Genomic DNA, 57,671 nt, shown 5'->3' with positions numbered 1-57,671 from the left:
TTGAGCACCTCGGGTTCGGTCGTGTGAACCCGGCCAAGCGCATTGGAGAGTCGATGGAGCGGCCGGGCGATACGTGCGCCCCAAAGCCAACTCAACGGAATCAGTAGCAGAAATCCTGCTGCGTTAAGCACCGCAATTCGAATAAACAGTGTGCCGAGACTGCCTCGAAGCGTTCCCGTGTCGTAAGTGGCGACAACGAAGCCAAGCGGCGTGTTGTCTTCTGCCAGCACAGCTCGGGCGCCAACAATAGGGTCGTGACTGAAGATGCCTGGGTATTGGAAGTAGAAGTCGAGCGGACTGGCGCGTAGTGCGGCAATGGCCGACGAGATGGCGTGCCCCATGTCGTCGGACTTCGTTAGCGTCACATACTGTCGCGGCTCACTCGCGGCATAGACCTTACCGTTTGCATCGAAGACGACAACCGCCGTCAGTGGGTCGTCGGGTTGCTTCGCGGCGACCGGCGTGCGCACAAACTCATAGACGCGGAAAAGGTCGTCCCTGACCAGTGATTCACGAACTGCGATGGCAGTGGCATTGGTGAGACTTCTGGCGCCATCCACAACGTTGTGCCGAGCATCCGCAAGAGCCAACCCAAGGAGCACCGCCGTGACAGCACACTCGGTCAGGAAGATTGCCGCAGCGAGTGCGAGCGGAATCTTGTAGCGATAACTGACGTTCTCTAGCATCGCAGGCTCACGTCGGCATCGTGTCGGAAATCCGCACGAGGCTTCGAATGCCGTCAAACAACCGGTCGTCGCCAATGACGAAGCGGTCCAGGTTCAGGTGCTCAAGAAGCTCTCGCCCATCGGCGCTCTCCGGCATCGCGAGCAATGCCAACTGGATGCGAGCGAAGGTTTCCATCGACAGCCCCTTACGCGCCACCAGTGGAGGAAAGCCGTAGGCCGGCGATTTCCATGCGACGCGAACCCCCGACACCGAATCCGGCAACTGTTTGGCCATTGTGTCGAAGACGTACCCATCGATTTCGCCAGCTGATGCGAGTCCTGTTGATACGGCTTCAGCGACTTTCCGATGCGCGAACGTGAAGAACGTGCGACTAAAAAAGCTCCGTGGGTCGAGACTGTTTCGAATCAACTCGGTGCGCGGGACCAGATACCCCGAGTTCGATTGCGGGTCGCTGTAAGCAAACACCTTCCCTCGCAGCTCAGTGATGCTCGATATGTCTTGCTGGGATTTGGGAACGATGAGGTACGACTGGTAGAGCGGGCGCCCCTTGTACTGCGGTATTGCGAGCAGCTTCATGCGGTCAGTGTGAGTGACATATGGGTATCCACATACCCACGCCACATCGAGTTGGTCGGCCAGGAGCATTTCGGTGATTTCACCGTAACTGCCTCGTTGAACAAACTGGACCTCTTGCTCGAGATGAGACTCCAGATGCGCGCGCCACTTCGAGAGAAGCCGCACTTGATTGTCGAGGAAGACAGCTGTCGTTCCAAACAATACTTTTTGCTGCGGAGCAGCAAGCGCAGAGCGAACAGCTCCGCACGCGGCGAGGCCGACGCCAGCCCCAACAGCGTGAATCAACGTCCGTCGGGTGTTACTGAACGGTAACCCGGACATTGCTTTGTCCCCTCTTCCCGTTACCTCCTGGAAACATATAACGATGTTTCTGGGGGCATCGAATTATTGGACCCCATGCCGCATCGGCTTCGGTCTCGTGTGGCATGGAGTTTGCCTTTCTCCTCTCGATAGTACTGGTTGCCCGAAGGGGTATCAAGGAGGAGGCATGTCCGATAAGAACTTAACGCGCCGCACATTTCTCAAGCTCAGCGGTGGGAGTGTCGCAGTAACCGCTGTAGGCATTGCACAGCCAGCATCAGCCGCCCCGGCCGCAGCGCCGGATACCAGTCATACGGTTCTTCCCTATCCGCGAAAACCCTTGGGCACTGCGGGGCAGATTGTTCAGGGCACACCGCTCCAATTCAGTTATCCCGACGCATCTTCGCCGTGTCTTGCTATCAAGCTCGGCGTGCCCGCGCCCGGAGGCGTCGGGCCGAATCAGGACATCGTCGCGTACAGCATGATGTGCACGCACATGGGCTGCCCGGTCGCTTACGACGCAGGGACAAACACCTTCAAGTGTGGGTGTCACTACAGCATGTTTGATGCGGAAAAAGGCGGACAAATGATTGCCGGTCAGGCGACGGAGAATCTGCCGCGAATTCATCTCACCTACGACGATAAGAGCGGCCGTATCACTGCCACGGGTGTTGAGGGCATGTTGTACGGTCGGCAGGCGAACGTCCTGTAACGGAGGAGTCATGAACAACAACGGTGACCGCATTACGCTGCCGCCCCCGAGCGCGCAACGTACCAACATGACTTGCCACTTCTGCATCGTGGGGTGTGGCTATCACGTCTACAAGTGGCCGGAAGGGACCGAGGGAGGCCGAGCGCCAGGAGAAAACGCGCTTGGCGTCGACTTCCGAAAACAGGTGCCACCACTATCGCTGACGCTTACGCCCGCGATGACCAACGTCGTGAGCGACGCAAACGGTGCTCGCTACAACGTCATGATTGTCCCGGACAAGGAGTGCGTGGTTAATAGCGGGCTCAGTTCTACGCGTGGCGGCAAGATGGCCATGTACATGTACAACCCATACGGCTCCACGCGTGACCGGCTTCTCAACCCGCGCCTCTATGTCGGTGACCAGTGGGTAGACACGAACTGGGACCGCGCGATGAAGATTTATGCCGGCCTGCTCAAGCGCACTCTGGATAAAGATGGCCCAAGCGGCGTGGTGTTCTCGGCATTCGACCACGGCGGTGCCGGCGGTGGCTTTGAGAACACCTGGGCGACGGGAAAGCTGATGTTCACGGCAATTCAGACGCCGATGGTGCGTATCCACAATCGGCCGGCCTACAACTCTGAGTGCCACGCCACCCGCGAAATGGGCATTGGTGAGCTGAACAATTCCTACGAGGATGCAGAGCTCGCGGACGTTCTGATGTCGATTGGCAATAACGCATACGAGACCCAGACGAACTACTTCCTCAATCATTGGGTACTCAATCTCCAAGGTGGAACGCTCGACAAGAAGAAGCAGCATTTCGCTGGCGAAGCTACACCGGCCACGAAGATTATTTTCGTCGACCCTCGTCGCTCGCCGACCATTGCTATCGCGGAGCAGGTCGCTGGCGCAGATAACGTGCTTCATCTGGACATCCAGCCGGGGACGGACGTTGCGCTCTTCAACGGGCTGTTCACTTACGTCGTTTCGCAGGGTTGGATTGACCGAGACTTCATCGCCCAGCACACGAACGGGTTCGATGACGCGGTGAAGACCAACCATATGTCGCTCGAGGAAGCCAGTAAGGTCACTGGCGTCTCCGTCGACAAACTGCGCAAGGCGGCCGAGTGGGCCTATAAGCCGAAGACGTCCGGTCAGCTGCCGCGCACGATGCACGCCTACGAAAAAGGAATCATCTGGGGCAACGACAACTACCTGATTCAGTCAGCGTTGGTCGACCTAGTGCTTGCGACACATAACGTCGGTCGCCGAGGCACAGGTGTGGTTCGCATGGGCGGCCACCAGGAGGGATACACGAGACCGCCTTACCCCGGAGACACGAAGATTTACATCGACCAGGAGCTCATTCACGGCAAGGGCCGCATGCTGACTTGGTGGGCCTGCAACAACTTCCAGACCAGCAACAACGCCGAGGCGCTGCGTGAAGCCGTACTCAGACGCTCGCAAATTGTGAAAGAGGCAATGCAGAAGGCTCGGGGCGCGACCGATGAGCAACTTGTCGATGCCATTTTCGATGCCACCGGAAAAGGCGGCCTGTTCGTGGCTTCCGTCAACCTCTATCCGACCAAGCTTGCCGAAGCGGCGCACATCATGCTGCCAGGCGCACACCCTGGTGAAACCAACCTCACGTCAATGAATGGCGAACGGCGCATGCGCTTGTCGCAGAAGTTCATGGACCCGCCGGGTAGCGCAATGCCCGACTCGCTTATCGCTGCTCGAATCGCCAATTCCCTGAAGAGCATGTACCAGGCCGACGGCAACTCGAAGATGGCCGCGCGCTTCGATGGCTTCGACTGGAAGACTGAAGAGGATGCCTTCAACGACGGGTTCCGGCAGGCCGGGCAGCCAGGGGCGCCGAAGATTGACAGCCAAGGTGGTGGGACAGGCAATCTCGTGACGTATGACCGTCTAAAGGCAGCGGGAAACAATGGCGTTCAGTTGCCCGTCAAGTCGTACACCGACGGGAAGCTGGTCGGCACCGAGATGCTCTACACGGACTCCAAGTTCGACACGGCCGACGGCAAGGCGCAGTTCAAGCCGGCTCCCTGGAACGGTTTGCCGAAAACGGTGGCCCAGCAGAAGGAGAAATATCGGTTCTGGATTAACAACGGACGGAACAACGAGGTCTGGCAAACCGCTTATCACGACCAGTACAACGAGTTTGTCCGGGGACGATACCCGATGGCTTACCTGGAGATGAACCCTGACGATGCCAAGGGGCTAGGTGTCTCGGCTGGCGACATTGTCGAGGTCTTCAACGATTTCGGTTCTACGTACGCGATGGCCTACCCGGCTAAGGAAATCAAGCAGGACCAGACGTTTATGCTCTTTGGGTATGTCAATGGCATCCAGGGCGATGTGACGACCGATTGGACCGACCGAAACATCATTCCCTATTACAAGGGCACCTGGGCCAACGTGCGCCGCGTCGGTGCCATGGAGGATTACCAGAAAACCGTGAGTTTCAAGAGCCGACGATACGCGTGATTGCAGTCATATGCCGCCCGCCACCCCGGGCGGCATTTTTCTTTCCAACGACTATGGAGAAATTGATGAAGCGATTTCTGGGGATTCTTCTGGGCTTAACTGTTGCAGTGCCAGCTTTTGCTCAGGTCGATGCCGCCAAGGCTACGTCCATCGCGAGTAAGAACATGTGCTTCTCGTGTCACGCCGCCGACCACAAGATTGTGGGGCCAGCGTATCGCGAGGTTGCCGAGAAATACAAAGGGGATTCTGGCGCGATGGCCAAGCTGATAAAGAAGGTCAAGCAAGGTGGTTCCGGCGTGTGGGGGCCCATGGCCATGCCGCCGAATCCCGGCATCAGTGATGCCGACCTGAAGATTGTTCTGACGTGGATTTTGGCGGGCGCGCCACAGCAGTAGCGCGCCCGGTATTTCTGATTATCCCTTGGTGACGCGGTTGCCTTCACTGTCGACGACGACTTCGCCGTCTTCCTTGGTGAAGGCGCCTTTTTGCGGCGTCGGCAGGATGTCCAGAACAACCTCTGACGGACGGCACAGTCGCACGCCGAGCTCCGTCACAACGATAGGCCGATTGATGAGGATGGGGTGCTCCATCATTGCATCCAACAGCTGGTCGTCCGTCACGCCGTGTTCACCGAGTCCCAGTTCTGCGAAGGGCGTGCCTTTCTCGCGGACCACCTCGCGCACGGAAAGACCCGACCGCTCGATAAGGTCGAAGAGCTGGTCGCGTGTCGGCGGATTCTTGAGGTATTCAATGACTTCCGGCTCGATGCCAGCGTTCTGAATCATGGCCAGCGTGTTGCGCGACGTCCCGCAATCCGGGTTGTGATAAATCGTGACCTTCATGAGCTACTCCGTTCTTGAATTGAAGCAAGGTATTCAGCAATCTGATTGGCCGTGTCCCGGGCACCACGCATCACGCCGATGAGCGTCGCTGAGGCGAAGCCTGTCCATTCGCCATAGCCAACGAGCCATAGCCTGGGTTCGCGAATAGCGTGAGTACCTTCAGTCGCTACACGTCCATCGCTTTCGAGCACGCCTAATTCGTCCAAATGGTCGAGCGCCGGTCGGAAGCCAGTGCACCAGATGACGGTATCCACAGGTGAGTGGGAGCCGTCCGCCCAGACCACGCCATCAAATACGAAGCGGGAGAACGGGCGAACCGAATGAAGGACGCCTCTGGACCTGGCCTCCTTCACGCTCTTCACCATCACTACGTCACCGAGGCCGCCCGTGAGTGCGGGCGCTGGCCTGCCTTCGCTTTGAGCCTTCCACTTTTCGGTGGCGCGCTCGAACAGCACTCGTCCGTCGACCTCGTCTGGCAGGAAGAGCGGCTCGTCCACCGTAACCCATGTCGCGTTACAAACTAGCGACACCTCGGCGAGTATTTGAGCCCCCGAATTGCCGCCACCGACGACAAGTACGTTCTTGCCATGTAGGTTGCCGGCATTACGGTAATTGGCGGAGTGAAGTTGTTCGCCTTCGAACAGCTCTTGCCCGGGATAGGTCGGGATGTAAGGCTTCTTCCATGTGCCGGTGGCGCTAATCACCGTTTGCGCCAACCAGTGACCGTCATTGGTCTCGACGAGCAAGCCCGTGTCGGCCTGCGTCACGGACGTGACGTGAACAGGACGTCGAATCGGAATCTGGTACCGGTGTTCGTAATCGGTCAGGTAGCGGATGACTTCGTCCCGCGACGGATATTCACTCTCGCTACGTGGCATCGGCCAGCCGGGGAGCGAGCTCCATTGCGCAGGCGAGAACAGTCGCAACGAATCCCACGCCTGCTGCCATGCGCCACCGGGAGACGGCTGCTCGTCCAACAGAACGAAGTTCAAGCCGGCCCGGCGCAGGAAGTAGGCTGTCGCTAGCGCTGACTGGCCGCCTCCAATTACGCAGACGTCGGTCGAAAGGGTTTGTTGCATCGTTAGCGTGGCAAAGCCCGAGGTTAACTCAACAATTCCATAATACCGGAAATATAGGTTCGTTGACTGAATGGCCTATTGCAACTGCTACGGATTGACGCCCCCGAACTGTTCTCGAGCCAGTGGTTTGGGCCTGAGACGACGGGCCAGTTATCGAGGAGCACGGTATCATCGACTTTGAAAAGTTTCAAAAGTGATGAAACTTCGTGATACCAGACCAAAGGTGTTGGTGGATGCTCCTAGGGTCAACTGCACGCTAGCGGCATACGGCCCCTCTACCCTCTGCACCGCCCCCAAACGGTTTGGTCGCGCCCTTCGATACCGTGCCCCCATCTCGACCACTTCTTCAATCGCGAATCACTTACCGGCGTTGCCGTGAGTGGAATTCGCAACGGCCAGCGCCTTGTTACGCTCGGCCCGGCACTCCTCGAGCGCCCTCGACAAAATTTCAATCTCCGACCGCATGCTGGCCGCATTCCGAAGCAACTGAGCAATACCATACCAATACTCGTAACCCAGGTCGCCATCCGCGAGCGCGAGCTCGTGCAACTTCCGCAGTGCTATGTCTAAGTCGATTTGGTTTTCTAGCGCTCTCATTGTGGTTCTCCTTTCGGATGTGGCCGGCATGCTCCCGGAAGTGACGACGAGTTGAGACTCTCCACAGACAATCTGACGCTCTTCCCGAAACCAGCCGGAACCGGCCCAGCTTGCCCCGCAGCGAATCCACACAGAACGAGGAAACTGTCCGGCACGCGTCACCGCTGAGCGGTCACTCACGCTTCCAAATTGCGGGAAGCACCTCACGCAACCAGTCCCTATCATGGTTGTAGAGCCACTGAAAGCCATTCCCGGGTAGCCTGCGAATCGCCTTTATGGGAAGGTCTGGGTGCGTGCGCAGAACTTCCGTTAGTCTCCGGCGATAGTGTTCTCGCTGTCGCCTCGCATACGCGTCCGCCCATTGACGCTTTAACGCTTGCCGGGTCGAAAGATAGTCTTTGATGAAGGCCGGACGAACGCACAGAGCACTGGAAATATGTGCACGACTCTGCCCATCAGATAACAGCTTACAAAGCTCGCGCTCCCGCTCAGTTCCAACAATTCTCGGCCGACGAAGACGCCCGTCCGCGCCAAGTTTGTCCAAGGTCCGCGTTGCCTGGGTCACAGGAATTCCCATGCTTTGAGCCACAACGCTCGCCGACTGCCCGTCGTCGACCATGCGACGAAGTACATCCTGCCCGTCACGGAGCTTAGCGAGTACGGCAGCCTCTCCCCCATCCGCCAGCAAGCTTGAGGCACTGGCATGCGCTTCGGCAAACTCATCAAAGCTATCGAACAGGCAGCTCATCAGCATGAGATGCTTTACCGGGTGCCGATGCCCTGCAAATCGTCGAACCAAGAGAGGAAGAAACCCTTCTGAAGTGCCAGAGATGTCACCAGTGAACTCGGTCCCGACCAGGCCGAGCGCCTCGCCAAAGTGGTTCACAAAAGTTTCGCGGAGCCGCCGCATGCGCAAGCTTCCATCGAGGGCAACCAAGCCGCGAGCCTTGGCCCCTAGGAGATAGACAACACGCAAATGGGCATCGGTATATCGGAACTCACGCTGAGCTCGAAAATGAAGCCCCCACACCCCAAGCTTCTCAAGAGCGCGAAACGCCGGTGAGTGCTGCGGTGCCAACATGTAGGGGCGGGCGAGATGCGGGTCAGGGAGGTAAAAATCGTCGGTAACGCCTCTCGACTGGATTGTGTCCTGCAACATCAACCAGACCCGATGGACGCTGCACACGAATGTCGATGGCAACTGCTGTGACGTCAACCAGCACGCCGTGCCCCTCCCTTCCCGCTGCGCTTCAGCACAGTAAGGACAGAACTTCAACGCGTTAAGGGCAAGGATGCCGGCACGCGGAATTCCCAACGTCCGCATTGCCCTCGAACCTTGGCTGCCAAGCAGGCGCTCACGAACTGCCAAGTCAGCGCGCTGAGACAGGAACGGCGCATGAATGCCGTAGATGGTTCGCTCAACAAGTAGCTCGCTTGCCGCCCTCCCATCCTGGATGTGCTGATAGAAGCGCCCTAATCGCGACGGGAAATCATGTCTGAGGCAAGCCGTTGGATGACCGCTCAGCAGACGACTGAAGCCTCGTGCGCTTAGCCCACCATGAAGTCGATATAACCGGGCACACCAGCTGTAAACCGTCTCATCGGCGTAAGCCGGCACACACGGACCGCACTGAAAAAGGGCTTCTTCCATACCGTTCTAGGCGGTCGGACGACAACCCAAGACTACGTCCAGCTCCATCTCGGCCCATTGGGCAACATTTTCCTTGCCATGTTTTGTGAGGAAGTCCGATTTCTCCATCGCGATTCGCGGGAGGATTAAGCTCTCCCACTCGTCTATATCAAACATCAATGCCAACGCCAATGGCTCAGCGACATAAGGCACCGCGTATGCGGCACAAACCACGTCATCAATAGGAAGAAATCGTTTCCCAAACTCTTTTCGCTTTTTGGCATCTGGGAAGATTTTCTCTAGCCAGTCATGCGGAAAGCGCTCAAACGCAACGTCACTGAGGTACCGCCCTGGCGCATCGTCCAGCGCAGTAACAAGGCCCATTTCTGCTGCTCGACGCCGGAGCATTGGGCTGAGCTTTTGCCGCAAAAGGCCATATAGGTAGCCACCACCAAGTGCCTTAAGGAGAAAACCAGCCGCGCCACTGTAGCTCCGAATGGCGTCCCAGCCCGCACTCCCTGGCGGGCCCCACTCCCTTGTGCTTCGTATATTTTTGGCTGCTGGCAACACACGCGACGGACACTGTTCGGCCACCGCCAATAAGGCGGTGCCATGTTCAAAGCATATGCACACGCCAGTCAATTGATGAGCACGGCGCCAGAATGGTGCCCCCAGCTCCTGCCGATGCTGGTTCACGCACTCGACACAGAAGCGCGCTGGTCGCGATGCCGTACCGGGCCTCGGCTCACCCAAAGAACTCCCGGACCACAACGCAAACGGCAGCGCATGCTCAAGCAGGAACGAATGGAGGGTCATGCCGAGCAATTTGGCAAGCGGCACATGATACCTACTCGAAAACTTCCCGCGCTGTAAAACTAGGCCTCCCAATCCAGGCCTTGGACGAACATCAAGAAGGTTAAGTGAGCAAATGCGACCAAGATACCCCAGCGCATACTCATCAATGGCTATCGTTGGCAAAATAAACAAATCCCCTCCCGACCATCAATCTGGCAAATCACCCAAACGCATTAACTCACCAGAAACCCAGAACCTCTATAAAACTATCACAACGATATGAAATTTCAACCACCGGTTTAAAAAATCAATTCAATGGTATACGACCAAAAAGTTAAGTTAACAATCATCGAATACCGTTAAACAAGCAATTTCGCAAGGAAATTTTATGTGGCAATAAATTTAATTGTGATGCAAAATAAATGCGATTTTATTTTTTAATTTACATCGATTATCAAACTCAGGCATGCAGAAATAATCACGAGCCATATGCAATGCATCAGACTGCGTTCGCAGAGCGAGCCGTCAATGCATGCAGTGGGTAGCAATTGGGGAATCGCCCCCCTCTCGAACACGCGGGTTCAAGGAAAGCGGAGATAAATGGAGGATTGAGATGTAGAAACGAAAAACCGGAATCACCTTACGGCTCATCCGGCTTCGCCTGCGAAATGCAGAAGACTATTACGTGGCAGTTTTAGTCTCCTCCACTCGCCTGGGCGTGTCAAGCTGTTTTCGCGATTTTCTCGAACTACTCGGACAGGAGAATCGCAGCTTACCGCTATGGAGGAAAATAAATGGCTCTCGCGAACATTATTTCCCTCAAGCGGCCTTTATAACGGACGCCCTGATGGGAACATCTATCGCATTAACATCCCTCCGCCTGAAACAGATTCTTAAACGTCAGAAGGACCCAGGCTGGGACGCCAGCTACGTGCCGTCCACGTTGGCCGTTCGCGGTGAGGCGCCGTCGATTTCTCACGCGCACATCATAAATTGCGCGAAACTGGCCAATAGAGACCTGCACCTCCTCTCCAACTCTGAGCTGGCCGCTACACTTTTAGGCCTTTACCACCCACGCACGGTTGGACTGCAAGAGCAGCGAATGCTCTCCCCAGCTCCGAAAGCGCACCCTCTCGCCAACTTCCCCGGTTGCATTGCTGGCGGATTACCGCCACTTCGAGGGATGGTGGCAGTAGCCGAACGGCTGAACTGCCTGAAGGTGCTCCCGCGCATTTGGGTGGACGACGTCAATTGCGAGAGGGGAAAGCGCGAAATTATCTTTCCTCATATCGGCGACCTGCTATGGGCGATACGAGCCCCAACTGGTCAGGTGTATTGCGTCAACTGGTCAGTGAAAGACAGCGAAGAAGCATTCAAACGACCGTTTGACTACAAGCGAATATCCCGCTCGAAGCTTCTGTTCCCCGCAGAGATTCAGACACGCCATGAACTTGAGCGCGTCTACTACGCAGACGCTGGTATCAGGACGGTGCACGTTGCCGGGAGCGAAATCGACAAGCACGTAACGTCGAACTTGCGGCTGCTTTTCTTACGTCACAAGCGAAGCGTGAGTCTGCCGGCTTCAGAGCAATCGGACCTCATTGCCCGTTTTCGAACGTGCCTGGATACCGGCCTTCCTCCGTTGCACGTAATCGCTCGCGTTGCTGGCGACGGCCTCTCCGTCGAAGACTGCTGCAACGTCTTTTACCAGAGCATATGGCGTCGGGCCTTAAGGGTCGACCTCTTCCACCCCGTGCTGATTGACAGGCCCCTTCGCCGCGAGAACGAAGATGTCCTTACCCGTTATGCCGGTTGGTTCGAGGAGAAGCCATGTTAATCGGAGCGCAAGTCACCACCCCGGATGGTTTTGGTCCGCTCGCCCGCGGCGTCACGTACCATTTTGTCGTCAACGCCGGCCCAACCATCCTGCTGGCTCAATTTGATTCATATGGCAAGAATACTCGTCAACCAACGGCGAGTCTGTTACGCCTTCCTCGAGACATCTTTGAAGACGGACTCGACCGGAACGCTATATCGGTAAGTCGAAGTGACGCTGCCGATTTACCGCCATGGCTGGAGGAACTGAAGGGCAAGAACATCATGGCAATCGATGCGCGCCGACCGAGCGGCAGGCGCTCCTACCTTGAGTATGTCCAGTCGAGGCTCATGCATCTCGCACGAGCTCTGGATAACCTGGACGCTATCTTTGCCGCGCCGGACATTGACTACGCAATCAACCAATTTGCAAACGACGCATCGCCCCCACAAAACAGGGGGAGATTTCGATTCTGGTTGCTTGTCTACCTCTGCTTTGGCCGAAACATGTGGGCTTTACTACCGCCTTTTCATCGGCTGGGGCGAGAGGAAGGGACGTATTCGGACGTCAAGCTAGGCGCCCCTTCGAAAGCCAATGGGAAATTTCATGGCTATGCAATGACACCCCATATGGTCGAGTTGTGCGTGAAAGGGTATCTCAAATATGGCGCTGCCGGGGTGACCATGAAAGTCATCTACACGCAGACGATGAAGTTCATATTCGGCTGCAAGACCAGGCGAGACGAGGACGGGTGCTTCCAGTACTACCAACCTAATGGTGAGCCCTTTCCCAGTTCACGCCAGTTTCGGTACTGGGTGACGAAAGAGTTTTCATTGGAAACCGTCCAGAGAACCCGTTTCGGTTCTGCGCGACACAGACGCAGCCTCCGTGCATCAAATGGCCGATACTCCGAGGAAGTCTCCAACGTTCTCGAAATAACCGAGTTCGACGGATACTTTACAAGCGAGCTACCCAAAGGCTACATCGAGGGTAGGCCACTTCCGCCACTATGCGTGGTTGTTGCCCGAGACAATCTGTGTGGGGTTATGGCAGGCATAGGGTTCTCGTTTGCCGAACGTGCGTCCGCCTACCGTATGGCGCTCTTCAGCATGGCGGTTCCTAAATCGTACTTCTGCGAACTCTTCGGCATCGAGCTGAAAGATGACTATTGGATATGCGAGGGCCTCCCGCCACACCTGAAACTTGACCGAGGCCCAGGGTCCACCCCGACTCTAGTCCGAGACGACAACGTGAAGCCGGTGATTCGGGACATGGTTCCGTCGTGGAGCGGGCAATCCAAAGCCACGGTGGAGTCGTCCCATCCCAGGGATGTGAAATTTGAGGGCCGGCCCAGCTACGTTCTGAGTGGTCTCACACCGGTCGAACTGGCAAAACGGGAGATTCTTCGGCTGATGGGCTACAACCATCAGACGGATATGTCCGCGCGGATGGAGATTGACCCCGACTTGGCCTACACGCTTCCAACGCCTCACGAGCTATACAAACATTACTCCGCAAGGCTGCGCAACTCTGGTTTGCCTGTCAGCATCGCTGAAGCAGTGCGTTCGTTTCTCACCCCAATCCCCGTATTTGCGAAGAAAGACGGTGTCTACCTTGACGACCGGCGATTCGACTGCGCGGAACTTCGAGATACTGGCCTGCTCGACAAAATCGCACGAAACTCCCTTGGCAGCGTGGAATTGCAAGGCTATATGCTCGACCTTTGCGTCAGGCACATCTGGGTTGAAGTTGACAGCACCATCATCAGGCTCGATGCCAAGTTGAAGATTCGCGACGACGAGAGCCTGCTTTTTGTATCAATTGAAGAACTGAAGCAATGGCGGGAAGCCCGTGCACGGGTGAACGCCAAGTTCGAAGAACATCGAAGTGCCGCCGCCGCAGAAATGATGGAGAGCTTCGAGGCAAGTACAGGAGAAAAATGGACCGTTGGCCGGCGAAAGTCAGGACCGGCAAAGAAGGATAGGCAGGAGACAAAAGAGGCCAACAGACACGTGTCAGGGAGAAAGTCTGCATGAAGAGCGACTCCCAAAATCCGTGGGTCGAGCGCTTCTCTCCTCTATTGAATCGAGAAACGATTGCAGAAAAGGCAGCGCTGAGGCCGGCACCGATTCTTGACCTCAGAACAATGACTCCGGACCAAGCCAGCATCGAAGTCGAGGCAGCATTCGGTCGAATTTACTACCCGAGCGCACAATGCGTGGACATTCTCTACAAATGGATAACGCACGCGCAAGAACATTGCAAAGCGGTATATCGCGACCCAATGGCGCACTTGCAAGGTGTCTATCAACACGAGCCTCCATTGCCGGAGTACAGCGTGCCAATCTGCCTGACCGGGCCGGCGGGAGTCGGGAAATCAGCGACAGTTGCGGCCTTTCGCCGGGTCATGCCAGGTATGGGCACAGTCTCCGCTGCCGACGGAACTTTGTTCCCTCTGGAAAGCCACCGCACGGTAAAGGTCGGCAACTGCAGTACAACGCGTGACCTTCTAATAATGCTCACGGCTCACCAAGGAGCAGGCACTGCAAAAATGCTATCCCAACTGCTTCGAAAGCAGGCGTTTCGCGATGGCGTGTCGTTCCTTTGCTTGGACGAATTTCAGTTCGTCTCACAATCCAATTCAGCAAACGCTCGGGTAACCGAGATGTTGCTGTCCGTCTACTATGCGGGGCTGCCCTGGGTATACATCGCTAACTTCAGTCTTCTGCATAAGCTTCGCGCCCGCAACGAGGAGGACGTTCACCGCCTACTGCCCAAGCCCATTCACCTTTTTCCGGAAGCCCATGACAGCGCCGACTGGACTACGCTATTGGAATGGCTGCAAGGGGTCGCTCCAGACGTATTTGTTTTCGACCCCGAGAAAGACGCTAAGTCGATACACAACATGACCGGTGGTGGAATCCGAGCGACAACATATTTGCTGCAAGTAGCGTGTGCCAATGCGGTTCGAGCTCGGTCAGACGTCGACCTTTTCGCGCTCGAACGAGCCTACTCCTCGAGAGATTATGCTGTCTTCCGTAACGACATCGAAACCTCAATGTCCATCCACAGCGGAAGCGGGAGCAAACGCAAGGACTTAGCCTCGCCGCTACAGTCATCGACAGTCGTCGATGCCGAAATGCAGTTCCAACAGATGCGCCAACGAGTGGCTGATGAAAAGGCACTTCTGGCCTCGCTTACCGCAAAGGAGCGTGACGCGCATAGGCAACTGCAGGATGAGCAACGTACCCAGAAACCATCAGCGAAGGTGAAGACAATCAAACCGGCCAAGAATACATCCGATAAGCCCAAGACCAACGCCCTTCTCGATAACTACGACTGGTTTGTCGATAACCTTTGACCTATACATCGACCGTGCCCATGACGAGCACTCGTCTATTCAAACGCGACCTCGCTCACGCGCACGAGTTAACTATGGGCCCATGTACTCTTCCGAGTACAAACATCGCGGACAACCTCAAACGCAAAAATCCAAGCGCTCCCGCCTAGTAGTCCTGCCACTGAAAGCGGAATTTCTCTGCGCTAACCCATTGATTTGTAACGGCCGGACAACTTCATGCGCAAAATTCCACTTTGCAGGCCCGATACGTTGGAGTTCGGACAGGTTCTTGTCAATTCTGGCCGCGAACAAAAACAACAAAAAATCAATAATTTACGAACCCTGGCGCGGACAACTTCAATTGTTCGTTTTCAGCCGCGCGCTACCGAGGTCGTCGCTGCGCGTGCGGCGGCGCCTCGATCGCACCCGACGCGCCGGCAAGCGCAAATACCGCCACGCCACGCATGCCGAGCGAGAACGGCGGTTGCGCGAGCCGCAGCGCAAGCGCCGTCCAGAAAGCGCTGAAGATACCGAGCGCCAGTGCCGGCCCCCGCAAGCCGCGAACCGGGGCAATGGCAGATCGGACGCGCAAACGCGCATGAAATTCGCTGGCGCAGCATACGGAACCCCACATGCCAGACCTCGATATTCCGTCATGACGTCGTCGCCATCGAAACCATCATGAGGGCCGAACGATGCCCGGCAAGGCGCGTTGCCCGGGTCCGGGATGCCCTCTGTCGCGCCGGGCGTCGAGCTCGATGTACACCACGCCGTCCCGCGTTCGGGCGAGCCCTGCCGGATCGGTCGAGGTCGCCGCCGCGGCCCCGTCGTCGTCTTCCCGGCGCGCGGCGGCCATCAGGCGTTCCGGCAGCGCCGAGCTCCAGTGCTGATAGGACAGCAGCAGACGATACGAAGCACGTAACGGCGTGGTGCTCACACTCTCCGAGGCGCAGCCCGTCCACCGGCGACCCCACGCACTTTCCGCCGGGCTCGCACTGAGCGCCTCCCGATCGCCGTCCCGATACCTGTGGCAACGCACGCCGAATGCCTCGCAAGCCAGCGCGATCCGGCTGGCGCTCAATGTTTCGCACGAAGCTAGCAAGTGCTCGCGCAAGGCTTCATGCGCGGCAATCGTCGCGAGCAGCGCCGTGTCGCAATGTGTGGCCAGGCTTGCGACCCGATCGGCACGCGCCATGGTTGACTCGCGCATGTCCTCGGGAACCTGCGCCAGCCGCATGCAAAGCGATTGCCACCGCCGTGTGAGCCCCTGCGCGTCGATTGCGAACGCCTCGTTGCGCGCCCATGTCCCGAGCAGGCTGGTCACCGCACGGCAGGAATCGAGCATGAGGCCGGCCACCCGCAGTATGCCGCGATAGCCGTCGTTCGCGGCAGAGGTCGCCGAGAACCACGATGGTATCCAGAGACCCAACCGGGCAGGCGGCACCGCGGTATTGGCTACGGTGAAGAGTGTTGCCACGTCGCGCGCGCGGGTGAGCGCGCCAAGCGTGTCCCGCCAGGATGATCGCAACGCCGCCGACGGCGGGCGCGACGCAGAGTGCCGCGGCGTCGGCGACACGAGACAGGCTTCGAGCAGCCGGCACCCCGCATCCATACGCTTGAGCACTTCGTCGACCGCATGGTGGCGAATCAAAGTGGGCGACCCGAGCGACTGCGTGACAGCGCCCTTGGCACCCTCGAACGCCAGGAGCGTCCAGTCGGCCCACGGCACGCCGAACGGCGTGTTGGCTGCCGCCGCCCCCGACACCCCGTCGGGCGTCGCATCGGTGCGATGCAAGCACGCGGCGAGGATCGCCAGCATCGACAGATTGCCCGCCAACGACAGCGCGTCACGTGCCGCGCGAAAGCGCCATCCCCGGTCTCCGGTAGATGCAAGGCTCTCCAGCCACCGGTTCACATCACGGCACATCGCATCGATGCCGCCCCGCCCGGCCGCATCCGCATTCCCGTGAGTGGGCGCCAACATCGTCTCGACCTGAGCCAACTTGCGCGCCAGTCGCGCATCGCGCTGGTGAGCAAGCGCAAACTCCGGGCGATAGAACTGCTGGTGCGCGCCGGTCGTCGCCCACAGGCCTGCCCAGGCGGCGCTGAACGCGCGCGCCAGCGCCGGATCGAGCGTCGGCGAAGACGCCGATGTGCGGCGTTGCGCGTGACACGTCGCGCTGTTGCCGATGGCGATGCCCCCATTCGTCACCCGCATCATCGCTTCGCCGGGGCCGCCTCGCTGTGCGCGATGCTGCATCGAGGCCTCGCGCGCGCCCGCCGGCACGACACCTGGCGAACCCCACTGTTCGCCCGCCCAGCCCGACGTCGTTGCATGCCGTTGATACTCCATGACACCCCCCACCTCGTCGTCACCGGCGTGCCGGCAAAGCGCCGACTATAGGCAGGCGGCATCGAACACGCGGCGCCTCGTCGAGCGGCAACGCGGGCATCGCCCGGCACGCCGACACCGATGGCGCTCGTCCCAACGCCGAGAGCGCACCCCAGCGAGCACACACTTACGCAGATTGCGCAACGACATGCCGGCCAGCCCCTCGCCAAGTGCCGATGCGTCGCGGTAGACTTTCGGGCACCTGACGTTCGCGGTCGTCCAACCCGAACCGAGCCCCTGATCCGTCCCTATGTCCACAGCCTCCACACCAGCTTCCTCTCCCGCCACCGCGGAGCCCACTGCAACGGCCGCACCCGTGCTGCCGCTCGTGGCGCTTACGCCCGAAGACATACCGCTCGGCGAAGCACTGCCCTGGGCCATTGTCGATCGCAACGGCGAGCCTTTGCTGGCGCAGGGCGACATCGTTCCGACACCGGCCGGACGCGATTGGCTCTTCGCCTCATTCGCGCCGCATCGCATGGCGAACCTCGGTGCGGACGACATGACGGACGGCGACGCCGCGTCGCCCCCGCAAGTGCTCACTGACAACACGCCAGCGCCGCAGTACGGACTCAACGACCTCAATCTGCGCCCCGGCGACTGGCTGCAGATCCAGTTGCCGCCGGGCGCCGGGTCACAGCGGGTGCGCACGCGCGTGATCGGCCATGCGCCCAATCACATGCTCTTCGTGACCGCGCCGACCGGACGCGCCGCCCCCCCTACCCTCCAACCGAGCGAACGGCTCGAACTGTGGACGTTCTCGGGTGAGGACATCTTTCACTTCGTCTGCACCGTCGAGCGTGTCGAGCGCGCACCTTTCGATTACGTGGTGCTCTCGGCGCCCGCACAGATTCGCCGCAAAGTATTGCGACGCTCGCAGCGCGTGCCCGCCAGACTGGTTGTCTCGGTGCAATCGGCGGCCGCAGGCGAGGCGCACCAGTTGGCGTTGTTGCAGGATGTCAGCGCCGAAGGCGTGTCGTTGCTGGCCAACGAACCGCTGGGCACTCCCGGCGACACGTTGCAGCTCGCGTTTCGCGTGCGCGTGGGCGACATCGACATGCCGATCGCCGCCGCAGGCACGATTCGGGGCGTGCAACAGGGCGACGACGGTCATTTGCATGGCATCGAACTGCCCATGCTCGAGCCGGCGCATTACGTGGCGCTCAAATGCTATGTGTACGAGCGCCTGCTCGCGCTCGGGGGGGCGTGATGGCAAAGCCGAAGTCGGCAGACGCCGAACGACCCCGCACGCTCGCCAGCCAGACGCTCTTTCGAGGACTCGACATCGTCGAGGCGGTCGCCGCGGGCATCGACACCGTGCCGGCGCTCTCCGCGCACACCGGCATCACGCCGTCGACCACGCATCGCATCGCCTCGGCGCTCGTGCACGCCGGGTATCTGCGCTTCGAGCCGCGACGCGGTTATCGGCTCGGCAACAAGCTCATCGAACTGGGTTTTCTCGCCTATCGGCAAATCGATCTGCCACGCCTGGCCCGGCCGGCACTGGAACACCTTGCCAGCGACACGCAGGACACAGTGCATCTGGCCGTCGCGGACGGTTGGGAAGTGATGTACCTGGACAAGCTGCCGGGACAGCGCGCAGTGGAAATCAGCTCGCGTATCGGCGGACGCAAGCCGATCTGCGTCACAGGCGTGGGCAAGGCGCTGCTGATCGACAAGACGGAAGACGATTGGCGCGCCCAGCTCGATCACTATCGGACACAGTCGCCGTCGCATCCGGTCGATACCGAAACATGGCTCGCGCGCATGCACGATTACGCGCGCCTGGGCTATGCCTTCGATCTCGAGGACGACACGCCGCAAATTCGCTGCGTGGCCGCACCCGTCTATGACGCGAGTCAGCGCATCGTGGCCGCCATCAGCGTATCGAGCACGACGAAATACATGAGCCGCGAGCGCATGCAGGAGCTCGTGCCGCGCGTCAAGGACGCCGCCGCGCAGATCAGTCGTCAACTCGGATGGTCCGGAGACGCGCGCTGACAGGCCACGTATCAGGCCTTACATCGGGCCCTGCCGGGCATGGGGTTGTGCCGCTTGCGGGATCGCCGCAGCGATCCCCACCTGCCCGGGACTCACGGCGCAAACCGTGGTGGCCGGTATCCCTTCGGCGTCCGTCCGACCGGAACGTGGCGTCACTCGGGCGCGCGAAGCAGGCGACCGATCGCAGGTGGCATGCCCGCATTGGGCTTGGGCGGCGGACGCTGAAAGCTCCCCTGCATCGCCGCCCCGGGTTGCAGCGCGACCAGCGACTCGCAATGCCGCACGGCGCTCGATACGCCGTCGACAACCGGCACCGGAATTTGCTTACGTAACGTGCGTGCTAGTCCGGCCAGCGGTGCGCCTGCAACCACGATCACATCGGCGCCGTCCTCCTCGACCGCTTGCCGGCTGAGCGCGATCAGTCGCTCGGCGTGATCCTCCTGCACGGTCGCAATGTCCCGCAGCGGCGACGTCAGGCTGCGAATGCTCGCCAGCCGCGAGGCGAGTCCGTTCGCTTCCACGCATTCGCGATACCACGCCTGAATGCGATGCGAGATGGCGATGATCGAGAAGCGAGCCCCCAGCAGACAGGCGCTCGCCAGCGCGGCCTCGGTCATACCGACGACGGGCACGTCGAACAGCTCCTTGAGTCCGCCCAGTCCCGGGTCGCCGAATGCCGCCACGACCAGCCCGTCGAACGAGCCGGCCTGTTCCGCTGCCGCGCACGCCGTGGCGTAGCCCCCGACCAGCGCTTCGAACCGGGTTTCGATGTAGGCGACGCCGAACGCCGCCGTGGCGAACGACAACGCCGTCTCGGGCGACGCCGCACGGCGTGCTTCGGCTTCGATGAGTGCCGTCACACTGGTGGAGATGTTGGGATTTACCACAAGTAGGCGCATAACCGCTCCTGCAAGTTGCGTCGATTGGCGTGAGACCGGCGTTACACCAGCGACGGACTGCCTGCCGGTAGGAAATGCCCTCGCCCGGCGGCGGGTTCGAGATACAGACCGTTGGCCACCAGTTGTTCGCCTCTCGAGAAGCAATGCACCGGCCAGCCCGTGACTTCGCGCCCCTCGTAGGGCGTGTAGTCGACGGCGTGATGCAACTGCGCGTTGCGGATGGTCATGCGCGCATCGGGGTCCCACAGCACGATGTCCGCATCCGCGCCCACCGCAATCGTTCCCTTGCGCGGGTACAACCCATAGAGCCGCGCGGGTCGATATGACGTCAGTTCGACGAATTGATGGAGCGAGATGCGCCCTTGCCGCACGCCGTCGAACAGCAACGGCATACGCGTTTCGATGCCGGGAATGCCGTTCGGGATATGCTCGAACGATTGTGGCTTGCCGCCCGGCTTCTTGCCCTGGGGGTCCTCGTAGTTGAACGGAGCGTGGTCGGACGAAAAGACGGAGAACACGCCCTGCCGGAGGGCCTTCCAGACGGCCTCCTGGTTATCGGTGTCGCGTGGCGGGGGACTGCACACGCATTTCGCACCGGCATAACCGTCGTCGCCCGGATGCCCCATGTCCTCGGCACTCAGGTAGAGATATTGCGGGCACGTTTCGGCAAGGATCTGCATGCCCCGGCCTTGTGCCCAGCGGATCTGTCCGATGGCCTCCTTGCCCGAGACATGCACGATGAGTATCGGCACGTCGACCAGTTCGGCAAAGGTGATCGCGCGATGCGTGGCTTCTCGCTCGACGGCGGCCGGCCGCGCGAGGCCGTGAAACTTCGGCGCGATGCGCCCCTGTCCCACGAGCTTGTCCGTCAGCCACGCGATGCAGTCGGCGTTCTCCGCGTGCACCATTACCAGCGCATCGTGTTCGCGGGCGACAGACAGCACTTCCAGAATCTCGCGGTCGGAGAGCTTGAGATCGTCGTACGTCATGTAAATCTTGAACGACGTATAACCCTCCTGAATCAACTGCGGCAACTCTTCGCGCAACACCTTTTCCGTCGGGTCCGAAACGATCAGGTGAAAGCTGTAGTCGGCAACGGCGCGCCCATGCGCGCGGCGATGGTAGTCCTCGACCGCAGCGCGCAGCGAGCCGCCCTTTTCCTGCGCCGCGAAAGGGATCACCGTGGTCGTGCCGCCACAAACGGCCGCACGCGTGCCGGTATGGAAGTCGTCGGCCATGCGCAACCCGTCCGGCATCGGCTGGTCGAGATGGCAGTGGCCGTCCACGCCGCCGGGAAGCGCGAGCAGCCCGGTCGCATCGATCTCGCGCGCCCCGCCGGGCAAGTGCTTGCCCAGGGCCGTGATCACACCGTCGCGCACGCCGATGTCGCATTGAAACCGGTCGGACGCCGTCACGACGTCGGCGTGACGAATGACCAGATCGAAGGTGTCGCCCATTGCCTTATGCTCCTTCGGTAAACAGTTGTCCCCAGCCGCGCAGTTCACGCGTGTCGATGCCCGCGAGCTGCATCGACTTCCAGATGACGGTCGATATCGTGTCGTAAATCGGAATGCCGGTCCTCGCCTCCAGGTCGCGCGCGAGCGGCGCCGCGTGCAGATTGGTGCAGAACGTCGTGATCGCCTGCGGGCGCGACTGCGCGACTTCGCCGACAAGACGCGACAGGGTCTCGCCGCTGACCTCCGAGAACTCGAAGTTCCTGCTCAGGCTCAGGTGTCGCTCCGATGTGCACCGAATGCCCATGCGCGCGTAGTTCGCGACGATGCGTTGCTGCACGTCTTCCAGATAGGGCGTAACGAGGCCCAGTTCGGTCACACCGGTGCGCTTCAGAATTTCGTTGAGCGCGAGCACCGACGTGGTGGCGGGAATGCCGGTCGTCTCGGTGATCTGCCGGCACAACGCCTCGTCCGTCTCGAATCCGAGCCAGCCGGCGGACGTGCCGTTCCACGCGATGACGTCGACCTGCGCGTCGGCGAGCAGGCACGCCGCATCGAGAATCTTGGGCAGGTCGAATTGCCCCAGGGCGTTCGCCCCGAGCGAAATCTCGGTCACGCGAAAACGCGAGAAGTGAACGGACACATTGTCGAGTCCCGACACCATCGCGCTCGTGATCGGCTCGAGTGCCGTGTTCGAGGACGGTGTGAGCATGCCAAGCAGCTTTCTTTTTTTCGTCGTCATGGTCTTACCTGAAGCACGGAGATCGGCCAACGGACAGGCTGGCCGATCGCGGTTTGAAGAGGTTGCGCAAATCTCAGACGGGCAGCTTGCGTTCGTAGTCGATCAGCGTGGAGCACACGAACAGGCCAACACCGGCGGCTGCGAAGAACATCAGGGCAAGAAAGTACGAGCCCGTGGTCTGCACGATGAGGCCGACGATCAGCGGGACCGAAATGCCGCCGATGTTGCCGCCGAGATTCATCACGCCACCGAGGAAACCCACCTTGTGACGCGTGCCGAGAATCGACGGAATACACCAATAGAGCCCGCACCAGCGAAGGAAGAAGAGCGTGGAGGACAGCAGTGCGACCGTCGCGACATCGCTCTTGACATAGGCCACGGAAAAGATCGAAACGGTCGCGACGATCGCGGCGATGCCGAACAGGGTGCGCATGACCTTATTGGCGGACCCGCCCGCGGCTTTCCACTTGTCGCCGATCCAGCCGCCAAGCAACTCGCCGACGAAGCCGCAGAAGAAGATCACGAAACTCGCACCGCCCATTTGCCGGATATCGAATCCGTGCACCTTGTGGAGGTAGTTCGGCATCCAGGTCAGCAAGCCGTAAAAGACCGTGTTGAAACACATCCAGCCGAGGGCCATGCACCATACGGAACGGTACTTGAAGAAGTCGAGCGAGCGGCCGGAGAGATTGGCGGGTTCGGCCTGATGTTCGCTCGCCTGCGCCTGTTCGATATGGGTCGCTTCCTCGTCGTTCACGCCCGGGTGTTCGCGAGGGGTGTTGCGGATATAGCGCCACGCGACGTATCCGGCGAGCACCGTCCCGACACCGGCAACCACGAACGCCAGACGCCAGGATCCCAACAGTGTGATGAGCCACGTGATGATGATGGCACCGAGCGCGGCGCCGAGCGGAGCGCCGCCGTCGAGCAGCGTTGCCCCGCGCCCGCGTTCATGCTGCGTCATCCAGATTGCGTTCAGCTTCCCGCCCGCCGGATAAATCGGTGCTTCGGCCGCGCCAAGCCCGAATCGCGTGAGCAGCAACGACGTGGCGCTCGTGCAGAACGCGGCCGCGGCCTGGAAGATCCCCCAGAAAACGGTCGCCAGCGCGATCACGATCCGGGGTTTGTATTTGTCCGCCAGCATACCCCCTGGAATCTGCATCACCGCATAGGTCCAGAAGAAGCCGCTCAGAATCAGCCCTTCCATCGCGGGCGTGAGATCGAACTCCTTGGCAATCAACGGCATGGCCACAGACAACGATGCCCGATCGATGTAGTTGATCGAGATCAGACACAACATCAAGAAAAAAATCTTCCAGCGCACGGCACTTTTTGCAGTTGCCAAAGTGGCGACCCTACCTGTCGACTGCATGGTGACTCTCCCGAGTAGATGACCTGAATACGATTCGTCGCGCGACTTGGGATGGAGTATAGGATCTGTAATCTGTAATTACAATATCGGTAAATAATTGATTTTATTAGACTTGATTTAGGGAATTCCCTATATGGTAGGATATTTATGACACTGCTAAACACGCCAGAGACCGTGACCCTTCCCCTTCAGAAATCCCATAAGCTCCGCACGCTGGGCATGGCAGCCGAGATCACGGCGCGCCTGCGCATGATGATCGAGGAAGGTGAATTGCCGCCCGGTGAGCGCATCGACGAAAAGGCCCTTTGCGAGCTGTTCGATGTCTCCAAGACCCCATTGCGCGAAGCGCTGAAGACGCTGGTCTCGGAAGGTCTAGTGCTGCACCGGCAATACATCGGATATCGCGTGGCGCCGCTGGATCTCGAGGAGCTCCGGGCCACGTTCGAGACGCTTCACGGGCTCGAGCACATGGCGGGTGAACTGGCGGCCCGGCGTCTGACCGACAAGGCGCTTGCCGCCATCGAGAAGCAGCACGGCCAGATGCTCGATGCGCACGGCAAGGGCCTGCGCACCGAGTACTTTCGAACCAATCAGGCGATCCATCAGATGATCGTCGATGGCGCCGGCAACCCGGTGCTGGCGTCGATCTACGCAAGTCTGATGAGCAAAGTGCATCGGGCGCGCGGCGCCGCCAACGCGGACATGTCGCGATGGCAGGCCTCGCATGAGGAGCACGACGAGATCATCGCGGCGCTGCGCGAACCCGGCCGTCCGCGTCTGGCGGAGGTACTGCGGGCGCACTCGGAAAACACGGCGCGGGAAGTGCTGAGCGTGGTGGCGGAAGCCATCCGGCACGGCGCGCAGCGCAACGCGGAAAAAGCGGGCTAGGCGTCAGAAGACGGGCAGACGGAAGGGTGCGAGCCTGCACATGGCACGAGCGCACGAGCGCGCCACGCGTCGTCGCACCGCGCTCAGACGATCATCGCCTCGCCCATGCGAACCTGGCAGCCGGCAGACCAGTCCGGGCTGAACCGTCCCATCCCCGGCGGCACGAGCAGCACCACTGTCGAGCCGAGCTGGAAGTGCCCCATCTCCTCGCCCTGCTTCAGGGAGATGTCGCGCTGACCATAGTCCCACGTACTCACGCCCGCCGCCCCGCCTCCGCTGCGCGGATTGACGATGCCGTGCCACACGGTTGCGATGCTTCCGACGATCGCCGCGCCGACCAGCACCATGGCGAACGGTCCGTAAGGGGAGTCGAATTCACACACGACACGCTCGTTGCGCGCGAACAGGGCGTCGACGCCGCGTGCGGTCGCGGGGTTCACCGAATAAAGCTCCCCCGGTACGTGACGCATCGAGCGAAGCCGCCCGTCGCACGGCATGTGGATGCGGTGGTAATCACGCGGACTCAGGTAAATCGTGGCGAACTGGCCGTCGTTGAAACGACTCGCCTGTGCGGGATCGCCGGCAAGCAGCGCGCCGCTGCCGAACGTTTTGCCCTTGGCCTGAAAAATCTGGTCATGCGCGATCGTGCCGAACTGACTGACCGCACCATCGGCCGGGCAGATCATCGGGGCCGAGGCGAGCGGGCGTGCACCGGGGCGCAGTGCCCGGGTAAAGAAGTCGTTGAAGGTCGTGTAGGCCTCGGGCGCCTGGCGCTGCGCTTCCGTCATGTCGACACCGTAGCGGGCAATGAAGCGCCGAATCACCCAAGGGGTCAAGGCACCGAGGCGCCGATTCGCCAGGCAGCCGAACGCACGCGTCATGAGCGTTTTGGGCAAGACATGTTGTAGCAATACGAATGCGCGGTCGGACACAGGTGGATTTCCTAGGTATCGATCAGGGTACGAAGTCATGCAGCGCCTGGCGGCATCGCTGCCGAGTTTTCCATCGGCGGCATGCCGGCCGAAGGGACCCGCCGACGATGCGACTGCCACAGCGGCCTGCGGCGCGATTATGCACAATCGGCGAGCGCCACAGCGCGCTTTCGACCAAAGTTCGCGATTATCCCGGAAATCCGCCGACGTCCTCGCATTTTGACGATGGGGCGTTTTGCGTTGGCGAGGTCGACCGGCCGCACGATGGCCGCCTGCCAGCCACATGGCGGGCAAATGGCGAGCACACGGCGCGCAAACATCCGGCCGGCGGCGACCGAGACGCGATCTGGCCCCGCGATGGTAAATCACGCGGATTCAAGACGCAAAAAAAGACCGGCCCGTCTGACGAGGGGCCGGAGTCGGCAGGGATGTGCCGTGCCGCGGGTACCGCCAGGGTACCCGGCTCGACTCGTGGTCGTGTTTGCCGACGATCAGGCGGCGCGACGCTTGAGCAGATCGAGTGCAACGTCGACGATCATGTCCTCCTGACCGCCCACCATCCGACGCTGCCCCAGCTCGACCAGGATGTCCACGGTCTTGAGGTTGTAATGCGCGGCGGCGGCTTCCGCATGGCGCAGGAAGCTCGAATACACGCCTGCGTATCCGAGCGCGAGAGTCTCGCGATCCACACGCACCGCACGATCCTGCAGCGGACGCACGATGTCGTCGGCGGCGTCCATGAGCGTGTACAGGTCGCAGCCGTGGTTCCATCCCAGGCGCGACGCCGCCGCGATGAAGACCTCGAGCGGCGCATTCCCCGCACCGGCCCCCATGCCGGCGAGACTCGCGTCGATCCGGTCGCACCCCTCTTCCACCGCAACGATGGAGTTCGCCACCCCGAGGCTCAGATTGTGGTGGGCGTGCATGCCGGTAAGCGTCTCGGGCTTGAGCACGTCCTTGAATGCGCGGAAGCGATCGCGCACATCGTTCATACCGAGCGCACCGCCCGAGTCCACCACGTAGATGCACTGCGCGCCATACGATTCCATGAGCTTGGCCTGTTCGGCCAGGTGCTGCGGCGTGGTCATGTGGCTCATCATCAGGAAGCCAACGGTGTCCATGCCCAGCTCACGCGCATAGGCAATGTGCTGGCGCGAGACGTCGGCTTCCGTGCAATGCGTGGCGATACGCACCACGCGGGCCCCCGCGTCATACGCCTCGCGCAGGTCGTGCACAGTACCCACGCCCGGCAACAGCAGGGTGGCGACCTTGGCGTGCGTAACCGTCTCGGCCACGGCGGCGATCCACTCGAGATCGGTGTGCGCGCCGAAGCCGTAGTTGAAGCTGGAACCGGACAGGCCATCGCCGTGCGCGACTTCGATCGAATCGACACGGGCGGCATCGAGCGCGGCCGCAATCGCCTTGACGTTGGCAATGCTGTACTGGTGACGAATCGCGTGGCTGCCGTCGCGCAGCGTCACGTCGGAGATATAAAGCTTTTTCTGCGTCATGATGGTGTGAGTCTCCTGATAGCGCGTGCGACGTTCAGGCCGCGAGCGCCAGGCGCGTGGCGGCGATACGGTCGGCGCAGGCCAGCGCGGCGCTGGTCATGATGTCGAGGTTGCCCGCGTAGGCCGGCAGGTAGTGAGCGGCGCCTTCGACTTCGAGGAACACCGACGTCTTCAGGCCCGTGAGCTTGCCCAGGCCCGGCACGTTGAGCGGACGCGAGGCGTCGAACAGCTCGAACTGCACCTTCTGCTTCAGGCGGTAACCCGGCACGTAGCTGTGCACCTTGTCGACCATCGCCTGAATGCTCGCTTCGATCGCGGCCTGATCGCCCGGCTCGGACAGGACGAAGACGGTGTCGCGCATGATGAGGGGCGGCTCGGCCGGATTGAGCACGATGATGGCCTTGCCGCGCGATGCGCCGCCGAGCACTTCGATGGCCTTGGAGGTCGTTTCGGTGAATTCGTCGATGTTGGCGCGGGTGCCCGGTCCTGCCGACTTGCTCGAGATCGAAGCGACGATCTCGGCGTAGTGCACCTTGGCAACCTGAGAAATGGCCGCGACCATCGGAATCGTGGCCTGACCGCCGCACGTCACCATGTTGATGTTGCGCGCATCGAGGTGCGCGTCGAGATTGATCGACGGAATCACGTACGGACCGATCGCCGCCGGCGTCAGGTCGATGACTTGCACGCCGCGCGCTTGCAGCAGTTCGTTGTGATGCGCGTGTGCCTTGGCTGACGTCGCGTCGAACGCGATGCGGATGTCCTCGAAGCCCGGCATGGCGAGCAGGCCGTCAATGCCGCCGGCCGTCACCGGCACGCCCAGACGCTCGGCACGTGCCAGGCCATCCGAGGCCGGATCGATACCGACCATCGCGCCCATCTCCAGATGCTCGCTGTTACGCATCACCTTGATCATCAGGTCGGTGCCGATGTTGCCCGAGCCAATGATCGCCACTTTCTGTTTGCGTCGTTCTGTCACTGTCGTCTCCTGAACGTGTCCGTCGACCGGTATGAGGCGCATCGTAATTCCCCGACAACTAAAATGTCAATATGTAAACATTGATCTCATATATTGGGATTTTAAGATTGCAATAATCGGCGTGCCTTATCCACATTTTTTGTTCACAAGCCCGTTGATAACTTGCGGAAAAGCGTACCAAGTGACTGATTCGACAAGGAAGAATGACGTCGCGCGAAAGTTGTGCCGTGTGCGTGAAAACGAGGCGTGGCGCGGGTTTTCGGCAGGTGCCGTTATCCACAGAATCTGTTTGCAAGGCAGTGGACAACTTCAGGATAGGTCGCCCAAGTCCTTGATCCGATGCGGAAAAAGTGTCGCGCATATTTGCTGCGCCAATGCTGCTGTCATCGCGACACCGAATGGCGGGCAGGTCGGGCGTGCCTCGGCGTGACGCGTCGCCGAATGCGTTATCCACAGAAAATGTTCACAACCCGGTGAATAACGCGTCGATATCCGTCGTATGCCTTTGACGCAAAAGGCTTTCTTTTCGTCGCAGCCGGATCGGTCAGAGCGTGCGCGGGCTGTGGGCAGCGGGAGAACGCGGGTCGCGAGGCGAACTTTTCGTCGGCATGGCATGTCTAGAAGACACGCGAACGCCGGGCAGGCAAGCTGTCGTTCATACCGACATCGACACGGACACGTTCCCCGCCCCTGCCTGCGACACGCATCGCCCCGCGAAGTCGACGATCGGTGTCGACACGCGTCTCGCAACATCTTCCAAGCAACCATGACTACGACCCCCCAATGCATCGGGCGGCTCGCGCCATCGATTTCACTCGCATCGCTTGCCGTCCCCGACCGAATCGTTTCCTCCGCGTTGCGCACCCATGCGCCGCGCCGCGCGTTTCAGGCGTCGCGTCGCCACACGCTCGCGCTGGGTGTCGCAATCGCCTGCCTGTCGCCATTTGCCGCGCAGGCAAACGACGCCCCGGGCATCGTATCGACCTGGACCGGTGCGATCGTCAACGAAGTGCGCGACGTGGCCACGCAGGGCGCCAGCGATCTCTACGTGCCCTTGCACACGCATCATCTGCGCTTCGCCTACACGGCCGAGAAGATCGCCCAATACAACGAAAATCCCTGGGGCCTGGGCTACGGCCGCGTGTTGTCCGACGGCAAGAGCGGCTCGCGCATGCTGTATGCCATGGCGTTCAAGGACTCCCACAACGACTGGTCGCCCATGGCCGGCTACGGACGCATCTGGAACATTGCGAACGCGGGCCCCGTGCGTTTCGGGCTAGGCTACACGGTGTTTCTGATGTCGCGCTCCGACACGCTCGGCGGTGTGCCCTTCCCCGGTGCGCTCCCGCTCGCCGAGATCGGTGTGGGACGCGCATCGGTCGCCACCGCGTATGTGCCTGGCGGCAAGGGCAACGGCAACGTGCTGTTCATCTTCGGCCGCTACACGTTCGGCAAACCCGGCTGATGCCGCTCGGGGTCCGCCTGTGCCATGGCGCGTGCGCACCATGCTCCGAACCCCGCGATGTACAGATAAGCCACCGCCGGGACAAGGAAAGACAACATGAGCCCGGCGCCATCGGCGAGCATGCCCTGCAGATAGGGCAGCACCGCGCCGCCCACGATCGCCATGCAGATCAGGCCGCCCCCTTCGCTCACGCGTGCCCCCAGCCCCCCCACCGAAAGCGAGAAAATCGTCGGGAACATGATGGCATTGCCGAGGCCGCAAGCCAGCAACAACCACATCCCGAGCGACGCCGGCACTGCGAGCGACGCCACGATCAGCGTCACGTTGTACAGCGCGCACACGCTGAGCATCCTGCCGGCAGACACCCGGCGCAGCAGCCATGCGCCGACGAAGCGCCCGAGCATCGCTCCGCCCCAATAGAGCGGCAAATATCGGCTCGCATGGGCGTGGTCGGCAATGCCCGTCTGCGTGTTGGTCAGGTAGACGATGAGAAAGCTGCCGATACTCACTTCCGCACCGACGTAAAGAAATAGCGCCACGATGCCGTAACGCAAGGGACGGTGCGCGAACAGGCCGCGAACGTTGCCGAGCAGGCCCGGTCGCGAGGTCTCGGCGGCGCCCGGCTCCGGCAGCGTCAGGCGCCACAGGACGACTCCGCCCAATGCCAGCACGGCCGCCAGCAGGCCATACGGTCCGCGAACGCTGTCGGCAGCATGTCCCGCTGTCGCAGACGATTGCGGCGCGAGGATCCAGAGCGCGGCGAGCGGCGGACCGATGGTGGTGCCCAGCGAGTTGAATGCCTGCACGAGCGTCAGACGGCTTGCGGCCGCACCGCGCGAGCCCAAGGTCTCCACATAGGCATTGACGGCAACCTGCAGCAACGTGACGCCGCTCGCGAGCACGAAGAGCGCAGCGAGGAAACAGGGATACGAAACCAGCGCCGCGGCCGGAAAGAACAGTGCGCAACCCAGACCGGCCAGCCACAGCGAACTCGCCAGGGCGCGCCGGTAACCGATGCGCGCCGTGTACTGCCCGGCCGGGTACGACACGACGAAATAGGCGGCAAAGAAGCTGGACTGGATGAGCGCCGCGTCACGATACGTCAGATCGAACGCAGCCTTGAAGTGAGGCACGAGAATATCGTTGAGCGACGTGATGAGCCCCATCGCGAAGAACAACGTGGCGAGCACGGCAAGCACGCGGTTCACGCGAGGCTGGGCCGTCGGGGCCGTATCGCAGGCAACGGGGCCACCACCGGTTTCGTCGGCGGTGCGGGGTTCGCAGAAGCGGTCGTCGGGCATGCATCTCTCCAGAGGACAACGGCACGAGCGCGTTGATGAACAATGAAGGGGGGCAGACTGAAAGAGAGTGTAGACCGCACGATCCATGCCAGGGTACGGGGGAAATCTCATATTTGCGTGACGCGGCCATGTTTCCGATTCGCCGTGGAACGCGCGCTTTATCTTGCTGTTCGCTGTTTTCGGCGCTTGTCAGCCGACATCTTTTGATCGACTATCCGCAGCACGGGATAGGCCGCACATTCGGGGATACATCATGCGGGGATTGGCTTCATTCAAGATTGCGACGGCATGGCTCGTCGCGGGCACGCTCGGCTATGCAGGCTACGCGCAGGCGCAGCCAGCGCCTGCCGCGCTCGCGCCGCCCGCCTGCAACTGTGCACAAATCGTCGCCGACTGTTCGGCTTCCGTATCCGTTCTGCCGGTGCGCGCCCTCAACGGCGCGTTCTCGGCCGACGTGCTGCTACAGACCAACGCGCCGTCATGTGCGAAGGTCGACTACCAGCTCGACGACACGGCGTACGTAACGATCGTGCAAAACGGCGCACAGAGCGCACTGCGTCTATATGGCACGCGCCCGCTCACGCGCAACAGCCTGTCGCACATGTCGTGCCACGTGTGCGCGCCGGCGTCGGCCCCTGTGCCCAACGACGGCTTGCCGCCGGAGATGGCGCGCGTCGACGGCGCCCCGGGCACCTACAGTGGAGCGCCGCCCGCCCCTGCGCCGGCCGCGCCGCTCGCTTACGCCGCGCCCGCCCCTCTGCCCGGAAGCGGTGCGCAAATGCCGCCGCCCCCGGCAACCGCCGACGCCGCGAACACAGCGAACGCCGCCACGACGCCAACGCTGCCGAGTCAAATCGGCGACACGGCCGGACTGAACGCGGTGAACGCCACCAGCGCGGGCACCCCCGACGTTGCGCGCGATGTCACGTCGATAGACGCACCGGCACCGGCGGGCGTCACCATCGTGACCCCACCGATTGCACCGGGCACGGTCATGCAGGCGAGCGTGCCGGTGCCGCCGCCGGCACACGTGGTAAATCCCTCGGGACGCTGGCGCGGTCTGTGCACGAATGCGCCGCTATGGTGGCAATTATGGGGCTCGCCCATGACGCGACTCATGTCGCTCGCGCTCAACGGCGCTCAGGTGACCGGCAGCGTCGACGACGTCGAGCCGAATGTTCACACCTCGGTGCAGGGCACGCTCGTCGGCGAAACACTGCAAATGGCCGGCAGTTTCGGCGCGAAGCACGACATCACGTTCGGCGCCGACGGCACCACGCTCACCGACGCCTGGTGCAATGCCGACGGTCGCTGCGAAACCTGCGAAATGCAGCGTTTCTGAGGGTTTCCGGGCAATCGTGGCGTCGTTGCGAGCGGCGCTTCGCATGCAAGATGCCGTTGGGCCTTGCCGGCGAAAATCAGAAGAATGGCGCGCCGGCGTCGCGGTGAAAAAAACGCGACGGCGCGAACCGGTCGATACGTCGTGAACAAAAGCGCGATGAATCCCCCGGAAAAGTCGCTGCGATCCGGCGCGCAGCCTTGTGCGGCAAGCGCGCAACATTGTGCGCGCACTACTCGCATAAAGCGATTTCTTAGGTAGAATCGTCGGCGCAGCAAGACGTATCATTCGGGTGGCCGTTCTCCGACGGCACTTTCTTATTCTCATCGATTGGATCGATATGGCAACGGCAAAGAAAGCAGCAGCAAAGAAGGCCCCTGTGGCGAAAAAGGCCCCGGCCGCCAAGAAGGCGCCGGCAGCGAAGAAGGCTGCTCCGAAGGCAGTCCCGAAGACCGCCGCAAAGGCAGCTCCGAAGGCCGCCGCGAACGGCAAGGTTTCGCCGATCAAGGAAGCACTCAACAAGACCCAGCTGGCAGCACACCTCGCCGAACAATCGGCAGTCGCCGTGAAGGAAGTCAAGGCAGTGCTCGCCGCACTCGAGAACACCATCATCAGCTCGCTGCACAAGAAGGGCGCCGGCGAATTCACGCTGCATGGTCTGTTCAAGGTCACGTCGCAGCAAATCGCCGCCAAGGCGAAGCGTTTCGGCAAGGACCCGTTCACGGGTCAAGAGCGTTGGTTCCCGGCCAAGCCCGCTTCGGTGCGCGTGAAGGTTCGCCCGCTGAAGAAGGTGAAGGACGCCGCCCAGTAAGCTCTGCGCTCACGCCGCCGTGCACGTCACGGCACGGCGAAAAGCGAGGACCTGGCAAGCTGCGCCTGATAACGGTGCCGATTTTTCGGCACCGTTTTTTTTGCACTCTCCGTTCGCTATCCCGCCATCCCGCGCCCCCCCTGCTGCACCGCCGTCTTCCCATCGCGACCGCCGTCGCCGGACGCCACGATTTCGCGAACTCGCGACGGCCCGACGCGCGCCCCCGCATGTGACTGATTTCGTCATCCTCATCACTTTCCCGACGGCTTCGCCGAGCCGCGCGTGGTGCGCGAACACCCGGTTTTCGCTCGGGTTATTGCGGAGTGGACGCCTCTGTTGCCGCCCGCTACCATCGCTCGGGACGCCCGTCGGCCAGCGCACCGTCCGATCCCGGCATTTCGCTCGCGCCGCGCCATCGGCAACGCCGGCGGCGGTTTCCCCGGCTTCAGGAGACTCAGCATGACTCGCAAGTTATCGCGTCACCCTGTACCAGCACGCACCGCGACGCCACACCCGGCCAGTCGCCGCACGCCCGCCGGCGAGATCGATTTGCATTCGCGCCGCGGCTTTCTCGCGACGCTCGGTGTGGCGGCGATGCCCGCGGGCTTCGTCGGCTCGCTCGGGGGCACGCTCGGGAGTATGCTCACCAGCACCCTCTCTCTGTTCGCCACACCTGTCCATGCGCAGACCGTGGCCGACATCAGGAAGAAGGGAACGCTCAACGTGGGAATGCTCATCGACTTTCCTCCCTACGGCACCACGAACGCCCAGGCGCAACCGGACGGCTACGACGCAGACGTCGCACGCCTGCTCGCCCATGACATGGGTGTGAAGGTGAATCTGGTGCCAGTGACGGGGCCGAACCGGATCCCGTACCTGCTGAGCGGCAAGGTGGACGTTTTGGTCGCCTCGCTCGCGATCACGCCGGAGCGCGCGAAACAGGTACAGTTCTCCAAGCCCTATGCGGCCGCGACGATCGTGCTGCTCGGCAAGACAGGCACGTCGATCAAATCCGCCGCGGACCTCAAAGGACTGAGGGTGAGCGTGGCGCGCGCGAGCACGCAAGACATGGCGGTCACGAAAACGGCGCCCGCCGGCACGGAGATTCGTCGCTTCGAGGACGACGCCTCCGCCATGCAGGCGCTGCTCACCGGCCAGGTCGATGCCATTGGTTGCTCGGTCACCGTCGCGAATGCGATTCGCCAGCGTGCGCCCGGCCAGTTCGAGCCCAAGTTCAACCTGCTTCAACAGGCCATGGGCATCGCCATGCGTCCCAATCAGCCCGAGCTGCTCGCGGCGGTCAACGACTTCGTCACACGCAACACCAGCAATGGCGAGCTGAACAAGTTGTATCGGAAGTGGCTGGATACGGATCTGCCGAAACTGTCGTAAGCATCGTCGGCCTCAGCGCCACGCGATCGCGCCAAAGCCATCGATGCCGCGTGCCGCGCATCGTCCCGCCCTCACAACTTCGCCCTCCCGCCGCCCCCCTGCCCTGATCCCGAGGGTATCGAAATGCGCATTTCGATACCCTTGAGCAATTCTCCGCCGATGTCCACATCATGTCAGATCGCCCGCCACGCGGGCATTTCCCCGTGGCAGATCTGGGGCACAGCAAAAATAATTTTGCTTTCGACTCAATTTAGATATATCGTAAACATGTCTTAACTACATCGACAAGGGGTCGCATCATGCGTGGATCACGTGGCGATTTCATGGGCCGGGGCCCGCTGGACCTGGACAAAATGGATTTTGGCGACGAACGCCGCGGCGGGCGGCATGGACGGCGCGGCGGGGGTGAGGGTTACGGGGACGGTCGCTTCGGACGCGGCGACGACACCCGCATGGAGCGCGCGGAACGCGGCGGTCGGGGCGGACGCGGTGGCGGCCGGCTGTTCAGCCATGGGGGACTGCGCCTCGTGCTGCTGCATCTCATCTCGCAGCAACCGCGCCATGGCTACGAACTCATCAAGGCAATCGAAGAAAGCGTGAACGGCACTTACAGCCCCAGCGCCGGCGTGGTCTACCCGACGCTCACGCTGCTCGAGGAAATGGGCTTCATCCGTGTGCAGGAAAATATGGGAGACAGCCAGCGCAAATCCTACGAAGTCACCGATGCCGGCCGCGAATACCTGGCCGAGAACGAGGATTCGGTGACGGAACTGCTCGCGCGGCTGGCCACGCGGCGCGAACGTTCGGAAGACATGCCCCCGCAGGTCATGCGCGCGCTGCACAATCTCAAATACGCCGTGCACCTGCGTCTTGGCGGCGAGCCCCTCACGACCGACCAGGCCAATGCCTTCGCCGCGATTCTCGACGCGGCCGCACAACAACTGGAGCGACTCTGATGCCGGACAACGCTACACCGAACGCCATCCCCGATCGCACGCCGCAACGCGTGCGCCACGAACTTCGCATGCGGTTGCTTGAAGTGCGCAGCGTCGAAGTGCTGACGCCCAACATGCGGCGCGTGACCCTGGGCGGCGACGATCTCGAGGGCTTCGACAGCCCCGGCTTCGACGACCACGTCAAGCTCTTCTTCCCCGACCCGCAAACCGGCGAACTGACATTGCCCAGGGTCGGCCCGGAAGGGGTAGCCAAACCCGCGCCCGGCGATGCACCTCGTCTCATGCGCGACTATACGCCGCGCCGGTTCGACGCGGCGACCCGAACGCTCGTCATCGACTTCGCGCTGCACGACTCCGGCCCGGCCACCGAGTGGGCGCGCTCGGCGACGCCGGGCGACCGCATTGGCGTCGGTGGCCCGCGCGGCTCGTTCATCATTCCGATGAACTTCGACGGCTACCTGCTCATCGGCGACGATACCGCCCTGCCCGCCATCTCGCGACGCCTGGCCGAATTGCCAGCCGGCGCACTGGTTTTCGTTTTCGTGGAAGTCGACAACCCGGCCGATCGGCTTCGCTTCGCCAGCGACGCCGATGTCGTGGTCGAATGGATCTTCCGCGAAGGCATCCCCGCGGGACAGAGCACCGCGTTGCTCGACGCGCTTCAGGTGGCCACGCTGCCCGACGGCGACCTGCATGCCTGGGTGGCGGCGGAAGCCGGCGTGGCAAAGACCATCCGTCGCTACCTCGTGGACGAACGCGGCCTGAATCCCAAATGGGTGAAAGCGGCGGCATACTGGCGCCGAGGCGACGCCGCCGTGCACGAGACGCTCGACGACTGATCGCCAGGCCCGCACGTCGTGCGCGGGGCCTTGGAAGACAAGCCCCCGCGGTTAGGCTTTTCAACGCTTCGCTCATGCGTGAGTCACACCTTCGTATGCCCATGCCCCTGCTGCCTGACACGAATCTGTTCGCCGGCCTGCCCTCGCGCCCCGATCCAGCGGCCGCCGAGCAGTTCGATACGCTGGTCGACCGGCCCGGCCTGCGCGTCGAGCGCATCGTCTCGACCGGGCAGGCATCGCCCCCGGGGTTCTGGTACGACCAGCCTCGGCACGAATGGGTCGTGCTGCTTGCCGGCAGCGCCGGCCTCGCGTTCGCGGACTCAACGGCCGACACACTCGTGCTCCGGCCCGGCGACGCGATCACGATCGCCGCGAATCGGCGCCACCGTGTGGAATGGACCGCGCAGGGCGAGACGACCGTCTGGCTCGCGATCCATTACGACTGAGCCGTTGTCGCCCCTTTGGAGAAATTCCCTGTCGCCTTTCGGAATTGCCTGATAGAAATGCCGGGAACAAATTCCGACTATGGAAACGCGCCCGGCGGTGTCGAGTCTCGGCACCTCAAGGGCGGTTCACCCAAGGGGGTACGACGACATGGAGCAACGCAAACGACACGACGGTTTCGAACGTTGGGCCGCGGGCGCGACAGCGCGTCAGGCAGGCAGGGACGATGCGCGCTGGCGCGTCTTCCGTCCCCCCGAGCAGGCCGATTTTCATGGGTTCGTCGTCTGGTGCTACACGCAGGGCGTATTTCTCGGGCAGGAGTTCGATCGGCGGACCGACACCATTACCCACTGCTACGTGCGCAATGGCGCGTGGGCGGTCCAGTTCGATTCATACGGCGAAGCCTGCGAGCGTGCGTTCGACATTCACACTCCCACGCTGATCCTGTATGCGCCCGAGCGCAATGGCAGCGTTTTCATCACCAGCACAGAACAATAGACGCCGGGCGCCACCGCGGCGCGCACCCAACGTGAGATTCAAACGAAAACACCGGTCAGCCAAACGGCTGCCCGGTGTTTTTCACGCCTCGTGAGGCGATATGCGCTCGCCGGCTTTCGCCATGGAGCTTGTCGACGTGTCAGGCGTAGTTGCGAATATCGTCGATCTCGGTCTGACCGAAATCGTCGCGCTCGGTCAGTGCCAGAATGCGGCGGGCGACGTCCTCCGGCGACGACAGCTTTCCGCTCGCCTTGAGTTCCTGAAACCGGGCCAGCGCCGGGAAGCTTTCCTCGCTGCTGCTCCGAATCGCCTCCTGCATGCCGGTATCGACCACGCCCGGGGCGAGCGACACCGCCTGCACGCCGTGCTCGCGATGTTCGGCGTTGACGACACGCGTGTACATATCCAACGCGGCCTTCGTCGAGCAATACACGGCCCAGCCGGCGTTCGGATTGCGCCCCGCCCCCGATGAAATGTTCACGATCTGGCGACGGGCCTGCAGACCCTGCGTCGCGGCGAGAAAGCGCGACGTCAGCAGCATGACCGAAGTGACATTCAGGGCGAACGCCGCGCCGATGGCCTCCGGGTCGTTCAATGCGGCGGTATTGGCCACCGGATGCACCGTGCCCGCGTTGTTGATCAGCAGGTATCGACCGGCGTTGCGGGGCAATGCGTCAAAAACGCGCGCGGCAACCTGTGCCGCGGCGGCCGTGTCGGCCAGATCGACGGAAATCTGTTCGAGCTTGACGCCCTTGGCTGCGGCCAGCGCGGCGAGGTCGTCGTCGGTGCGGCGCGCCATCGTGACAAGATGGGCGCCGGGGGCGAGCAGGCCGCGAGCGAGTGCGGCGCCGAGACCGCGGGACGCACCGGTGAGCAAGGCAATCGTTTGGGACATTGGGAGATGGGCGGTCGGACCACGCCGCAAAAGTGACGAATGGGACGCCATTATCCGCGCATCGGCGTGGTGCCGCTATCCCGACTTTCCGTCGCTTTTCGCGCAGAGCCGGCGCGTCCGCGTCAAAGCGACGCCGCGGGGCTGCAAAGCGAAATGGTGTATTGCGGAATATAATCGCGAACTTCGCTCGCTGATGACCTACCGTAGTCATGGCGAACTCGGCGAGCCCCTCTGCACAACGGTGCCAGGCCGTGCGGCGCGTCGGCGTCGTCGAGCGTCAACGCACCGAATCCCCAAGGTTGTCCGGCCGATACGGGGGTTTTGAGTGCTCTGCACATTACCGCCTTATGGGTATATATTCCCCCCTCATGGAAACGATACCGAAAATCATTTCGGCACCCGATGCTGCGTCAGAACGCCCCGTGCCGCCTCGCCCGCGTCAATATGACGCGCGACTCGCACGCTGGCTCGTCACGCCGCTCGTCGACACACGCGTCACGCCGAATCATCTCACCACGCTTCGTCTGATCGTCGGGCTGGCCTGTACCTGGGCGTTCGCGCAGGGAGGCTATGCCATGGCCAATCTGGGCGCCGTGCTGCTGGTGCTGTCGAACTTCATCGATCACACCGACGGCGAGCTGGCGCGCATTAGCGGCAAGTCCAGCCGTATCGGACATCTCTACGACCTGGCGTCCGACGCCCTGGTGACCGTGCTGCTGTTCGGCGGCATCGGCATGGGCGTGGATGCCGTGGCCCCGGGGCAGCACCCGCTGCCCGTGCCACTGTCGGCCTCGGCGCTCGGCTGGATCGCGGGGGTTGCCGTGGCGCTGATTTTCTTCCTGCGCATGCGCATCGAGGACCGCGTGGGCAAGGCCGGCACCCGCCAGGCCTCGGTCGGCGGTTTCGAGACGGAAGACGTGCTGTATCTCATGCCGCTCGTGACGCTGTTCGATGGCACGCGTGGCTTTCTGATCGCCGCGGCGATCGGCGCGCCGGTCTTTGCGCTGTTGGTCATCGCCGATTATCTGCGCGTGATGCGTCGCGCGACGCGCGCGAGCACACGTGCGCCGGACACGGCCATCGGTGAGGCACCGGCGGCCCCGGCGGCCATCCAACCGGCCGCCTTCGCGGCCGACGCCGAGATCGAACGCGCGCTCGACGCCCTCGACGTCGATGACGTCACTCGTGAATTCAAGTCGCAGGACGCCTTCGTCTATCTCGAGAAATTCCTGCCGGAGTCTGTGACGCAGCAACTCATCGCCGCCGCGCGCGCGGTCACGCCGAACGTGAACCGCAACTATCTTCCCGGACACAAGCAAGGCGGCAGTGTGAGCCGACATACGCTCGACGAGCGCGCGCCGTTCGTGGCAGAGCTGTATCGTTCGCCGGCCCTGATGCGGTTTCTCGAGCGGCTCGCCGGCGAAAAGCTGCTCCCCTCGCCGCAGGACGACCCTCACGCTTACGCGCTGTATTACTACACGCGCCCGGGCGACCACATCGGCTGGCACTACGACACTTCCTACTACAAGGGCCGCCGCTACACGCTGCTGCTCGGCGTGGTGGACCAATCGAGCTGCAAGCTCGAATACCGGCTCCACACGCGCAACCCGGGCGCCGCGCAGGTCGACGGCGCCGTGGCGTATCCCCCCGGCGCGCTGGTGTTTTTCGACGGCGACAAACTGCATCACCGGATCACGCCGCTTGGCGACAACGAGGAGCGAATCTCGCTCACGTTCGAGTATGTGACCGATCCTCGCATGGGCGCCTGGCAGCGCTTCATCTCCAACATGAAGGACGCCATTGCCTACTTCGGATTCCGGCAAGTGTTTCGTCAGGTACTGGGACGGACGAAACGCTAAATGAACCGGACCGCCATCGTCTCTCTCACCCTCGGTTTCGCCCTTTTCGTGGCCCTGCTGATCTGGCAGGGCACGGGATCGGTGATGTCCACACTGGCCGGCGCCGGCTGGGGACTGCTGCCGATCGCCGCATTCCACCTCGTGCCGCTGGTGCTGGATGCCGCCGCGATTCAGGTGCTGGTGGCGAAGTCGTGCTCGCTGCGCCGTGCCACCCTCACCCGCTGGGTCGGTGAGTCGGTCAACAGCCTGCTGCCGGCCGGTCAGATCGGCGGGCCGATCGCGATGGTGCGCCAGATGAAGCAAAACGGCATGGCCGGGCGCGAGGCGGCGGCGGGCATTACCGTGAGCACCACCTTGCAGGCCGTCGCCCAGATCGTTTTCGCGCTGCTCGGCCTGGCCGTGTTCGGCATCGGCGCGACGCGCAGCACCGGTGATGGCCTGTGGATGCCGATGCTGCTGGCGACCGGACTCATCTCCGTGCTGCTCTATGGGTTCTATGTCGCGCAACGGCGCGGCATCTTCGGCTGGGCGTTTCGCATGCTCTCGAAAATGTCGTCCAAGCGCGACTGGTCGTCGCTGCTCGACCGGGCTGACGCCGTCGACGAGATCGTACAGCGCATGTACGGCCAGCGCCGCCAGGTGATCGCGAGCTTCCTGCTCAGCCTGGTCGGGTGGATCGTCGGCACGGCCGAAGTGTGGTTGATCTGCCATTTCATGGGCTTCCCGGTCAGCTGGGTCGACGCCCTGCTGCTCGAAAGCCTGGGCCAGGCGATTCGCGGCGCCGCGTTCTTCGTGCCCGGCTCGCTCGGCGTTCAGGAAGGCGGCTACCTGCTGCTCGCCCCGCTCGTGGGTCTGCCGGCCGACGCCGCGCTGGCCCTCTCACTGGCCAAACGCACGCGCGAGTTGCTGCTCGGCGTGCCGGGCCTCATCTATCTGCATTTCTCCGAACGTGGCTGGCGTCGCCAGCGCGCGGCGCAACAAAGCGTGCCGCTGCCGTCCGCCACGGATACTGCACCGCTCTAAAGAAGGAAATCGATCATGCGGGCCATCATTCTCGCCGCAGGCATGGGCCTGCGTTTGCTCCAGCCCGAGAACAAGCAGTCGCCCAAGTGCCTGCTCAAGTTCGACGGCATGTCGCTGCTCGAGCGCCACCTGCGCATGCTCGCGGCCGCCGGTATCACCGACGTCGTGCTCGCGCTCGGCTTTCACCACGAACAGGTAAGCGAGGAGCTCGAGCGCCTGAACTGGACACCGCGCCCGAAGGTCTGTCTCAATCCCGAATTCCATCTCGGCAGCGTGCTCACGCTTCACACCGCCGCGGAAGCCATGACCGCTGGCGGCGACGTGCTCGTCATGGACGCCGACGTGCTCTACGACCAGCGCATTTTCAACGCGCTCGTGGCTGGCAAGACCGCCAATCGCCTGCTCATCGACCGCGACTTCGAAGTCGGGGACGAGCCGGTCAAGCTGTGTCTTCGCGACGGCGTACCGGTCGAGTTGCGCAAGCAGGTCATGGTCGGCCTGGCGTACGACACGGTCGGCGAATCCGTCGGCTTTTTCCGTTTCAACGAAGCGACGGCCGTGCGCCTTGCCGAAATCACGCGCGATTACGTCGAATCGGGCCGCGCCAAGATGCCGCACGAAGAGGCCGTGCGCGATCTGCTGCTCGAGCGCGGCGCGCAATTCGAGACCGCCGACGTCACCGGCTTCCCTTGGATCGAAATCGACTACCCTGAAGACGTGAAGCGTGCCGCCGAACAGGTGCTGCCGCAGCTCGAACCACTGACCATGGTGTCCGAATGAACGCTCCCGACGTCTTTACCCTACCGCCGACGGCAACGCGCGCCGCGCGCCTGCGCGCCATGCTGCGCAGCCAGCAGCTCGAATTTCTCATGGAAGCCCACAACGGCCTGTCCGCACGCATCGTGCGCGAGGCAGGCTTCAAGGGCATCTGGGCGTCCGGTCTGGCCATCTCGGCGCAGTTCGGCGTGCGCGACAACAACGAAGCGAGCTGGACGCAGGTCGTCGACAATCTCGAGTTCATGGCCGACGCGAGCGACCTGCCGATCCTGCTCGACGGCGACACCGGCTACGGCAACTTCAACAACATGCGCCGCCTCGTGCGCAAGCTCGAACAGCGCGGCGTGGCGGGCGTCTGCATCGAGGACAAGGTCTTTCCGAAGACCAACAGCTTCATTGGTGGCGAGCGCCAGCCGCTGGCCGACGTCGACGAATTCTGCGGCAAGATCAAGGCCGGCAAGGACTCGCAGGGCGACGACGACTTCTCGATCGTCGCGCGCGTGGAGGCTCTGATCGCCGGCTGGGGCATGGAAGAAGCCCTGCGCCGCGCCGAGGCATACCGTCTGGCGGGCGCCGACGCCATCCTGATCCACAGCAAGCTCAAGCGCGCCGACGAGATCGTGCAATTCGCCCGCGAGTGGGATAACCGTTGCCCGCTGGTGATCGTGCCGACCAAGTACTACAGCACACCGACAGACGTCTTCCGGGATGCGGGCATCAGCGTGGTGATCTGGGCGAACCACCTGATCCGCGCGGCCACCTCCGCCATGCAGGCGGTCGCCGCCGAGATCCATCGCAGCGAAACGCTGGTCAACGTCGAGGACCGAATCGCGACCGTCGACGAGATTTTCCGCCTGCAGGATGCCGAGGAATACGCGAGGGCCGAAGATCGTTACCTGTCTGCGGCGAATGCGCCGCGCTCGGCCATCGTGCTGGCAGCGAGCCGGGGCAAGAACCTGGAGAGCGTGACGACCGATCGCCCGAAGGTGATGCTGCCTGTGGCCGGCAAGCCGCTGCTGCGTTGGCTGGTCGACGGCTTCAAGAAGCAGGGGGTGAACGACATCACGGTCGTGGGTGGCTATCGTGCCGACGCCATCGACACGGCCGGCATCACGCTGGCCGTGAACGAACGCCACGCCGAGACCGGCGAACTGGCCTCGCTCGCGCAGGTGGCCAATGCGTTTGCACACGACACCGTGATCTCATACGGCGACCTGCTGTTCCGCAGCTACATCGTGCGCGACCTGGTCGAGAGCGAGGCCGAATTTACCGTCGTGGTGGACTCGAGCGCAGCAACCACCGCCGACGCCGCGAACGCCAGCGTGCGCGACTTCGCCTACTGCTCGTCGGGCGACGACCGCGGGCTGTTCGGCCAGCAAGTTCGACTCGAGAAGATCAGCGGCGACGCGTCCGACGCCGGTCGCACGCCGAACGGGCGCTGGATCGGCCTGCTGGGCGTGCACGGCGATGACGGCCGCGCGCGCCTCCAGCGTGTCTTCGCGGCGTTGCAGACGCGCCCGGATTTCGACCAGCTCGGCATGCCGGAGCTCATCAACGCGCTCGCGGCCGACGGCGCCGCCATCGCGGTGCAGTACGTGCACGGCCATTGGCGCGGGGTGAACGACATGGAAGAATTCCGCCGCGCGGGCGACTTCGCGCACGGTCAGACGCCCTTCAGCGGCGCAGCGTCGGAGGCACAAGGTGATTGAGGCGGGACAATTCGTCGAAGCCGCGCGCGGGCATGGCTTCACCTGGTACACCGGCGTGCCCTGTTCTTTTCTCACGCCGTTCATCAACTACGTGCTGCAAGACCCCACGCTGCACTATCTGTCGGCGGCCAACGAGGGCGACGCGGTCGCGATTGCGGCCGGTGCGACCCTCGGCGAGGGCCGTGGCGCCCGTTCGGTCACGATGATGCAGAACTCGGGGCTGGGCAACGCCGTGAGTCCGCTCACGTCGCTCACATGGACGTTCCGCCTGCCGCAGTTGCTGATCGTAACGTGGCGCGGGCAGCCGGGCATCACCGACGAACCCCAGCACGCGCTCATGGGCCCCATCACGCCGGCCATGCTCGATCTGATGGAAGTGCCCTGGGAGCTGTTCCCGACCGAACCCGACGCGATCGCGCCCGCGCTGGCGCGCGCCGTTCGTCACATGGACGAGACCGGACGCCCCTACGCGCTCGTGATGCAAAAGGGTAGTGTCGCGCCCTTTCCGTTGCAACCGGCGGAGCGCCCGGCGCGTGCGGCGCAGCCGGCGCCCGTGTCGATGATGCGCGGTGTCGCACCTTCCGGGCTGCCGACCCGCCGCGACGCGCTCGAGCGCGTGATCGCTCACACGCCGCTGGAAGGCACGGTCGTGCTGGCGTCGACCGGCTTCTGCGGACGCGAACTCTACGCACTCGACGATCGCGCCAACCAACTGTACATGGTCGGCTCGATGGGCTGCGTCACCACGCTGGCGCTGGGCCTGGCGCTAGCCCGTCCGGACCTGCGCGTGGTGGCCCTCGACGGCGACGGGGCCGCGCTCATGCGCATGGGCGCGTTCGCGACCCTGGGCGCCTATGGCCCGGCGAACCTCGTCCATCTGCTGCTCGACAACGCCTCGCACGACTCAACCGGCGCCCAGGCCACCGTCTCGCCGAGCGTTTCCTTCGCGGGCGTGGCCGCCGCCAGCGGCTACGCGCTCGCGCTCGAGGGCGACACGCTCGACGTCGTCGAGGCGCTGTTCGACGCGCGCACGGCCAGCCTGAGCGAAGGCCCGCGTTTCGCGTGCCTGAGCACTCGCCCGGGTACGCCAGATGGGCTGCCGCGGCCGAAGGTCGCGCCGGAGACGGTCAAGGCGCGACTGATGGATCACATTGCACAACGCGCCCTGGCTTCGGCCTGAGCGACCGATCATTCACGATATCCGACGAGGAAGCTTCGCCATGCTGTTACTGAATCCGGGCCCCGTTACGCTGACCGAGCGCGTCCGCAAGAGCTTGCTGCAACCCGACCTGTGCCACCGCGAGCCGGAATTTTTCGATTTGCAGGAAGAAGCCCGCACGCGCCTGAACGCCGTGTACGGTCTCGACCCCGCAGTTTGGACGCCGGTGCTGATGACCGGCTCGGGCACGGCCGCCGTGGAGAGCATGACCGCCGGACTCGTGCCGGAAGGCGGACGGTTGCTGATCGTCGAGAACGGGGTGTACGGCGAACGGATCTCGCAGATCGCCAAGCAGTACCGCATCGACCACGACATTCTCCATTTCGAGTGGATGCAAGCTCCCGATCTCGCGCAGATCGAGGCCAGGCTCGACGCGGCCGGGGATCGTCCCTACACGAATGTGGCAATCATCCACCACGAGACCACCACGGGCCGCCTGAACGCGTTGGCGGGTCTGGCAGCCGCCTGCCGCGCGCGGGGCATCGACCTCTTCGTCGACGGCGTAAGCAGCTTCGCAGCCGAGGCCATCGACTTCAACGACACGGCGATTGCCGCCGTGGCCGCCACCGCGAACAAGTGTGTGCACGGTGTGCCGGGCGTATCGTTCGTGATGGTGCGCAAGACGGCGCTGGCCAAGGCCTTCAGCCGCACGTACTACCTCGATATCGCGCGCCTGGCCAAGCTGCAGGCCGAGCGCAACACGCCGTTCACGCCTTCCGTGCATGCCTACTACGCGCTGGTCGAGGCGCTCCGCGAGCTCGAAGACGCCGGTGGCTGGCAAAAGCGCCATGCCCACTACGCCGCGCTGGCCGAGCAGGCGCGCGCCGGTCTGGCCGCGCTGGGCATCGACAGCGTGCTCCCGCCCGACGAGTCGTCGGTCGTGCTGCGCGCGTACAAGCTGCCCTCGGGCGTGGACTATCCGCGCCTGCACGACTGGCTCAAGGCCGACGGCTTCGTGATCTATGCGGGCCAGGGCGGCCTGTCCAAGGAGCTGTTCCGCATCTCGACCATGGGCAACCTCGCGTCCGCCGACATCGACCGCCTGCTCGCTTCGTTCGCCCGGCTGTTGAAGTGAGCGCGGGGACGGACGTTCAGCCATGACCGATTTGCTAGCCAGCATCCACTCCCCAACCGATCTGCGCGCACTCTCGCGCGCCGACCTGCGGCGTCTGGCCGACGAGTTGCGCGCCTGCGTGCTCGAGAACGTCTCGCGCACCGGCGGGCATCTGTCGTCGAACCTCGGCACTGTCGAGTTGACGATCGCCCTGCACTACGTCTTCGATACGCCCAACGATCGCATCGTCTGGGATGTGGGCCACCAGACGTACGCGCACAAGATCCTCACGGGACGCCGCGAGGCCATGCCCACCCTGCGTCAGTGGCAAGGCCTTTCGGGCTTTCCCAAGCGCGAGGAATCGCCTTACGACACGTTCGGCACGGCGCATTCGAGTACGTCGATTTCGGCCGCGCTGGGCATGGCGCTGGCGAGCAAGGTCAAGGGCGAGAAGCGACATTCGATCGCCGTGATCGGCGACGGCGCCATGACGGCCGGGGAAGCGTTCGAGGCGCTCAACAACGCCGGGGTCTACGACGACCTGCCGTTCCTTGTCGTGCTCAACGACAACGACATGTCGATCTCACCGCCGGTAGGCGCGCTCAACCAATATCTCACCCGCCTGATGTCCGGCCAGTTCTACTCGGCGGGCAAGGAAAGCGTGCGCAATCTGTTGCGCAATGCCCCCGCGCCCATGCGCGAGCTGGCCCACCGGCTCGAAGAGCATGCGAAGGCCATCGTCTCGCCTACGGGCACGATGTTCGAGGAGTTCGGCTTCAACTATCTAGGCCCCATCGACGGCCACGATCTCGACGCGCTCATTCCCGCCCTGGAAAACATCAAGGCGCTCAAGGGCCCCCAGTTTTTGCATGTCGTCACCCGCAAGGGGCGCGGATACAAGCTCGCCGAGGCCGATCCGGTGCTGTACCACGGTCCGGGCAAGTTCAACCCGAGCGAAGGCATTCGCCCCGCCGCACCGGGCGCGGCGAATGCCAGGACGTACACGCAGGTCTTCGGCGAGTGGTTGTGCGACGCCGCGGCGGCGGACAGGCGCGTGGTGGGCATCACCCCCGCCATGCGCGAGGGTTCCGGGCTCGTCGAATTCGAGAAGCGCTTTCCCGAGCGGTATTACGACGTCGGTATCGCAGAACAGCACGCGGTCACGTTTGCGGGCGGGCTCGCAACCGAGGGGCTGCGGCCTGTGGTCGCCATTTACTCGACGTTCCTGCAACGCGGCTACGACCAGTTGATTCACGACGTCGCCCTGCAGAATCTGCCGGTTCTCTTCGCGATCGACCGCGGCGGCCTGGTCGGCGCCGATGGCGCCACGCATGCGGGGGCGTACGACATGGCCTATCTGCGATGCATTCCGAACATGGTCGTCATGGCGCCGGCCGACGAAAGCGAATGCCGCCAGATGCTGCAGACGGCGCTTGGCATCGAGGGCCCCAGCGCCGTGCGCTATCCGCGCGGCACTGGTCCCGGCGTCCCGACCGAAGCGCAGCTGTCGACATTGCCCGTGGGACACGCCCAGACACGCCGCCGCAGCACCGCCCCGGCCGGCCACCGAGTGGCCATCCTGGCCTTTGGCTCGATGGTGGTGCCGGCGGAGCAGGTGGCCGGCGAGCTCGATGCGAGCGTGCTCAACATGCGCTTCGTCAAACCGCTGGACGAAGCGGCGGTACTCGAGGTCGCGCGCACGCACGATCTCATTGTCACACTCGAGGAAGGTGCGATCATGGGGGGCGCGGGCACGGCGTGCATCGAAGCGCTCAATGCCCACGGCGTGCAGGTGCCGGTGCTGCAACTGGGACTGCCCGATACCTACATCGATCAGGGCACGCCCGCGCAGCAGCTCGCGTCGGTCGGCCTTGACGCCTCGGGCATCGCCGCGTCGATTCGGCGCACGCTGGCCGCGCGCCTCGGCGGCAAGGTCGAGGCCGTCGGGACGACGGGCGACACCGGAGAGACGCTCGACTCGCCGCACGCCTGAGCGCGATGCGCGAATCGCGAATCGCGAATCGCATCACGCCCCTGCGGACACGCAACGGTCCGGTCACGAACGAAAAACGGCACCTCACGGTGCCGTTTTCCATTGCCCCGACGGACGCCGTCATCCGATCCGCAGGCACCTCAGCGCCGTCAGGATTTCGACGGCGGCAGGTGGTGCTCGCGCGGCTTGCCCATGAGCACGGGCTGGAAGAACACGGCGCCGATGAGCGTGCACACCAGCGACAACGCCAGCAGCTTGCCCATGCTCGACGTGCCCGGGTGGTGCGACAGCCACAGGCTGCCGAAGGCAATGCCGGTGGTGGCGGCGGACAGCACGATCGCCTGCGTGAGGCTCGACGCCAGCAACCGCGTCTTGCCCTCGCGCCAGGCGATCACGTAGTAGATCTTGAACGCCACGCCCACGCCAAGCAGCAACGGCAGCGCGATGATGTTCGCGAAGTTCAGCGGCAGCCCGATCAGCACGGAAATCTCCAGCGTGACCGCCGCCGAGACCAGCAACGGCACGAGCGTGCGCAGCACGTCGCCAAACTTGCGCAGTGCCAGCCACAGCAACACGGTGATCGAAAGCAGCGCCCAGGCGCCCGCCTCGATGAAAGAGCGGATGATGGTGTCGGCCGAGCGAAGAATCGAGATTGGCCCGCCGACGGCGTCCGGGGTCGTCGCCAGCACGGCTGCGCTGAACTTGCGCAGCATGGCGTCGTCGCTCGGATCGGCGCCCTTCTCCACGCGCGGCGAGATATTCACGAGCGCCCGACCGTCCGCCGCCACCCATTGCGAGACGATGTCGCGGGGCAGCGTCTCGCGCGTGACCTCGTGCGGCTGCAACGCATCTCGCAGTTGGCCGAGCGCCAGCTTGAGCGGTTCGGCAATTGCCCGATCCGCACGGTCGCGCGTGGCGGCGTCGGCCGCTGCCAGTTTGCGCAGCGCCGCGGCAAGGCGCTGGGCTTCCTTTGCCCCGTCGCCCGGATGATCAAGCGCCGCATCCTCCAACTGCCCCGCCGCCGTCCTGAGCGACGACACGCGGGCGGCGTCCGCGCCTGGCGAGAGCGGCGTTTGCGTGAGTACCGGCATGAGCGACGCGGAGGCAGTGGCAATTTGCGCGAGCTTGGCCGGCTGATCGGCCGGCATGAATGTCGTGAGCGTGACCACGCGCCCCACCTCTGGCACCGCGCGCAGTCTTGCGGCGTCGGTATCGGCGGCGGCAAGATTCGGTGCGAGCAGTTGCACGTCGTTCACGCCGGCCTCCGGCGAGTTGGCCAGATCGGTGAGCGTGGCCATCGACTCGGTTTTCGGGTCCTTAAGATGAAGCGGATTGAAGTCGAAGTGCAGATGCGCGAGCAACGGCAGACCGGCCACCACCAGCGCCAGCGTGCCATACAGCAGTGGATTGCGGTACTTTTCGGTGAAATCGTCCACCCGGCCGAGGCTGCGAAAGCCAGGCGGGCTGGCCTCGCCCCTGGGCTTGAGCACGCTGATGAGCGCGGGCAGCAAGGTGATGGCCGACGGGAAGGCCACGCACAGAATGCCCACTCCGGCGATCAGCCCGAGTTCGGACACGCCGCGATAGTCGGTCGGCAGAAACGAAAAGAAGCTCGCGGCCGTGGCGGCGGCGGCCAGCGACAACGGCATCGCGATCGCCCGCCCCGCGGCAACGAGCGCGCCGCGCAACGCTTCGCCGCTTTCGTCCCCGCCATGCCCATCCTTGCCCAGGGGCTCACCTGACTTGCGGCGGGCGTCCAGCCGATGGCGCTCCTCGCGGTATCGCACGCCGAACTGGATGCCAAAGTCCACGCCGATGCCAACGAACAGCACCGCAAATGCGACCGAGATCATGTTGAGGGCACCGACCATCATCAGGCCCACCGCAAATGTGACGGCCAGCCCGGCGAGCAGCGTAAAGAACACCGCCAGAATCATCTTGCCCGAGCGCACCGCCAGCCAGAGCACGACCAGCACGGCAAGCAGCGTGATGACGGCGTTCGGACCGGCATCCTCACGCACCGAGGCAAACTCCTCGTCGGACAGCGGCCGCGATCCGGTCAGGCGCACCCGGGCGCCATAACGCTCGGCGAGCTTGAGCTCGGCCGCAGCCTCGCGAATGCGCGTGGCCGCGTTCGCCCCGGCTTCGAGCGACGCGTAGTCGACCACGGGCTGCACCTGCACATAGCTGCGCGCCACGGTGTCGGGCGTGACAAGTCCGCGCCAGGACAACGCCGCCGCACGACCGGCCAGCACGGCCTCGGTCGTATCGGCCGCGTGCCCCAGCAGGTCACGCATGTCCGCAAGCTTCACCTGCCCGGTAAGCAGCGGCGTTTGCAACGTGACCGACAGCAGGTTCGACAGGCCCGTCAGGCTCGGGTCCTGCGCCAGACGATTGAGCAATGGCTTGGCGTCTTCGAGCTTCCCGGTGAGCGACTTCACGTCGTCCAGCGACGCGAAGAGCAGCGCATTGTGCGCGAAGAATTCACCGGCTCCCGGTCGGCTCACCGCACGAAACACGTCGGTCTCGGTCGCGAGCCGGGCGGCCAGCTCGGCGGCCGCCTTGTCGGCGAACTCCACGGCCGGCGCGTCCACGACGGCCAGCGTCATGTCGGTTTTCTGCGGGAAGGCACGATCGATCTCCCGGCCACGCTCGGCGGCCGGCGTATTCGAGTCGATCAGACTCGAAATGTCGGTGTTGATCGCGAAATGCTTGGCGACGTACACACAGCTCGCAATCACGAGCAGCAGCGAGGCGAAGATGACCGGGTACGCGTGCTTCGCCGAAAATCGGACGATGCGCACCACGAGCGAAGTCAGCATGTAGCGGTTCCGGAAGGTAAAGACGGTGTCTCGGCCGCGCTCGCAGCCCCCAAACTCGTAACGAAACGTTAGCCGGAGGGCCTGGCGGGGAACCAATCGCGGACGTTGTCCGTCGATCAGCCATTGAAACGCGGGGAAACGGTGTATTGACGAAATCGCAGCAGTATACAAGGCCGCGTGCACTACACTACCGCCTACCCGATTTAATCCGACGATCTCAGGTATGAACAAATTCCTCGTGACAGCATTCAGCGCTGTCGCCATCAGCGGCATCGGCATGTCGAGCGCCTGGGCGCAGGCCGGCACGTCGAATCCGAACGACATGGTAAAAACGGCCGTCGAGACGGTCGTCAAGGCCGCCAAGGCCGACCCGGCCGCGCGTGACGGCGACGTGGCCGCCACCGCCCGGGTGGTGGCTCGCGATTTCCTGCCTTATACCGACTTCCTTCGTACCACGCGCTACGCGGTCGGCCCGAAGGCCTTCGACAGCGCCACGCCGGCACAGCAACAGCAAGTCTTCGAGCAGTTCCAGCAATTGCTGGTCAATACCTTCGCCCTGCAACTCTCCCAGGTGCGCGGCACACAGATTTCGTTCAAGTTTTCCCCGGCCAAACTCACCGCGGCCAGCAACGACGTCGTGGTCGGCGCCACGGTGAGCGGCACCGGCGACAATCTGTCGGTGGCCTACCGATTGGCAAAAACCGACAAGGGCTGGAAGATCTACGACATCAACATGATGGGCGAGAACGTGGCCAATGCCTGGCTCATCCAGTTGTATCAACCGCAGTTCAAAGCACGCATCGAGCAGGGCGGCATCGATAGCCTGATCGGCTACCTGCGCGAGAAAAACGCAAGATTTGGCAAATAAAACAAAGACTTGGCATTGATTTTCAGCGCCAGCGCGGTCCCTCGGGCGTGTCAATCCCGGCGTCGGTGACGTCGCTGTGCGACGTTGGCGGGAGATGGTTGCGGGATAAGGGTCGGATAGGGGTCGGATAGGGGCTGAACAGGGGGTGGTGGGTCAACGATTTCGCAGTACACCGTGACGCCTGTCAAGCCGGGGGTCATCAGCAATAATTGGCCGCGGCGGTTACAATCGTCGCTTGTCAAACGACCGGACGGCGGTCCCCTCGACGGGCACACGCGATTTGCCATCAAAACTGGCCTCGCGCGTTCCATGCGGCCACATGCACGACATGGGAACCCGATAGCTACCGCCATCCCGGCCGACCTGAGCCGGAGAGCTGAATGCAAGTCATACTTGCCCAACCCCGCGGGTTTTGTGCGGGTGTCATACGTGCCATCGATATCGTCGAGCGCGCCCTGGAAAAATACGGCGCTCCCGTCTACGTGCGTCATGAGATCGTCCACAACAAGCACGTGGTCGACTCGCTCAGGGCCAAGGGCGCGCGCTTCATCGACGAGTTGTCCGAAGCCCCCACGGGCGCTGTCACCATCTTCAGCGCGCACGGCGTCGCGCGCGTCGTCGAACAGGAAGCGGAAGTGCGCGGCCTGAAGGTGCTCAATGCGACCTGCCCGCTCGTGACGAAGGTGCACATCCAGGGCAAGAATTACGTGTCCGCGGGCCGTGAAGTCATTCTGATCGGCCACGCCGGCCACCCGGAAGTCGAAGGCACGATGGGCCAGATCGACGGCCCGGTGCATCTGGTGCAGACCGAGGACGATGTGGATGCGCTTGCGCTCGCGATCGACACCCCGGTGTCGTACGTGACACAGACCACGCTGTCGGTCGACGAGACTCGCGGTATCATTGCTGCGCTGCAACGTCGCTTTACCGACATCGTCGGTCCGAACACCAAGGACATCTGCTATGCCACGCAGAACCGGCAGACCGCCGTGCGCGAGCTGTGCGAGCGTGTGGACGTGCTGCTCGTGGTCGGCGCGACGAACAGCTCGAATTCGAACCGGCTGCGTGAAATCGGCTCCGAAATGGGGCTGCCGAGCTACCTTGTGGCCGATGGCTCCGAGGTAAATCCGGAATGGGTGCGCGGCCAGACCCGCATCGGCATTACCGCCGGAGCGTCCGCGCCCGAGCGCATGGTCGAAGACGTGATCGACGCGCTGCGTCGCATCGACACGGTCGAAGTGACTCTCATGGACGGCATCGAAGAAACCATTCAGTTTCGCCTGCCGTCGGAATTGACCAAAGACGAGCCGGTTACCGCGCGCCACGCGGTCGCCGGCTAACGCAACACGAACAGGAGCCGAACTTGGCCATCCCCTTCCTCCAACAGGCGTACGTTGGCGCCTACCTGATGAAGCAACGCTTCAAGGGCAACAAGCGCTACCCGCTGGTGCTCATGCTCGAACCGTTGTTCCGTTGCAACCTCGCCTGCTCGGGCTGCGGCAAGATCGACTATCCGGATCCCATCCTGAACCAGCGCGTCTCGCTCAAGGAATCGCTCGATGCGGTCGACGAGTGCGGCGCACCGGTCGTCTCCATCGCCGGTGGCGAGCCGCTGCTGCACAAGGAAATGCCGCAGATCGTCAAAGGCATCATCGAGCGCAAGAAATTCGTGTATCTCTGCACGAATGCACTGCTGCTCGAGAAAAAGATCGACGATTACGAACCGAGCCCGTTCTTCGTGTGGTCGATCCACCTCGACGGCGACCGTGAAATGCACGATGCGGCCGTGTCGCAGGAAGGTGTGTACGACCGTGCCGTGGCCGCCATCAAGCTGGCCAAGTCGCGCGGCTTCCGCGTGAACATCAACTGCACGCTGTTCAACAACGCCGATCCCGAGAAAGTCGCCAAGTTCTTCGATTCGACCAAGGACCTCGGCCTCGACGGCATTACCGTCTCGCCGGGCTATGCCTACGAGCGCGCCCCGGATCAGCAACACTTCCTGAATCGCTCGAAGACCAAGCAGTTGTTCCGAGACATTCTCAAGCGCGGCGACGGCGGCAAGAAGTGGACGTTCAGTCAGTCGAGCCTGTTCCTCGACTTCCTCGCCGGCAACCGCTCGTATCACTGCACGCCGTGGGGCAACCCGACGCGCACCGTGTTCGGCTGGCAGCGTCCGTGCTACCTGCTTGGCGAAGGCTATGCCAAGACATACACGGAGCTGATGGAAACCACCGACTGGGACAAGTACGGTGTGGGCAACTACGAGAAGTGCGCGGACTGCATGGTCCACAGCGGCTTCGAAGCCACCGCCGTGAACGAAACGATGTCCCACCCGCTGCGCGCGCTGGGCGTGGCGCTCAAGGGCGTGCGCACCGACGGCCCGATGGCCGAGGACATCTCGTTCGCCAAGCAACGCCCGGCCGAATATGTGTTCTCGAAGCACGTCGAGATCAAGCTCGACGAACTGCGCCGGGCCAAGGCGTAAATGCCGTCGCGAGTGCTGGTCACCGGCGCCTCCGGGTTCGTCGGTTCCGCGGTGGCTCGCACGGCGCTTGCACGCGGTCACGAGGTTCGGCTGCTGGTGCGTGGCTCCAGTCCCCGCGCGAACCTCGCCGATCTGCCTGTCGAAGTCGTGGAAGGCGACATGCGCGATGCAGCCTCGATGCAGCGCGCGCTCGCCGGATGCGACGCCCTGCTCCACGTCGCCGCCGATTATCGTCTCTGGGCGAAAGACCCCAACGACATCATGCGGGCCAATATCGACGGCACACGCACGGTGATGCAAGCCGCGCTGCGCGCCGGCGTGGAGCGCGTGGTCTATACCAGCAGCGTCGCCACGCTGCGTGTGCACGATGCCGTCGGCCCGGTCGACGAAACCCGCCCGAACGACGAGGCCACGACCATCGGCGTCTACAAGCGGAGCAAGGTCGCGGCCGAGCGACTGGTCGAGCGCATGATCGCCGACGAGGGCCTGCCGGCCGTCATCGTCAATCCGTCCACCCCGATCGGCCCGCGCGACATCAAGCCCACGCCGACCGGACGCATCATCGTCGAAGCGGCGCAGGGCAAGATTCCTGCGTTCGTCGACACCGGCCTGAATCTCGTGCACGTCGACGACTGCGCCGAAGGGCATTTGCTGGCGCTGGAGCGCGGTCGCATCGGCGAGCGCTACATTCTCGGCGGCGACGATGTGCTGTTGCGCGACATGCTCGCCGGCATTGCCGACATGGTCGGCCGCAAGGCGCCCACGATCGCCCTGCCGCGCTGGCCGCTCTACCCGCTGGCGATGGCCGCGCAAGGCGTGGCGCGCTTCACGGGCAAGGAGCCCTTCGTGACGGTCGACGGCCTGAAGATGTCGCGCTATCACATGTTCTTCTCGTCGGAGAAGGCCAAACGCGATCTTGGCTACACCACCCGCCCCTACGCCGACGGCCTGCGCGATGCGCTCGCCTGGTTTGGTTCCGCTGGATATCTCTCATGACTGTTCTGGCCTGGATTGCCGCGCTCTCGCTGGCCATCTGGATCTATCTGCTCAGCTCGCAAGGCGGCTTCTGGCGCGCCCGTGAGCGCGACGATCTCGACGACGACACCCTTCCCGTTCCCGCGACGTGGCCCGCGGTCGCCGTCATCATTCCCGCGCGCAACGAAGCCGAGTCGATCGGTCAGGTCGTGGAATCGCTGTGCCGTCAGGATTACGCGGGGCGCCTGCGCATCGTGGTGGTCGACGATCAGAGCAGCGACGGCACCGCCGATCTGGCCCGCGACGCCGCCGCGCGTGCCGCCGCCGAAGGGTTCACGCGCCGCGTGGACGTGCTCGGCGGCCAGCCCCTGCCGGGGGGATGGACAGGCAAGATGTGGGCCGTGCGTCAGGGGGTGGCGTTTGCAAGCGACCCCGCCACGAACGACGACGGCGTGCCGCCGGACTACCTGCTGCACACCGACGCCGACATCGCGCACTCGCCAGATAACGTACGCCGTCTGGTCACGCGTGCCACGGGCGACGATCGCGTGCTCGTCTCGCTCATGGCGAGGCTGCGCTGCACGGCCTGGTTCGAGCGCACGCTAATCCCGGCGTTCGTGTTGTTCTTCCAGATGCTCTACCCGTTCGCGTGGGTCAACGATCCCAACAGGCGCATGGCGGCCGCGGCCGGCGGGTGCATGCTGATTCATCGCGCCTCGCTCGAAGCGGGCGGGGGAATCGAAGCGATTCGCGACGAAATCATCGACGACTGCGCCATGGGCCGTCTGCTGAAGAAGCAGGGATCCATCTGGCTGGGACTCACGCAGCGCGCCGTGAGCGTGCGTCCGTACGACAACCTCGGCGAAATTCGCAAGATGGTGTCGCGCACCGCGTACGCGCAGTTGAAGTATTCGCCGGTGCTGCTCGGGGGCACGCTCGTGTCGCTGCTGCTCACATTCATCGTGCCACCGGTCATGACGATCTTCGCCACGGGAATCGCCCAGTGGCTGGGGCTGTTCGCCTGGCTGGCCATGACGCTGGCATATCTGCCAATGCTGCGCTTCTACCGCCAGCCGTCGAGCTTTGGTCCCATGCTGCCGCTGGTGGCCGCGCTCTACACCGTCTTCACCTTCGACTCGGCGCTGCAGCATTGGCGCGGTCGCGGCGGCATGTGGAAGGGGCGCGCGCAGGCCCGCGGACAACAATCCTCGGACGCGTAATCCGACGCCGTCGCCAACGCCGTCCGCATCGCCCCCACGACAAATGCCAGTGTGTCGCAACGACACGCTGGCATTTTTTTCCCCACTGATCCGACCCGGCAGACTCCCGGCAGACTCCCGGCGGTCATTTCGGTCCTTGCCGATAACCGGGTGCCGTGCGCGCGAATGGCGTCAGAGGCCCGCCGCAGCCGCACCGAAGCCGTCGCCCAGCTTGAGCGCGACAATCTGTCGGCCTTGCCGCATCGCCCGCCTGGCGCGGCCGGCGTCCTGTCCAACGCGCAGTAGCGCGGGTAGCTGCATCGGATTGGCGGCAAGCGAGCGCAGCACACCAACGATATCGGTGGAGCCGTCGCTGCGCATGCCCGCCAGCGCAGCCGGGGGCAACGTCCGCTCGGCCGGGTCGATCACCACCCGCGCCACCACGAACGGCAGACCGTGCGCGTGCGCGACACGCGCGACGATATGCGACTCCATGTCGGCAGCCGCCGCTCCGCTCTCGCGGAACAGGGCTGCCTTGTCGCCGGCGCTGACCACCGGCGCCGTCACGCCCGCCATGTCGGCACGCAGGGCGCCGGGCATCGCGCGGTGCAACGCGTCGGCCCAGGCGATAGTCGTGACATACTCGTGCGCCTGCCGCGGCATGTCGAGCACCTTGTGCGCGATGACCCACTGCCCGGGCGCCAGACCGGGAATCAGGCCGCCGGCGGTGCCGAAGCTCACCAGGCCGCGAGCACCGCCCGAGGAAGCGATGGCCGCATCCAGATCGGCGGCAAGCCTGGCATTTTGCGCGCACACCACCCGTACGCCGTCGCCGCGCGCAATGCGCGCCTCGAACGGCATGCCGGTCACCACGATGACGGAGGGACGCATGAGTGTTTGCGCGCGTTCGGTCATTACATGCCGCAAGGGACCGGGCAGTCGTTGCGAACCGTCAGATTCCGGTAACGGGCGAGTGCCCACAGCGGGAAGAACTTGCGATAGCCGTGGTAGCGGAGATAGAACACACGCGGGAATCCCGTGGCCGTGTAGAGGGCTTCGTCCCACAGCCCCTCGTCGTTCTGCGTGTTGAGGAGATAGTCGACACCGCGCTTGACCGCCGGGTCGTTGGCCTTGCCCGCCGCCATCAAACCGAGCAATGCCCAAGCGGTCTGCGACGACGTGCTCGGCGCCGATTCGTAGCCCTTGTACTCGAGCTTGTAGCTGTCACCGTCCTCGCCCCAGCCGCCGTCGGCGTTCTGGATCGACATCAGCCACTGGGCCGCGCGCGCGAGCGCCGGGTGCTCTGGCGACAATCCCGCAGCCTGCAAGCCGCACATGGCCGACCACGTGCCATACACGTAGTTCATCCCCCAGCGGCCGTACCAGCTGCCGTCGGCTTCCTGATCGTCGAGAATATATTTCAATGCCAGTTCGGCCGACGCGCGGCGCTCGGGCGACGGCGGCAACTGGGCGAGCATCGACAGGCAACGGGCCGAGACGTCGACGGTAGGCGGATCGAGCAGCGCCCCGTGGTCCGAGAACGGAATGTTGTTCAGGTACAGATGGGTGTTCTCCGGCTCGAATGCGCCCCATCCGCCGTTACTGCTTTGCATGCCGATGACCCATTCGGTGCCCCGGTCGATGGCATGGCGCATCGGGCGAGTGCTGGCGTCGACCTTGTCGTTCTCGAACTTGCCGGCAAGCTTCTCATAGCGG

The 57,671-nt window shown here is 63.1% G+C and carries 50 protein-coding genes and 2 pseudogenes (2 of these 52 running past the window's edge); 30 read left to right on the top strand and 22 right to left on the bottom strand.

The genetic code is table 11. From position 1 onward, the window contains the following. On the bottom strand, positions 1 to 686 hold the start of the coding sequence (locus PMO31116_RS19300; protein ID WP_150568095.1) for a sensor histidine kinase. It extends 778 nt beyond the left edge of the window; 686 of the gene's 1,464 nt are visible here — the first part of the coding sequence; its start codon is at positions 684 to 686; the stop codon falls past the left edge of the window. A 7-nt stretch (positions 687 to 693) separates the two neighbouring features. Next, positions 694 to 1,584 carry a substrate-binding domain-containing protein gene (locus PMO31116_RS19295; protein WP_150568094.1) on the bottom strand — a complete coding sequence of 297 codons (891 nt, stop codon included), beginning with the start codon at positions 1,582 to 1,584 and terminating at the stop codon, positions 694 to 696. Positions 1,585 to 1,750: 166 nt separating this feature from the next. Between PMO31116_RS19295 and PMO31116_RS19290 the strand changes: the two genes are divergently transcribed. The 3 genes from PMO31116_RS19290 (at position 1,751) to PMO31116_RS19280 (ending at position 5,158) form a co-directional block, all read left to right on the top strand. Next, a complete protein-coding gene (locus PMO31116_RS19290; protein ID WP_150568093.1) occupies positions 1,751 to 2,275 on the top strand; it encodes an arsenate reductase (azurin) small subunit in 525 nt (174 codons plus the stop codon). 10 nt (positions 2,276 to 2,285) lie between these two features. Beyond that, entirely contained in the window at positions 2,286 to 4,763 is a 2,478-nt protein-coding gene (locus PMO31116_RS19285) for an arsenate reductase (azurin) large subunit (protein WP_150568092.1), read from the top strand. 65 nt (positions 4,764 to 4,828) lie between these two features. Next, positions 4,829 to 5,158 carry a c-type cytochrome gene (locus PMO31116_RS19280; RefSeq protein WP_025249489.1) on the top strand — a complete coding sequence of 110 codons (330 nt, stop codon included), beginning with the start codon at positions 4,829 to 4,831 and terminating at the stop codon, positions 5,156 to 5,158. A gap of 18 nt (positions 5,159 to 5,176) precedes the next feature. Here PMO31116_RS19280 and arsC read toward each other — a convergent pair whose 3' ends face one another. The 5 genes from arsC to PMO31116_RS19255 form a co-directional block, all read right to left on the bottom strand. After that, a complete protein-coding gene (gene arsC, locus PMO31116_RS19275; RefSeq protein WP_025249490.1) occupies positions 5,177 to 5,605 on the bottom strand; it encodes an arsenate reductase (glutaredoxin) in 429 nt (142 codons plus the stop codon). After that, positions 5,602 to 6,684 (bottom strand): ArsO family NAD(P)H-dependent flavin-containing monooxygenase, encoded by a 1,083-nt coding sequence (locus PMO31116_RS19270; protein WP_025249491.1) that lies wholly within the window; start codon positions 6,682 to 6,684, stop codon positions 5,602 to 5,604. Before PMO31116_RS19270 ends, arsC begins: the two co-directional genes overlap by 4 nt. 357 nt (positions 6,685 to 7,041) lie before the next feature. Further along, the gene (locus tag PMO31116_RS19265; protein ID WP_025249492.1) at positions 7,042 to 7,281 is read right to left on the bottom strand and encodes a hypothetical protein; all 240 of its coding nucleotides are present in this window, start codon (positions 7,279 to 7,281) and stop codon (positions 7,042 to 7,044) included. A gap of 172 nt (positions 7,282 to 7,453) precedes the next feature. Beyond that, positions 7,454 to 8,932 (bottom strand): TnsD family Tn7-like transposition protein, encoded by a 1,479-nt coding sequence (locus PMO31116_RS19260; protein WP_150568091.1) that lies wholly within the window; start codon positions 8,930 to 8,932, stop codon positions 7,454 to 7,456. Between the two features lie 6 nt (positions 8,933 to 8,938). After that, complete coding sequence (locus PMO31116_RS19255) at positions 8,939 to 9,799, bottom strand: TniQ family protein (RefSeq protein ID WP_224785329.1); 861 nt, start codon at positions 9,797 to 9,799, stop codon at positions 8,939 to 8,941. A 592-nt stretch (positions 9,800 to 10,391) separates the two neighbouring features. Between PMO31116_RS19255 and PMO31116_RS19250 the strand changes: the two genes are divergently transcribed. The 3 genes from PMO31116_RS19250 to PMO31116_RS19240 are packed head-to-tail and all read left to right on the top strand — an operon-like array spanning position 10,392 to position 14,883. Then, positions 10,392 to 11,543, top strand: a complete 1,152-nt coding sequence (locus PMO31116_RS19250; RefSeq protein ID WP_150568090.1) for a PDDEXK family nuclease — start codon at positions 10,392 to 10,394, stop codon at positions 11,541 to 11,543. Beyond that, positions 11,537 to 13,558 carry a transposase gene (locus PMO31116_RS19245; RefSeq protein WP_150568089.1) on the top strand — a complete coding sequence of 674 codons (2,022 nt, stop codon included), beginning with the start codon at positions 11,537 to 11,539 and terminating at the stop codon, positions 13,556 to 13,558. Before PMO31116_RS19250 ends, PMO31116_RS19245 begins: the two co-directional genes overlap by 7 nt. Further along, positions 13,555 to 14,883: a hypothetical protein gene (locus PMO31116_RS19240; protein WP_150568088.1), complete on the top strand. Its 1,329-nt coding sequence runs from the start codon at positions 13,555 to 13,557 to the stop codon at positions 14,881 to 14,883. The genes PMO31116_RS19245 and PMO31116_RS19240 overlap by 4 nt, the downstream gene beginning before the upstream one ends. A gap of 388 nt (positions 14,884 to 15,271) precedes the next feature. On the opposite strand, the pseudogene PMO31116_RS19235 reads toward PMO31116_RS19240, so the two are convergent. Both PMO31116_RS19235 and PMO31116_RS19230 read right to left on the bottom strand, forming a co-directional pair. Beyond that, a pseudogene (locus tag PMO31116_RS19235) lies at positions 15,272 to 15,406 on the bottom strand (MFS transporter); the annotation flags it as partial. 135 nt (positions 15,407 to 15,541) lie between these two features. Next, entirely contained in the window at positions 15,542 to 17,215 is a 1,674-nt protein-coding gene (locus tag PMO31116_RS19230; protein WP_150568087.1) for a hypothetical protein, read from the bottom strand. Positions 17,216 to 17,504: 289 nt separating this feature from the next. Between PMO31116_RS19230 and PMO31116_RS19225 the strand changes: the two genes are divergently transcribed. Together PMO31116_RS19225 and PMO31116_RS19220 are read left to right on the top strand one after the other, a co-directional pair. After that, positions 17,505 to 18,464, top strand: coding sequence for a flagellar brake protein (locus PMO31116_RS19225; RefSeq protein ID WP_150568086.1), 960 nt, complete (start codon positions 17,505 to 17,507; stop codon positions 18,462 to 18,464). After that, positions 18,464 to 19,255, top strand: a complete 792-nt coding sequence (locus PMO31116_RS19220) for an IclR family transcriptional regulator (protein WP_023596981.1) — start codon at positions 18,464 to 18,466, stop codon at positions 19,253 to 19,255. Before PMO31116_RS19225 ends, PMO31116_RS19220 begins: the two co-directional genes overlap by 1 nt. 152 nt (positions 19,256 to 19,407) lie before the next feature. On the opposite strand, the gene PMO31116_RS19215 is transcribed toward PMO31116_RS19220, so the two are convergent. The 4 genes from PMO31116_RS19215 to PMO31116_RS19200 all read right to left on the bottom strand — a co-directional run bounded on the left by PMO31116_RS19215 (position 19,408) and on the right by PMO31116_RS19200 (position 23,722). Beyond that, positions 19,408 to 20,154 (bottom strand): aspartate/glutamate racemase family protein, encoded by a 747-nt coding sequence (locus PMO31116_RS19215; RefSeq protein ID WP_150568085.1) that lies wholly within the window; start codon positions 20,152 to 20,154, stop codon positions 19,408 to 19,410. 41 nt (positions 20,155 to 20,195) lie between these two features. Further along, a complete protein-coding gene (gene hydA, locus PMO31116_RS19210; RefSeq protein ID WP_150568084.1) occupies positions 20,196 to 21,611 on the bottom strand; it encodes a dihydropyrimidinase in 1,416 nt (471 codons plus the stop codon). Between the two features lie 4 nt (positions 21,612 to 21,615). Continuing rightward, positions 21,616 to 22,350 carry a maleate cis-trans isomerase family protein gene (locus tag PMO31116_RS19205; protein WP_150568083.1) on the bottom strand — a complete coding sequence of 245 codons (735 nt, stop codon included), beginning with the start codon at positions 22,348 to 22,350 and terminating at the stop codon, positions 21,616 to 21,618. Between the two features lie 73 nt (positions 22,351 to 22,423). Then, a complete protein-coding gene (locus PMO31116_RS19200; RefSeq protein ID WP_025249502.1) occupies positions 22,424 to 23,722 on the bottom strand; it encodes an MFS transporter in 1,299 nt (432 codons plus the stop codon). A 147-nt stretch (positions 23,723 to 23,869) separates the two neighbouring features. Between PMO31116_RS19200 and PMO31116_RS19195 the strand changes: the two genes are divergently transcribed. Next, positions 23,870 to 24,610, top strand: a complete 741-nt coding sequence (locus PMO31116_RS19195; RefSeq protein WP_023596986.1) for a GntR family transcriptional regulator — start codon at positions 23,870 to 23,872, stop codon at positions 24,608 to 24,610. Positions 24,611 to 24,693: 83 nt separating this feature from the next. Here PMO31116_RS19195 and asd read toward each other — a convergent pair whose 3' ends face one another. The 3 genes from asd to PMO31116_RS19180 all read right to left on the bottom strand — a co-directional run bounded on the left by asd (position 24,694) and on the right by PMO31116_RS19180 (position 28,074). After that, a complete protein-coding gene (asd, locus tag PMO31116_RS19190; RefSeq protein ID WP_150568082.1) occupies positions 24,694 to 25,542 on the bottom strand; it encodes an archaetidylserine decarboxylase in 849 nt (282 codons plus the stop codon). Between the two features lie 491 nt (positions 25,543 to 26,033). Next, complete coding sequence (gene dmpG, locus PMO31116_RS19185; protein ID WP_023596988.1) at positions 26,034 to 27,053, bottom strand: 4-hydroxy-2-oxovalerate aldolase; 1,020 nt, start codon at positions 27,051 to 27,053, stop codon at positions 26,034 to 26,036. A 34-nt stretch (positions 27,054 to 27,087) separates the two neighbouring features. Next, the gene (locus tag PMO31116_RS19180) at positions 27,088 to 28,074 is read right to left on the bottom strand and encodes an acetaldehyde dehydrogenase (acetylating) (RefSeq protein WP_023596989.1); all 987 of its coding nucleotides are present in this window, start codon (positions 28,072 to 28,074) and stop codon (positions 27,088 to 27,090) included. 724 nt (positions 28,075 to 28,798) lie between these two features. Between PMO31116_RS19180 and pagP the strand changes: the two genes are divergently transcribed. Then, on the top strand, positions 28,799 to 29,497 hold the full coding sequence (pagP, locus tag PMO31116_RS19175) for a lipid IV(A) palmitoyltransferase PagP (RefSeq protein ID WP_174971487.1): 699 nt from the start codon (positions 28,799 to 28,801) through the stop codon (positions 29,495 to 29,497). On the opposite strand, the gene PMO31116_RS19170 is transcribed toward pagP, so the two are convergent. Then, a complete protein-coding gene (locus tag PMO31116_RS19170) occupies positions 29,473 to 30,798 on the bottom strand; it encodes a sugar MFS transporter (protein ID WP_150568080.1) in 1,326 nt (441 codons plus the stop codon). The genes pagP and PMO31116_RS19170 overlap by 25 nt on opposite strands. A 253-nt stretch (positions 30,799 to 31,051) precedes the next feature. Between PMO31116_RS19170 and PMO31116_RS19165 the strand changes: the two genes are divergently transcribed. The 3 genes from PMO31116_RS19165 (at position 31,052) to PMO31116_RS19155 (ending at position 34,340) form a co-directional block, all read left to right on the top strand. Further along, positions 31,052 to 32,140, top strand: a complete 1,089-nt coding sequence (locus tag PMO31116_RS19165; protein ID WP_150568079.1) for a hypothetical protein — start codon at positions 31,052 to 31,054, stop codon at positions 32,138 to 32,140. Positions 32,141 to 32,477: 337 nt separating this feature from the next. Next, the gene (locus tag PMO31116_RS19160) at positions 32,478 to 32,948 is read left to right on the top strand and encodes an HU family DNA-binding protein (protein ID WP_150568078.1); all 471 of its coding nucleotides are present in this window, start codon (positions 32,478 to 32,480) and stop codon (positions 32,946 to 32,948) included. A gap of 639 nt (positions 32,949 to 33,587) precedes the next feature. Next, positions 33,588 to 34,340 (top strand): transporter substrate-binding domain-containing protein, encoded by a 753-nt coding sequence (locus PMO31116_RS19155; protein ID WP_425494814.1) that lies wholly within the window; start codon positions 33,588 to 33,590, stop codon positions 34,338 to 34,340. Positions 34,341 to 34,648: 308 nt separating this feature from the next. On the opposite strand, the gene PMO31116_RS24140 is transcribed toward PMO31116_RS19155, so the two are convergent. Next, entirely contained in the window at positions 34,649 to 34,852 is a 204-nt protein-coding gene (locus PMO31116_RS24140) for a hypothetical protein (RefSeq protein ID WP_246185382.1), read from the bottom strand. 15 nt (positions 34,853 to 34,867) lie between these two features. Between PMO31116_RS24140 and PMO31116_RS19150 the strand changes: the two genes are divergently transcribed. From PMO31116_RS19150 to PMO31116_RS19135, 4 genes are all read left to right on the top strand, one after another. Next, entirely contained in the window at positions 34,868 to 35,296 is a 429-nt protein-coding gene (locus tag PMO31116_RS19150) for a PadR family transcriptional regulator (protein ID WP_246185381.1), read from the top strand. Further along, positions 35,296 to 36,135, top strand: a complete 840-nt coding sequence (locus tag PMO31116_RS19145) for a siderophore-interacting protein (RefSeq protein WP_150568076.1) — start codon at positions 35,296 to 35,298, stop codon at positions 36,133 to 36,135. Before PMO31116_RS19150 ends, PMO31116_RS19145 begins: the two co-directional genes overlap by 1 nt. A gap of 101 nt (positions 36,136 to 36,236) precedes the next feature. Then, on the top strand, positions 36,237 to 36,581 hold the full coding sequence (locus tag PMO31116_RS19140; RefSeq protein WP_343038632.1) for a cupin domain-containing protein: 345 nt from the start codon (positions 36,237 to 36,239) through the stop codon (positions 36,579 to 36,581). A gap of 148 nt (positions 36,582 to 36,729) precedes the next feature. Then, positions 36,730 to 37,077 carry a hypothetical protein gene (locus PMO31116_RS19135; protein ID WP_150568074.1) on the top strand — a complete coding sequence of 116 codons (348 nt, stop codon included), beginning with the start codon at positions 36,730 to 36,732 and terminating at the stop codon, positions 37,075 to 37,077. 139 nt (positions 37,078 to 37,216) lie between these two features. Here the strand turns inward: PMO31116_RS19135 and PMO31116_RS19130 are convergent, their stop codons facing one another. After that, positions 37,217 to 37,972 (bottom strand): SDR family oxidoreductase, encoded by a 756-nt coding sequence (locus PMO31116_RS19130; protein WP_150568073.1) that lies wholly within the window; start codon positions 37,970 to 37,972, stop codon positions 37,217 to 37,219. 368 nt (positions 37,973 to 38,340) lie between these two features. On the opposite strand from PMO31116_RS19130, the pseudogene PMO31116_RS24375 reads away from it, so the two are divergent. From PMO31116_RS24375 to dxs, 8 genes and pseudogenes are all read left to right on the top strand, one after another. Next, positions 38,341 to 39,033: pseudogene (locus tag PMO31116_RS24375) on the top strand (CDP-alcohol phosphatidyltransferase family protein); the annotation flags it as partial. Further along, a complete protein-coding gene (locus tag PMO31116_RS23900; RefSeq protein ID WP_150568123.1) occupies positions 39,007 to 39,831 on the top strand; it encodes a HalD/BesD family halogenase in 825 nt (274 codons plus the stop codon). The pseudogene PMO31116_RS24375 and the gene PMO31116_RS23900, both read left to right, overlap by 27 nt. After that, positions 39,832 to 40,854: a flippase-like domain-containing protein gene (locus PMO31116_RS19120; protein WP_150568072.1), complete on the top strand. Its 1,023-nt coding sequence runs from the start codon at positions 39,832 to 39,834 to the stop codon at positions 40,852 to 40,854. 15 nt (positions 40,855 to 40,869) lie between these two features. Next, positions 40,870 to 41,634, top strand: coding sequence for a phosphocholine cytidylyltransferase family protein (locus PMO31116_RS19115; protein ID WP_150568071.1), 765 nt, complete (start codon positions 40,870 to 40,872; stop codon positions 41,632 to 41,634). Then, the gene (gene aepX, locus PMO31116_RS19110; protein ID WP_150568070.1) at positions 41,631 to 43,340 is read left to right on the top strand and encodes a phosphoenolpyruvate mutase; all 1,710 of its coding nucleotides are present in this window, start codon (positions 41,631 to 41,633) and stop codon (positions 43,338 to 43,340) included. The genes PMO31116_RS19115 and aepX overlap by 4 nt, the downstream gene beginning before the upstream one ends. Continuing rightward, a complete protein-coding gene (aepY, locus tag PMO31116_RS19105) occupies positions 43,333 to 44,520 on the top strand; it encodes a phosphonopyruvate decarboxylase (protein WP_150568069.1) in 1,188 nt (395 codons plus the stop codon). Before aepX ends, aepY begins: the two co-directional genes overlap by 8 nt. A gap of 40 nt (positions 44,521 to 44,560) precedes the next feature. Continuing rightward, positions 44,561 to 45,634 carry a 2-aminoethylphosphonate aminotransferase gene (locus PMO31116_RS19100; RefSeq protein WP_150568068.1) on the top strand — a complete coding sequence of 358 codons (1,074 nt, stop codon included), beginning with the start codon at positions 44,561 to 44,563 and terminating at the stop codon, positions 45,632 to 45,634. A 22-nt stretch (positions 45,635 to 45,656) separates the two neighbouring features. Next, on the top strand, positions 45,657 to 47,606 hold the full coding sequence (gene dxs, locus PMO31116_RS19095; protein ID WP_150568067.1) for a 1-deoxy-D-xylulose-5-phosphate synthase: 1,950 nt from the start codon (positions 45,657 to 45,659) through the stop codon (positions 47,604 to 47,606). Positions 47,607 to 47,755: 149 nt separating this feature from the next. Here dxs and hpnN read toward each other — a convergent pair whose 3' ends face one another. Continuing rightward, positions 47,756 to 50,428 carry a hopanoid transporter HpnN gene (gene hpnN / locus PMO31116_RS19090; protein WP_150568066.1) on the bottom strand — a complete coding sequence of 891 codons (2,673 nt, stop codon included), beginning with the start codon at positions 50,426 to 50,428 and terminating at the stop codon, positions 47,756 to 47,758. 223 nt (positions 50,429 to 50,651) lie between these two features. Between hpnN and PMO31116_RS19085 the strand changes: the two genes are divergently transcribed. The 5 genes from PMO31116_RS19085 (at position 50,652) to PMO31116_RS19065 (ending at position 55,976) form a co-directional block, all read left to right on the top strand. Further along, entirely contained in the window at positions 50,652 to 51,296 is a 645-nt protein-coding gene (locus tag PMO31116_RS19085; protein ID WP_150568065.1) for an MlaC/ttg2D family ABC transporter substrate-binding protein, read from the top strand. 380 nt (positions 51,297 to 51,676) lie between these two features. Continuing rightward, positions 51,677 to 52,636: a 4-hydroxy-3-methylbut-2-enyl diphosphate reductase gene (ispH, locus tag PMO31116_RS19080; RefSeq protein ID WP_150568064.1), complete on the top strand. Its 960-nt coding sequence runs from the start codon at positions 51,677 to 51,679 to the stop codon at positions 52,634 to 52,636. 23 nt (positions 52,637 to 52,659) lie between these two features. Then, entirely contained in the window at positions 52,660 to 53,781 is a 1,122-nt protein-coding gene (gene hpnH / locus PMO31116_RS19075) for an adenosyl-hopene transferase HpnH (protein ID WP_150568063.1), read from the top strand. After that, positions 53,782 to 54,777 carry a hopanoid-associated sugar epimerase gene (gene hpnA, locus PMO31116_RS19070; protein ID WP_150568062.1) on the top strand — a complete coding sequence of 332 codons (996 nt, stop codon included), beginning with the start codon at positions 53,782 to 53,784 and terminating at the stop codon, positions 54,775 to 54,777. Then, entirely contained in the window at positions 54,774 to 55,976 is a 1,203-nt protein-coding gene (locus PMO31116_RS19065; RefSeq protein WP_150568061.1) for a glycosyltransferase, read from the top strand. The genes hpnA and PMO31116_RS19065 overlap by 4 nt, the downstream gene beginning before the upstream one ends. Positions 55,977 to 56,147: 171 nt before the next feature. Here PMO31116_RS19065 and PMO31116_RS19060 read toward each other — a convergent pair whose 3' ends face one another. Together PMO31116_RS19060 and shc are read right to left on the bottom strand one after the other, a co-directional pair. Next, positions 56,148 to 56,846, bottom strand: coding sequence for a phosphorylase (locus PMO31116_RS19060; RefSeq protein ID WP_246185380.1), 699 nt, complete (start codon positions 56,844 to 56,846; stop codon positions 56,148 to 56,150). Positions 56,847 to 56,869: 23 nt separating this feature from the next. After that, positions 56,870 to 57,671 carry the 3' portion of a squalene--hopene cyclase gene (shc, locus tag PMO31116_RS19055; RefSeq protein WP_150568121.1) on the bottom strand. It continues 1,163 nt past the right edge of the window, so the window shows 802 of its 1,965 coding nt (coding positions 1,164-1,965); its start codon lies beyond the right edge, outside the window; its stop codon occupies positions 56,870 to 56,872.

The sequence above is a fragment of the Pandoraea morbifera genome, assembly GCF_902459575.1.
GTDB classification, from domain to species: domain Bacteria; phylum Pseudomonadota; class Gammaproteobacteria; order Burkholderiales; family Burkholderiaceae; genus Pandoraea; species Pandoraea morbifera.
The sequence above is the reverse complement of the archived record's forward strand: the minus strand, read 5'-3'. Positions and strand labels throughout refer to the sequence as shown.

Coding starts and splice junctions, on each gene's coding strand:
- PMO31116_RS19295 (WP_150568094.1), bottom strand. CDS start 1,584: ATGTCCGGGTTACCGTTCAGTAACACCCGACGGACGTTGATTCACGCT.
- PMO31116_RS19290 (WP_150568093.1), top strand. CDS start 1,751: ATGTCCGATAAGAACTTAACGCGCCGCACATTTCTCAAGCTCAGCGGT.
- PMO31116_RS19285 (WP_150568092.1), top strand. CDS start 2,286: ATGAACAACAACGGTGACCGCATTACGCTGCCGCCCCCGAGCGCGCAA.
- PMO31116_RS19280 (WP_025249489.1), top strand. CDS start 4,829: ATGAAGCGATTTCTGGGGATTCTTCTGGGCTTAACTGTTGCAGTGCCA.
- arsC (WP_025249490.1), bottom strand. CDS start 5,605: ATGAAGGTCACGATTTATCACAACCCGGATTGCGGGACGTCGCGCAAC.
- PMO31116_RS19270 (WP_025249491.1), bottom strand. CDS start 6,684: ATGCAACAAACCCTTTCGACCGACGTCTGCGTAATTGGAGGCGGCCAG.
- PMO31116_RS19265 (WP_025249492.1), bottom strand. CDS start 7,281: ATGAGAGCGCTAGAAAACCAAATCGACTTAGACATAGCACTGCGGAAG.
- PMO31116_RS19260 (WP_150568091.1), bottom strand. CDS start 8,932: ATGGAAGAAGCCCTTTTTCAGTGCGGTCCGTGTGTGCCGGCTTACGCC.
- PMO31116_RS19245 (WP_150568089.1), top strand. CDS start 11,537: ATGTTAATCGGAGCGCAAGTCACCACCCCGGATGGTTTTGGTCCGCTC.
- PMO31116_RS19240 (WP_150568088.1), top strand. CDS start 13,555: ATGAAGAGCGACTCCCAAAATCCGTGGGTCGAGCGCTTCTCTCCTCTA.
- PMO31116_RS19230 (WP_150568087.1), bottom strand. CDS start 17,215: ATGGAGTATCAACGGCATGCAACGACGTCGGGCTGGGCGGGCGAACAG.
- PMO31116_RS19225 (WP_150568086.1), top strand. CDS start 17,505: ATGTCCACAGCCTCCACACCAGCTTCCTCTCCCGCCACCGCGGAGCCC.
- PMO31116_RS19220 (WP_023596981.1), top strand. CDS start 18,464: ATGGCAAAGCCGAAGTCGGCAGACGCCGAACGACCCCGCACGCTCGCC.
- PMO31116_RS19215 (WP_150568085.1), bottom strand. CDS start 20,154: ATGCGCCTACTTGTGGTAAATCCCAACATCTCCACCAGTGTGACGGCA.
- hydA (WP_150568084.1), bottom strand. CDS start 21,611: ATGGGCGACACCTTCGATCTGGTCATTCGTCACGCCGACGTCGTGACG.
- PMO31116_RS19205 (WP_150568083.1), bottom strand. CDS start 22,350: ATGACGACGAAAAAAAGAAAGCTGCTTGGCATGCTCACACCGTCCTCG.
- PMO31116_RS19200 (WP_025249502.1), bottom strand. CDS start 23,722: ATGCAGTCGACAGGTAGGGTCGCCACTTTGGCAACTGCAAAAAGTGCC.
- PMO31116_RS19195 (WP_023596986.1), top strand. CDS start 23,870: ATGACACTGCTAAACACGCCAGAGACCGTGACCCTTCCCCTTCAGAAA.
- dmpG (WP_023596988.1), bottom strand. CDS start 27,053: ATGACGCAGAAAAAGCTTTATATCTCCGACGTGACGCTGCGCGACGGC.
- PMO31116_RS19180 (WP_023596989.1), bottom strand. CDS start 28,074: ATGCGCCTCATACCGGTCGACGGACACGTTCAGGAGACGACAGTGACA.
- pagP (WP_174971487.1), top strand. CDS start 28,799: ATGACTACGACCCCCCAATGCATCGGGCGGCTCGCGCCATCGATTTCA.
- PMO31116_RS19170 (WP_150568080.1), bottom strand. CDS start 30,798: ATGCCCGACGACCGCTTCTGCGAACCCCGCACCGCCGACGAAACCGGT.
- PMO31116_RS19165 (WP_150568079.1), top strand. CDS start 31,052: ATGCGGGGATTGGCTTCATTCAAGATTGCGACGGCATGGCTCGTCGCG.
- PMO31116_RS19160 (WP_150568078.1), top strand. CDS start 32,478: ATGGCAACGGCAAAGAAAGCAGCAGCAAAGAAGGCCCCTGTGGCGAAA.
- PMO31116_RS19155 (WP_425494814.1), top strand. CDS start 33,588: ATGCTCACCAGCACCCTCTCTCTGTTCGCCACACCTGTCCATGCGCAG.
- PMO31116_RS24140 (WP_246185382.1), bottom strand. CDS start 34,852: ATGGCTGAACAGCCGGCCGCCACCGCGTCCGCCCCGACCGCCGCGTTC.
- PMO31116_RS19145 (WP_150568076.1), top strand. CDS start 35,296: ATGCCGGACAACGCTACACCGAACGCCATCCCCGATCGCACGCCGCAA.
- PMO31116_RS19140 (WP_343038632.1), top strand. CDS start 36,237: ATGCCCCTGCTGCCTGACACGAATCTGTTCGCCGGCCTGCCCTCGCGC.
- PMO31116_RS19135 (WP_150568074.1), top strand. CDS start 36,730: ATGGAGCAACGCAAACGACACGACGGTTTCGAACGTTGGGCCGCGGGC.
- PMO31116_RS19130 (WP_150568073.1), bottom strand. CDS start 37,972: ATGTCCCAAACGATTGCCTTGCTCACCGGTGCGTCCCGCGGTCTCGGC.
- PMO31116_RS23900 (WP_150568123.1), top strand. CDS start 39,007: ATGCGTCGCGCGACGCGCGCGAGCACACGTGCGCCGGACACGGCCATC.
- PMO31116_RS19120 (WP_150568072.1), top strand. CDS start 39,832: ATGAACCGGACCGCCATCGTCTCTCTCACCCTCGGTTTCGCCCTTTTC.
- PMO31116_RS19115 (WP_150568071.1), top strand. CDS start 40,870: ATGCGGGCCATCATTCTCGCCGCAGGCATGGGCCTGCGTTTGCTCCAG.
- aepX (WP_150568070.1), top strand. CDS start 41,631: ATGAACGCTCCCGACGTCTTTACCCTACCGCCGACGGCAACGCGCGCC.
- PMO31116_RS19100 (WP_150568068.1), top strand. CDS start 44,561: ATGCTGTTACTGAATCCGGGCCCCGTTACGCTGACCGAGCGCGTCCGC.
- dxs (WP_150568067.1), top strand. CDS start 45,657: ATGACCGATTTGCTAGCCAGCATCCACTCCCCAACCGATCTGCGCGCA.
- hpnN (WP_150568066.1), bottom strand. CDS start 50,428: ATGCTGACTTCGCTCGTGGTGCGCATCGTCCGATTTTCGGCGAAGCAC.
- PMO31116_RS19085 (WP_150568065.1), top strand. CDS start 50,652: ATGAACAAATTCCTCGTGACAGCATTCAGCGCTGTCGCCATCAGCGGC.
- ispH (WP_150568064.1), top strand. CDS start 51,677: ATGCAAGTCATACTTGCCCAACCCCGCGGGTTTTGTGCGGGTGTCATA.
- hpnA (WP_150568062.1), top strand. CDS start 53,782: ATGCCGTCGCGAGTGCTGGTCACCGGCGCCTCCGGGTTCGTCGGTTCC.
- PMO31116_RS19065 (WP_150568061.1), top strand. CDS start 54,774: ATGACTGTTCTGGCCTGGATTGCCGCGCTCTCGCTGGCCATCTGGATC.
- PMO31116_RS19060 (WP_246185380.1), bottom strand. CDS start 56,846: ATGCGTCCCTCCGTCATCGTGGTGACCGGCATGCCGTTCGAGGCGCGC.